Source organism: Klebsiella sp. C283 (assembly GCF_048822555.1).
Lineage (GTDB): Bacteria > Pseudomonadota > Gammaproteobacteria > Enterobacterales > Enterobacteriaceae > Klebsiella > Klebsiella quasipneumoniae.
The window spans coordinates 224098-281022 of record NZ_JBMEZS010000010.1; the positions used below are offsets into that span (position 1 = coordinate 224098).

The 56925-nt window shown below is 56.3% G+C and carries 53 protein-coding genes and 1 tRNA gene (2 of these 54 cut by a window edge); 29 read left to right on the plus strand and 25 right to left on the minus strand.

The features are described 5' to 3' along the window. A protein-coding gene (locus ACOI7Z_RS20500; RefSeq protein ID WP_004215714.1) for a Hachiman antiphage defense system protein HamA crosses the window boundary here: on the minus strand, positions 1 to 810 show its 5' portion. It extends 21 nt beyond the left edge of the window; only the first 810 of its 831 coding nucleotides appear in the window; it begins with the start codon at positions 808 to 810; the stop codon falls past the left edge of the window. Positions 811 to 1119: 309 nt separating this feature from the next. Here ACOI7Z_RS20500 and ACOI7Z_RS20505 point away from each other — a divergent pair, with 309 nt between their 5' ends. Continuing rightward, a complete protein-coding gene (locus ACOI7Z_RS20505; RefSeq protein WP_004215715.1) occupies positions 1120 to 2484 on the plus strand; it encodes a hypothetical protein in 1365 nt (454 codons plus the stop codon). Positions 2485 to 3075: 591 nt separating this feature from the next. Here the strand turns inward: ACOI7Z_RS20505 and ACOI7Z_RS20510 are convergent. Further along, a complete protein-coding gene (locus ACOI7Z_RS20510) occupies positions 3076 to 5841 on the minus strand; it encodes a LuxR C-terminal-related transcriptional regulator (RefSeq protein ID WP_087849234.1) in 2766 nt (921 codons plus the stop codon). A gap of 254 nt (positions 5842 to 6095) precedes the next feature. On the opposite strand from ACOI7Z_RS20510, the gene ACOI7Z_RS20515 reads away from it, so the two are divergent. The 12 genes from ACOI7Z_RS20515 (at position 6096) to ACOI7Z_RS20570 (ending at position 18864) form a co-directional block, all read left to right on the plus strand. Next, complete coding sequence (locus ACOI7Z_RS20515; protein ID WP_002889884.1) at positions 6096 to 7055, plus strand: thiamine pyrophosphate-dependent dehydrogenase E1 component subunit alpha; 960 nt, start codon at positions 6096 to 6098, stop codon at positions 7053 to 7055. Positions 7056 to 7066: 11 nt separating this feature from the next. Next, positions 7067 to 8086, plus strand: coding sequence for an alpha-ketoacid dehydrogenase subunit beta (locus tag ACOI7Z_RS20520; RefSeq protein ID WP_044521157.1), 1020 nt, complete (start codon positions 7067 to 7069; stop codon positions 8084 to 8086). A gap of 3 nt (positions 8087 to 8089) precedes the next feature. Continuing rightward, positions 8090 to 9625 carry a 2-oxo acid dehydrogenase subunit E2 gene (locus tag ACOI7Z_RS20525; protein WP_087849233.1) on the plus strand — a complete coding sequence of 512 codons (1536 nt, stop codon included), beginning with the start codon at positions 8090 to 8092 and terminating at the stop codon, positions 9623 to 9625. Then, on the plus strand, positions 9615 to 11012 hold the full coding sequence (lpdA, locus tag ACOI7Z_RS20530; RefSeq protein WP_087849232.1) for a dihydrolipoyl dehydrogenase: 1398 nt from the start codon (positions 9615 to 9617) through the stop codon (positions 11010 to 11012). Before ACOI7Z_RS20525 ends, lpdA begins: the two co-directional genes overlap by 11 nt. Positions 11013 to 11189: 177 nt before the next feature. Then, positions 11190 to 11441: a zinc ribbon domain-containing protein gene (locus ACOI7Z_RS20535; protein WP_023288528.1), complete on the plus strand. Its 252-nt coding sequence runs from the start codon at positions 11190 to 11192 to the stop codon at positions 11439 to 11441. A gap of 515 nt (positions 11442 to 11956) precedes the next feature. Next, positions 11957 to 12748: a class I fructose-bisphosphate aldolase gene (locus ACOI7Z_RS20540; RefSeq protein WP_002889868.1), complete on the plus strand. Its 792-nt coding sequence runs from the start codon at positions 11957 to 11959 to the stop codon at positions 12746 to 12748. A 14-nt stretch (positions 12749 to 12762) separates the two neighbouring features. Continuing rightward, positions 12763 to 13314, plus strand: coding sequence for a glycerol-3-phosphate responsive antiterminator (locus ACOI7Z_RS20545; protein ID WP_017901014.1), 552 nt, complete (start codon positions 12763 to 12765; stop codon positions 13312 to 13314). 20 nt (positions 13315 to 13334) lie between these two features. Next, positions 13335 to 14873, plus strand: coding sequence for an FGGY-family carbohydrate kinase (locus tag ACOI7Z_RS20550; RefSeq protein ID WP_048296783.1), 1539 nt, complete (start codon positions 13335 to 13337; stop codon positions 14871 to 14873). A gap of 11 nt (positions 14874 to 14884) precedes the next feature. Continuing rightward, complete coding sequence (locus ACOI7Z_RS20555) at positions 14885 to 15646, plus strand: SDR family NAD(P)-dependent oxidoreductase (protein ID WP_004204674.1); 762 nt, start codon at positions 14885 to 14887, stop codon at positions 15644 to 15646. 16 nt (positions 15647 to 15662) lie between these two features. Beyond that, positions 15663 to 16658, plus strand: coding sequence for a 2-hydroxyacid dehydrogenase (locus tag ACOI7Z_RS20560; RefSeq protein ID WP_087849231.1), 996 nt, complete (start codon positions 15663 to 15665; stop codon positions 16656 to 16658). Positions 16659 to 16746: 88 nt separating this feature from the next. Beyond that, positions 16747 to 18009, plus strand: a complete 1263-nt coding sequence (locus ACOI7Z_RS20565) for a PTS galactitol transporter subunit IIC (protein ID WP_023288522.1) — start codon at positions 16747 to 16749, stop codon at positions 18007 to 18009. Between the two features lie 216 nt (positions 18010 to 18225). Further along, entirely contained in the window at positions 18226 to 18864 is a 639-nt protein-coding gene (locus tag ACOI7Z_RS20570) for a glutathione S-transferase family protein (protein WP_087849230.1), read from the plus strand. Positions 18865 to 18904: 40 nt separating this feature from the next. On the opposite strand, the gene ACOI7Z_RS20575 is transcribed toward ACOI7Z_RS20570, so the two are convergent. Together ACOI7Z_RS20575 and ACOI7Z_RS20580 are read right to left on the minus strand one after the other, a co-directional pair. After that, complete coding sequence (locus ACOI7Z_RS20575) at positions 18905 to 19654, minus strand: SAM-dependent methyltransferase (RefSeq protein ID WP_050533125.1); 750 nt, start codon at positions 19652 to 19654, stop codon at positions 18905 to 18907. A gap of 57 nt (positions 19655 to 19711) precedes the next feature. After that, positions 19712 to 19969, minus strand: coding sequence for a YjhX family toxin (locus ACOI7Z_RS20580; protein WP_023288519.1), 258 nt, complete (start codon positions 19967 to 19969; stop codon positions 19712 to 19714). Positions 19970 to 20434: 465 nt separating this feature from the next. Here ACOI7Z_RS20580 and glaH point away from each other — a divergent pair, with 465 nt between their 5' ends. The 6 genes from glaH to csiR all read left to right on the plus strand — a co-directional run bounded on the left by glaH (position 20435) and on the right by csiR (position 27750). Beyond that, positions 20435 to 21412, plus strand: coding sequence for a glutarate dioxygenase GlaH (glaH, locus tag ACOI7Z_RS20585; RefSeq protein ID WP_087849229.1), 978 nt, complete (start codon positions 20435 to 20437; stop codon positions 21410 to 21412). Positions 21413 to 21439: 27 nt separating this feature from the next. Beyond that, positions 21440 to 22708, plus strand: coding sequence for an L-2-hydroxyglutarate oxidase (lhgO, locus tag ACOI7Z_RS20590; protein WP_087849228.1), 1269 nt, complete (start codon positions 21440 to 21442; stop codon positions 22706 to 22708). A 23-nt stretch (positions 22709 to 22731) separates the two neighbouring features. After that, on the plus strand, positions 22732 to 24180 hold the full coding sequence (gene gabD, locus ACOI7Z_RS20595) for an NADP-dependent succinate-semialdehyde dehydrogenase (protein ID WP_023288516.1): 1449 nt from the start codon (positions 22732 to 22734) through the stop codon (positions 24178 to 24180). Positions 24181 to 24192: 12 nt separating this feature from the next. Further along, a complete protein-coding gene (gene gabT / locus ACOI7Z_RS20600; RefSeq protein WP_032453043.1) occupies positions 24193 to 25476 on the plus strand; it encodes a 4-aminobutyrate--2-oxoglutarate transaminase in 1284 nt (427 codons plus the stop codon). A gap of 135 nt (positions 25477 to 25611) precedes the next feature. Further along, positions 25612 to 27012 carry a GABA permease gene (gabP, locus tag ACOI7Z_RS20605; RefSeq protein WP_087849227.1) on the plus strand — a complete coding sequence of 467 codons (1401 nt, stop codon included), beginning with the start codon at positions 25612 to 25614 and terminating at the stop codon, positions 27010 to 27012. Between the two features lie 45 nt (positions 27013 to 27057). Then, on the plus strand, positions 27058 to 27750 hold the full coding sequence (csiR, locus tag ACOI7Z_RS20610; RefSeq protein WP_023288513.1) for a DNA-binding transcriptional regulator CsiR: 693 nt from the start codon (positions 27058 to 27060) through the stop codon (positions 27748 to 27750). 97 nt (positions 27751 to 27847) lie between these two features. Here the strand turns inward: csiR and crl are convergent, their stop codons facing one another. From crl to gpt, 3 genes are all read right to left on the minus strand, one after another. After that, complete coding sequence (gene crl, locus ACOI7Z_RS20615) at positions 27848 to 28246, minus strand: sigma factor-binding protein Crl (protein WP_002889793.1); 399 nt, start codon at positions 28244 to 28246, stop codon at positions 27848 to 27850. A gap of 57 nt (positions 28247 to 28303) precedes the next feature. Continuing rightward, complete coding sequence (gene frsA, locus ACOI7Z_RS20620; protein ID WP_023288512.1) at positions 28304 to 29548, minus strand: esterase FrsA; 1245 nt, start codon at positions 29546 to 29548, stop codon at positions 28304 to 28306. Between the two features lie 105 nt (positions 29549 to 29653). Then, entirely contained in the window at positions 29654 to 30112 is a 459-nt protein-coding gene (gpt, locus tag ACOI7Z_RS20625; RefSeq protein WP_002889733.1) for a xanthine phosphoribosyltransferase, read from the minus strand. A 257-nt stretch (positions 30113 to 30369) separates the two neighbouring features. Here gpt and pepD point away from each other — a divergent pair, with 257 nt between their 5' ends. Beyond that, a complete protein-coding gene (gene pepD, locus ACOI7Z_RS20630; RefSeq protein ID WP_087849226.1) occupies positions 30370 to 31827 on the plus strand; it encodes a cytosol nonspecific dipeptidase in 1458 nt (485 codons plus the stop codon). 45 nt (positions 31828 to 31872) lie between these two features. On the opposite strand, the gene ACOI7Z_RS20635 is transcribed toward pepD, so the two are convergent. After that, the gene (locus ACOI7Z_RS20635) at positions 31873 to 32319 is read right to left on the minus strand and encodes a GNAT family N-acetyltransferase (protein ID WP_048296768.1); all 447 of its coding nucleotides are present in this window, start codon (positions 32317 to 32319) and stop codon (positions 31873 to 31875) included. 2 nt (positions 32320 to 32321) lie between these two features. Further along, complete coding sequence (gene dinB / locus ACOI7Z_RS20640) at positions 32322 to 33377, minus strand: DNA polymerase IV (RefSeq protein ID WP_048296767.1); 1056 nt, start codon at positions 33375 to 33377, stop codon at positions 32322 to 32324. A 159-nt stretch (positions 33378 to 33536) separates the two neighbouring features. On the opposite strand from dinB, the gene ACOI7Z_RS20645 reads away from it, so the two are divergent. Further along, a complete protein-coding gene (locus ACOI7Z_RS20645; RefSeq protein ID WP_087849225.1) occupies positions 33537 to 34397 on the plus strand; it encodes a glycerophosphodiester phosphodiesterase family protein in 861 nt (286 codons plus the stop codon). A 262-nt stretch (positions 34398 to 34659) separates the two neighbouring features. Here ACOI7Z_RS20645 and nqrM read toward each other — a convergent pair whose 3' ends face one another. From nqrM to ACOI7Z_RS20680, 7 genes are read right to left on the minus strand one after another with little or no spacing between them, the layout of a single operon-like run. Next, positions 34660 to 34875, minus strand: a complete 216-nt coding sequence (gene nqrM / locus ACOI7Z_RS20650) for a (Na+)-NQR maturation NqrM (RefSeq protein WP_004204638.1) — start codon at positions 34873 to 34875, stop codon at positions 34660 to 34662. A gap of 2 nt (positions 34876 to 34877) precedes the next feature. Continuing rightward, the gene (nqrF, locus tag ACOI7Z_RS20655; protein WP_004204637.1) at positions 34878 to 36101 is read right to left on the minus strand and encodes an NADH:ubiquinone reductase (Na(+)-transporting) subunit F; all 1224 of its coding nucleotides are present in this window, start codon (positions 36099 to 36101) and stop codon (positions 34878 to 34880) included. A gap of 12 nt (positions 36102 to 36113) precedes the next feature. After that, positions 36114 to 36710 (minus strand): NADH:ubiquinone reductase (Na(+)-transporting) subunit E, encoded by a 597-nt coding sequence (gene nqrE, locus ACOI7Z_RS20660; RefSeq protein ID WP_004177335.1) that lies wholly within the window; start codon positions 36708 to 36710, stop codon positions 36114 to 36116. Positions 36711 to 36716: 6 nt separating this feature from the next. Beyond that, complete coding sequence (locus tag ACOI7Z_RS20665; protein WP_023288507.1) at positions 36717 to 37355, minus strand: NADH:ubiquinone reductase (Na(+)-transporting) subunit D; 639 nt, start codon at positions 37353 to 37355, stop codon at positions 36717 to 36719. Then, positions 37348 to 38142 (minus strand): Na(+)-translocating NADH-quinone reductase subunit C, encoded by a 795-nt coding sequence (locus ACOI7Z_RS20670; RefSeq protein WP_087849224.1) that lies wholly within the window; start codon positions 38140 to 38142, stop codon positions 37348 to 37350. Before ACOI7Z_RS20670 ends, ACOI7Z_RS20665 begins: the two co-directional genes overlap by 8 nt. After that, positions 38135 to 39373, minus strand: a complete 1239-nt coding sequence (locus tag ACOI7Z_RS20675) for an NADH:ubiquinone reductase (Na(+)-transporting) subunit B (protein WP_087849223.1) — start codon at positions 39371 to 39373, stop codon at positions 38135 to 38137. Before ACOI7Z_RS20675 ends, ACOI7Z_RS20670 begins: the two co-directional genes overlap by 8 nt. Before the next feature lie 3 nt (positions 39374 to 39376). After that, complete coding sequence (locus tag ACOI7Z_RS20680; protein ID WP_049013284.1) at positions 39377 to 40720, minus strand: Na(+)-translocating NADH-quinone reductase subunit A; 1344 nt, start codon at positions 40718 to 40720, stop codon at positions 39377 to 39379. A 411-nt stretch (positions 40721 to 41131) separates the two neighbouring features. Between ACOI7Z_RS20680 and dpaA the strand changes: the two genes are divergently transcribed. Continuing rightward, positions 41132 to 41872 (plus strand): peptidoglycan meso-diaminopimelic acid protein amidase, encoded by a 741-nt coding sequence (dpaA, locus tag ACOI7Z_RS20685; RefSeq protein ID WP_023288503.1) that lies wholly within the window; start codon positions 41132 to 41134, stop codon positions 41870 to 41872. On the opposite strand, the gene ACOI7Z_RS20690 is transcribed toward dpaA, so the two are convergent. Together ACOI7Z_RS20690 and lpcA are read right to left on the minus strand one after the other, a co-directional pair. Further along, positions 41843 to 42610 carry a class II glutamine amidotransferase gene (locus ACOI7Z_RS20690; protein WP_065883914.1) on the minus strand — a complete coding sequence of 256 codons (768 nt, stop codon included), beginning with the start codon at positions 42608 to 42610 and terminating at the stop codon, positions 41843 to 41845. The genes dpaA and ACOI7Z_RS20690 overlap by 30 nt on opposite strands. 74 nt (positions 42611 to 42684) lie before the next feature. Then, the gene (gene lpcA, locus ACOI7Z_RS20695) at positions 42685 to 43266 is read right to left on the minus strand and encodes a D-sedoheptulose 7-phosphate isomerase (RefSeq protein WP_004145825.1); all 582 of its coding nucleotides are present in this window, start codon (positions 43264 to 43266) and stop codon (positions 42685 to 42687) included. Positions 43267 to 43505: 239 nt separating this feature from the next. Here lpcA and fadE point away from each other — a divergent pair, with 239 nt between their 5' ends. From fadE to ACOI7Z_RS20710, 3 genes are all read left to right on the plus strand, one after another. Continuing rightward, positions 43506 to 45950 (plus strand): acyl-CoA dehydrogenase FadE, encoded by a 2445-nt coding sequence (gene fadE, locus ACOI7Z_RS20700; protein ID WP_048296759.1) that lies wholly within the window; start codon positions 43506 to 43508, stop codon positions 45948 to 45950. Between the two features lie 178 nt (positions 45951 to 46128). Further along, on the plus strand, positions 46129 to 46899 hold the full coding sequence (locus tag ACOI7Z_RS20705; protein ID WP_087849236.1) for an amidohydrolase: 771 nt from the start codon (positions 46129 to 46131) through the stop codon (positions 46897 to 46899). A 247-nt stretch (positions 46900 to 47146) separates the two neighbouring features. Continuing rightward, positions 47147 to 48247: an AI-2E family transporter gene (locus ACOI7Z_RS20710; protein WP_072420891.1), complete on the plus strand. Its 1101-nt coding sequence runs from the start codon at positions 47147 to 47149 to the stop codon at positions 48245 to 48247. 28 nt (positions 48248 to 48275) lie between these two features. On the opposite strand, the gene eamB is transcribed toward ACOI7Z_RS20710, so the two are convergent. Next, positions 48276 to 48866, minus strand: coding sequence for a cysteine/O-acetylserine transporter (gene eamB / locus ACOI7Z_RS20715; protein WP_087849222.1), 591 nt, complete (start codon positions 48864 to 48866; stop codon positions 48276 to 48278). Between the two features lie 103 nt (positions 48867 to 48969). Here eamB and ACOI7Z_RS20720 point away from each other — a divergent pair, with 103 nt between their 5' ends. Further along, positions 48970 to 49851, plus strand: coding sequence for a LysR family transcriptional regulator (locus ACOI7Z_RS20720; RefSeq protein ID WP_012968890.1), 882 nt, complete (start codon positions 48970 to 48972; stop codon positions 49849 to 49851). Positions 49852 to 49910: 59 nt separating this feature from the next. Here the strand turns inward: ACOI7Z_RS20720 and ACOI7Z_RS20725 are convergent. Together ACOI7Z_RS20725 and dnaQ are read right to left on the minus strand one after the other, a co-directional pair. Further along, positions 49911 to 49987 (minus strand) — tRNA-Asp (locus ACOI7Z_RS20725). 133 nt (positions 49988 to 50120) lie between these two features. After that, positions 50121 to 50852 carry a DNA polymerase III subunit epsilon gene (gene dnaQ / locus ACOI7Z_RS20730; RefSeq protein ID WP_004204621.1) on the minus strand — a complete coding sequence of 244 codons (732 nt, stop codon included), beginning with the start codon at positions 50850 to 50852 and terminating at the stop codon, positions 50121 to 50123. Between the two features lie 64 nt (positions 50853 to 50916). Between dnaQ and rnhA the strand changes: the two genes are divergently transcribed. After that, on the plus strand, positions 50917 to 51384 hold the full coding sequence (gene rnhA / locus ACOI7Z_RS20735) for a ribonuclease HI (protein ID WP_004204620.1): 468 nt from the start codon (positions 50917 to 50919) through the stop codon (positions 51382 to 51384). Here rnhA and ACOI7Z_RS20740 read toward each other — a convergent pair. Next, positions 51381 to 52103, minus strand: coding sequence for a class I SAM-dependent methyltransferase (locus ACOI7Z_RS20740; protein ID WP_004204619.1), 723 nt, complete (start codon positions 52101 to 52103; stop codon positions 51381 to 51383). The genes rnhA and ACOI7Z_RS20740 overlap by 4 nt on opposite strands. Positions 52104 to 52135: 32 nt before the next feature. Here ACOI7Z_RS20740 and gloB point away from each other — a divergent pair, with 32 nt between their 5' ends. Both gloB and mltD read left to right on the plus strand, forming a co-directional pair. Further along, positions 52136 to 52891, plus strand: a complete 756-nt coding sequence (gene gloB, locus ACOI7Z_RS20745; protein ID WP_086076313.1) for a hydroxyacylglutathione hydrolase — start codon at positions 52136 to 52138, stop codon at positions 52889 to 52891. 71 nt (positions 52892 to 52962) lie between these two features. Beyond that, positions 52963 to 54330 (plus strand): murein transglycosylase D, encoded by a 1368-nt coding sequence (mltD, locus tag ACOI7Z_RS20750; protein WP_032453033.1) that lies wholly within the window; start codon positions 52963 to 52965, stop codon positions 54328 to 54330. 59 nt (positions 54331 to 54389) lie between these two features. Here mltD and ACOI7Z_RS20755 read toward each other — a convergent pair whose 3' ends face one another. The 3 genes from ACOI7Z_RS20755 to ACOI7Z_RS20765 form a co-directional block, all read right to left on the minus strand. Continuing rightward, positions 54390 to 55160: a class I SAM-dependent methyltransferase gene (locus tag ACOI7Z_RS20755; RefSeq protein WP_049014291.1), complete on the minus strand. Its 771-nt coding sequence runs from the start codon at positions 55158 to 55160 to the stop codon at positions 54390 to 54392. A gap of 89 nt (positions 55161 to 55249) precedes the next feature. After that, the gene (locus tag ACOI7Z_RS20760) at positions 55250 to 56047 is read right to left on the minus strand and encodes an endonuclease/exonuclease/phosphatase family protein (RefSeq protein ID WP_072096514.1); all 798 of its coding nucleotides are present in this window, start codon (positions 56045 to 56047) and stop codon (positions 55250 to 55252) included. A gap of 102 nt (positions 56048 to 56149) precedes the next feature. After that, positions 56150 to 56925, minus strand: the 3' portion of a protein-coding gene (locus ACOI7Z_RS20765) for an MFS transporter (protein WP_048334092.1). Its footprint extends 415 nt past the window's final position; only the last 776 of its 1191 coding nucleotides appear in the window; its start codon lies off the right edge, out of view — the gene reads right to left on this strand; the stop codon is at positions 56150 to 56152.

Consider the following 56925-nt stretch of genomic DNA (forward strand, 5'->3'; position numbering starts at 1 on the left):
CCAATAGAGAGCGTGAACAAATTTCATAAGCGATTTAGCATGTATCACAACCAACATAAGGTTTTTAATATTTTCATGCGAAGTGCAGTCTGTAGTTTCAGATATGTGAACAGAATCATAAAGACTTGAACAAAAAACAGCCGCCGCCCCTGTCATTCGTACATAAGGGACATCCAACCCTTCTTGAAAGCGTTCTACCCGATCTGCACCTTCTTCATCTTGACGATCAATTAAACGGCGCTTCATCGCATTAAGGGATTCTGAAATTCGATACACATCCTTTATCGAGTCGATAACGGCGTCTTGCAATCTAGGCTTTGCTTTCTTACCACTGAGTTGTGCTTTCGACTCAAAAGAAATCAAGATATCTTTTGTAGATGGCCGTGATGGGCCTATGCCATCAAACTTAAACGCTAAGACATCTGTTCCCTTTGGGGACTCGTTGCGAACCATTTTGTTGTCATATCGGGTACGTGGAACCCAAAAACCAAAATGGCTTTCAAGTAGATCCGCGATAAGGATTTCAGCAAAATCACCGGAGCGCGTTGCTGGGCCAAAATCTTCAGACTCATCAGGAAACACCAAGTCTCTCAAATACTCGGCTCGCGATTTGTTAGTCCCTCTGCGCAGGCGATCAATTTGGCTATCAAGACAGTAATGCTCACGGAAATGTTTGGCCCATGCGGATAGTACAAGCCCTGCTTCAAGATCGATTTCGAGCTCGTATACCTCTATCTCATTGCCGTCAGAAGTGGTTATGCTATGTTCAGCTTTTTTGAGCCAAGCTGAGTACGGTTGTCCAGCAGTCATTGTAACCATTTTTCCTCTTTCTTAAGCACTCCGTGGCTTAACACTTTGAGATGCGACGGCGAAATCGACAGTTTGCGGGCATAGTACTCCCTTTGATTTTACTGCTATGAGCTCCGCAGGGTGAATATATTGACGCCTAAGACGGTAAGCCAGGTTATACGAGAAAACAGGCCCTAAATTGTCCATATAAGATGGCATGGAACTGCCGACTTTGGTAGCCGGTCTTACTCGAATGTGATGATGACATCATTGGCATAGCGGTATATTAGTCAACAGAGAACAGGTGTGTAGCAAAGTAAGGGGAAATCAATGGATATCTTAGCGTTAAAAGAATTACTTCGCCCTGTGGTGGGAAACTTGAAAAATCACTGCACTAACGAAAAAATCCCTGATCTCTGTCGTCACTTGGGTCTACCTGTGCCCAAAGAGGAAGGATCCAAGCGCGAGCGCTTGCATGGAGCCTTTGATTTACTCGATGACGCAGATATGCCGGAGTTTGCAAGAACGCTTTTGGCGCAGAAGGTTTTCAATCCAAGCATACGCAACAATATCCAAGACCTCCTATGGGCGGACGAGCCCATCATCGATATACCCAAGCGTCATCGTCGTGAACTGGCAGAAGCTCTGCAACCATTTGAATTATTTGGCCACTGGGAAAATTTCAAGCGTTTATTAAATGATCTGTTTGTTTTTCCGTTGGATTTAAGTGAAATGTTTTCGATTCATGAGACAGGGATTCTTGGCGAAATTCACCGACATTTTGTACGAAATCCTGAAGACGGTGACGTGGCATGGTTATTTGAAAAACTACAGATAGTCGAACTATCAGCTCCACGTTTCCGTAGGTGGCTCGAAGGTTTAGTCTCTGCGGACGTGCAGATCAGTATCGAAAGGCAGTTAGCAAAGGTTGAGGCCGTTAATAAAGTTTTAAGAACCTGTGGAGCTGAGCTTATCCATAGCTCTGATGCTGAAGGCTATCCGGTTTTTAGCCTGATATCGTTGCGGACATTTCGAGGGCGCCCTAAGAACATTATTTTTGCCTCTCTCACCAAACCCGATATTCGCTTGAGTGACTCTCTTAATAACGAAATTGAAATTCTTTCAAACTCCAATGAGGTTTTGATCTATGATCGTCCATTAAGTTCCGAGGGATTGAGTTGGCGAGAACTGCAGGCATGGTGGGCAGATTTTATTTGTGAAGAGAATAGCGAAGAGGCAAAAATTTCGCTTTATCGACGATTGCAGCAAAGTTTGCCTAATTCGTCTCCGCCCCAGAAAAAGTTTTTCAAGGAATTCTTTCGACAATATAGGTCAGCAATTTATGACTTACCTGCATTGCTACCAGAAGTTTGGCTGCACTGGGATCCCAAAACCGTATCTGAGAGAGGCGCTGGTGCATTACTCAATCATCGGATGGATTTTCTTTTGCTAATGCCTGATGGCGGTAGGGTTGTGATCGAAATCGATGGCATTCAACATTACTCAGATGAAACAGGTAGGGCGAGTAGGAGTAAGTATGCAGATTTGGTTGCAGCTGATCGTAGCTTAAAATTGGCAGGTTATGATATTTATCGTTTTGCAGGTGTCGAACTTCATCACGACGATGCTTCATACAAAATAAAGTGCTTTTTTGATGCTTTATTTAAATATCATGGGATAAAAATAAAATTTTAGCTAAATTTTTTAAAAAAAAGCACTATATAAGCTTAGAGTAATGGTTTGGGTTCGCCTTCAGGGCGGTGGTCACTTTATTTTATTTGACTCGCTACTCACAGTAGTGATACAAATAAATTTTAGCAATGTCCAGTATTTGCATATAGCAGCCATTCAGATTTGAGACCTGTAGCTTAACACTCCCGAATCTTAGTGGTCAGATTTTATTGGCGATGCTCGACTAATCTGCAAACGGTGAAAAGATAAAATGTAAATGGATAGTCAAATCAAATGTAACTACGCATGCATTAGTATTTTCGACTAATTAGATGTAAGATGTTAACGTCTAATGTAGGATGTTCCATTCAGGCCAGAGTGCCAAAAAAAAGCCCGTTCTTACCAGTCGGGCTTCTTTATGTCAGCTTTCATGTAAGTATCCCGCATAATCGTGCCATTCATATTTAGAAATCATCCGGCATAATCAATCTGCCAACGAAGGAGATCGCTATGCATAAAGCCCGTCTATCCGTGGCTCATAGCACCGTAACGTAAGCGGCTATAAGCAATGACGTCTGAATAATATTTTGCGCCCAGGCCGTCCTCTTCAAACCGTTAATCCAGTAATTTCATCTCCAGCGCTCGACTCATCGCTTGAGTGCGGCTATTCACTTTAAGCTTCGCGTAGATGTTTTTGATGTGCCATTTGACCGTCTCGGCAGAAATAGCGAGGGAGCGAGCGATTTCTTTGTTCATCTGACCTTCAGCGATCAGCTGTAATATCTGAAATTCTCGCTCGCTGAGTTCCCCATGAATATCGGGGCTTCCACTATTAAACGGAGTACTGTCTGCAGGCGCGCGCTTGTCTGCCCAGGGACCTTGCACTCCCCCTTCCTCTGTACAAGCCGAAGAGGTTTCATTCATACCGGCAAGCAAAGATTGCGAGGTATCGCCAGCGTCAAGAAAGAGGCCCTTGAGATGCTGTTGTTCAGCCAGCTGCAGCACTGGTTGAAATGTCGTGCGCGCAGCGGCAGTTTTGCCGCTGTTCCACAAGGCTAATGACCAGAGCGTACGCAGACGCGCTGCGGTTAACCTGTCCCCCCGGCTTTCCTGATCGGAGACCATCTCAGCCAGTAAAATGCAGGCTTGCGGCGCCTGGCCTCTGGCGAGAAGAAGCCGGCTGCGGCTAAGGGATGCAGACATAACGATGGCGCGTTGGCAGGGATGTTCGGCATCCATTCTGAAGCTGGCGGCCATTTGTTCAAGCTGCCGTTGCAGTTGCTCTGCGCCGGTGAAATTGCCGCGCTGCAGTCGCACCCTCACCTGCTCGGCTAACATCATGGCCTGGAGCCGTTGCCAGCCGCGAGACACCGCAAGGCGCTGCGCATGCTCCAGCAATCGCTCGGCCTCATAGGGCATATCGCTATCTAAGGCCTGACGCGCGAGATAGGTATAGCAACGACTCAGCGCGTCGGGTGGACTGAACCGGTCGATGAATTCGAGCCGGTCGGCTAACAGATGCTCGGGCGAGTCACCCCTCTGACATTCATATGCTATCTCCGCCAGCAGCGGCGCCAGCGTCGCGCCACTGGTCGACTGGGTGCCGGTATAACATTCAGCCTGGCGCAACGTTTTCTCTGCGTACCACCCGGCTTTTCCCAGATCACCCTGACAAAGATGACACTGGGCAATGATAAAAGCGCGATATACCGAGACAAACAGATTATCTAAAGGACTTTCCGGAGAGGGCATATGCTGTTGAACCTCCAGCGCGTCGTGATAGCGCTGGTTAACAACATGGCAATAGCTGAGAATATTGCATATCAGACCATCAACCCAGGTGTCGCCGCAGGGCACTTCGGCCAGCAATGGCTGAACAATAGCCAGACTCTCCGGGATGTTTTCAGCAAAGGCTTCGCAAATTGCCCGCACAACGCGCAATTTACACCAGGTGCTGCGGGTTAAATCATCACGGTGATGAAGCACCATCTGATCGAGGTTATCAAGCAGCTGCCTCGACTCATCAAAGTGGAAATAATGCGCCAGTGCCCAGGCCAGGTTAATTTGCAGGTCAATGCGCGCAGGATCGGTGCTGGGCGGTAAATGATGCATCCATGAGATCAGGGTATCGATATCCCCTTCTTCCGCCAGTGACTGAGCGCTTGCGCCGTCCTGCCCGGGGCTATGCACCGGCTTGCCTGCGCTGAGCGCATGGCGTACCGCCTCAGACCACAGCTTCTGTTCGACGAACCAATGACTGGCTAATTCATGTAGCTGTTTGCGATTAATAGCGTTGTTCTGCTGCAGCATGGTCCGAAGATTTTCCTGCAACAGAGGATGGTAGCGGAACCAGTAGCCTTGTTCGTCAAGGGCTGACAAAAAAAGGTTGCGTCGCTCAATCCATGCCAGCATCGCTTGACTGTCATCACGTCCAGTCACTGCATTGCATAGTTCGGCATTTAACCGACTGAGGAAGGACGTTTTCACCAGGAAATCAAGCACCTCTTCCGGCAGCGGGTCCAGGACCACCTCTTTAAGATAGCGGGCAATGGACCGTGTTCCTCCATGCATATTGCGCAACAGATGCTCGGGATCATGCTGTAATTCTGCGGACAATGAAGCGATCTTCATCCCTGCGATCCAGCCCTCTGTCGCAGACTGTAGCCGCTGTGCATGGTAGTTGCTGAGGGGTAGCGCAACCGTGCGGCTAAAATAGTGTTTTGTTTCTTCTAGCGTGAATTGCAGGTCTCGATCATAGATCTCCACCAGTTGGTCCTGGGCCTGCAGCTGGCTCAGCGCAAGATTGGGGTGGAAACGGCTGCCAATGATCAGATGCAAGGCGGCAGGCGCATGCTTGAGTAAATACCCCAGCGCTTCATAGACCCCACGATCGTTAATCACGTGGAAGTCGTCGATAATCAGGTATATGTCATGCGGGCAGTAGTGTAGCTGGTTAATGAGCCCGGCCAGCAGCTGCTCGGAGCTGGAGAGCTTTTGTTCTTCCATATCACGCCAGAAATCGGCGTCCCAGTCAGCATAGAGTGGACGCAATGCTTGCAGCAGGTAAGGAATAAACTGCCATACGTCATCATCATCCTCATCGAGGCTCAGCCAGGCGATACGTTCCCCCTGGGCGACCATCTGCTGATGCCATTGCGCCAACAGCGTGGTTTTGCCAAATCCAGCGCCGGCGCAAACGACGCCCAGCCGGCACTGCTGAACGGGATTGAGAAGCTGAAGAAGCCGGGGGCGCTCCAGCAATTGTATCGAGGAGCGAGGCGGGACGAATTTGGTCAGGATTAGCGGCAAGCCTCGCGTCAGCCGCAATGGCCCGGAGACCAGTGATGGTGATTGGCGACTTTCAAAATCCGATGGCTTCATCCGTGGTTATCTACTCGCTTTGTTTTTTTTCAATTGTACGCCAGCCCCCGGGATGACATGGGGCCGCCAAACTTTATAGCTACACAAAATTTAGAAAGTTTGACCTCAAGCATGAAAACCCCCACCTACCCCCCCATGAAGGTGGCTTCGCACTCCCTTTAACCGCTCGTAGATTCATTGCATGGGTGTGGCCAGGGTTATCCGCCCTGTCTGTTGGCCCCGCCTGGGTGACCTTTATTGAGGAGAATTAAATCATGCTCAGCAAACAGGCGTTATTGCAGGCTTACCGCAAGATGCGGGAGATCAGGACCTTTGAAGAGCGGTTGCATCAGGAAAATACCAGCGGTGATATTCCCGGCTTCATTCACCTTTACACCGGTGAGGAGGCCATCGCGGTGGGGGTCTGCGAAAATTTAACGAGCGCAGATTTTATTGGTTCAACACACCGTGGACATGGCCACTGTATTGCTAAAGGGTGCGACATTCACGGCATGATGGCCGAAATATTCGGCAAGGACAGCGGGTTATGTCGCGGTAAGGGTGGGTCGATGCATATTGCCGATCTGTCGAAAGGAATGCTGGGAGCGAACGCTATCGTTGGGGGAGCCCCTCCCCTGGCCATCGGCGCCGCGCTAACGGCAAAGACGCTAAAAACCGGCAACGTCGGTGTCTCTTTTACGGGCGATGGGGGTTCTAATCAGGGCCTGGTCTTTGAAGCCATCAATATGGCCGTCGTGCTCCAGCTTCCGGCCGTCTTTATTTTCGAAAACAACGGTTACGGCGAAGGGACCGGTCATGACTACGCCGTGGGTGGGCGTGATATCGCCCGACGCGCCGCTGGCTTCGGCCTGCCGGCAGTGACCGTTGATGGCACCGATTTCTTTGCCGTTTATGAGGCCACTTCAGAGGCGGTCAAACGTGCGCGAGAAGGCGGTGGCCCAAGCGTCATTGAGGCCAAAGCCTTCCGCTGGCACGGTCATTTTGAGGGGGATCCCGCGCTATACCGCGCGGAAGGTGAAGTGCAACGCCTGCGTGAACAACATGATCCGCTGAAGATTTTCACCGCTAAGGTCAAACAGCATATCACCCAGGAAGAACTGGCGGCGATTGACGAGGAAGTAGAAGCCCTTGTCAACGATGCGGTATTGAAGGCCCGCGCCGCTGCCTATCCGGCTCCGGAAGACCTGCTGACAGACGTTTATGTCTCATACTGAGGGTGATAACTATGGCGATTAAAACCTATCGTGAAGCGGTCAAGGAAGCCCTGGCTCAGGAAATGGAACGCGATGAACGCGTGGTGCTCATCGGTGAAGATTTGCGTGGCGGTCATGGCGGAAATGCGCCCGAAGAGGCGAAGATAGAAGCTTTTGGCGGTGTGCTCGGCGTCACTAAAGGGCTGTGGACGCAGTTCGGCTCCGATCGGGTGATCGACACGCCCATTACCGAGTCGGCCATCATCGGTATGGCGGCGGGCGCCGCAGCGACGGGTCTGCGGCCGGTCGCGGAATTGATGTTCATGGATTTTTTTGGCGTGAGTCACGATGCGCTGTACAACCAGGCGGCTAAGTTCCGCTACATGTTTGGTGGCAAAGCCAGAGCCCCGCTGGTGATGCGAGGGATGATCGGCGCGGGGTTTTCCGCCGCGGCCCAGCATTCACAGTCACCCTATAATATCTTTGCCACCACGCCAGGGCTGAAGGTGGTGGTGCCCTCGACGCCTTATGACGTCAAAGGTCTGTTAATCCAGTCAATTCGCGACGACGACCCGGTGGTTTTCTGCGAGCATAAAATGCTGTACGACCTCAAGGGCGAGGTACCGGACGAGAGCTATACCATCCCGCTAGGTGTAGCCAACTATACCCGCGAAGGAGAAGACGTCACCATCATTGCGTTGTCGGCAATGGTGCATAAAGCCAATCAGGTGGCGGACAAACTGGCCAGAGAAGGGATCTCGGTCGAGGTGGTCGACCCGCGGACCATTTCGCCGCTGGATGAGGAAGGGATTCTGGAATCGGTGGCGTCCACGGGGCGGGTAGTGATTGTCGACGAATCCGCGGCACGCTTCGGTTTTGCGCATGATGTCGCGGCGCTGATCGCGTCCCAGGCATTCCATTTCCTCAAAGCGCCCGTTCTGCTGGTGACGCCGCCACACACGCCGGTCCCGTTCTCCCCTGCTCTCGAAAAACTCTGGATCCCTGGCGTAGAACGTATCGAAGCCGCCGTCCGTCAAGTGCTGGAGGATTAACCTATGAGCGAAATCAAGACGCTTGAAATGCCAAAGTGGGGGCTTTCCATGGAGGAAGGCTTGCTCGCTCGGTGGGCAATCCAGGAGGGTGACAGCTTCACCCCAGGGCAGGAAATCTGTGAGATTGAAACCAGTAAAATCGTCAATGTGCTGGAGGCCCCCTTTGCCGGTACGTTACGTCGGATACTCGCCCGAGAGGGTGAGACGCTTCAGGTAGGCGCCGTGCTGGCCCTGGCGGCTGACGCTTCGGTCAGCGATGCTGACCTGGACGAATTCGCTGCCACTCTGGCTACGGTGAAACCCGCAGCCCCTGGCACGGAGTCTGCCGCGCCGGACGTAGCGGCACAGGCAGGCGCTAAGCCACCTTCCGTTGTTTCGCCGCCATCCAACAGCCCCGAGCCCCCCGTTGGGCAGACCGACATCCCCGTCAGTCTGCAAGGCGTGACCGATGTAACTCAGGTTAATGCCACGCCCCATGCGTTACGACTCTCTGCCCGCTGGGGTGTCGACCTGAAAAAAGTCCGCGGCAGCGGGCGCGGGGATCGTATCTCTGTTTCTGATCTGGAAAGCGCGATCCTTGCCGCCGGCGGTCGCCTGGCCTCTCCGACGCCCCCCGTTCGTCGCAGCAAAGCGCCCCGCTCGCATGCCGATGACAGCCAGGTATCGGCCACCCCGCTGGCGCGCCGTCTGGCCGGCAAACTGGGTATCAACTTGCATGACTGCCGAAGCAGCGGTTCACGCGGCCGGGTGAGTCGCGATGATGTGCTGGCCGCGGCGTTGTTACTCGACGAGCACCCGCAGACCAGCCCGGTACAGGAGAGTACCCCGGTACCCTATGAAAGCATCCCCATGTCCGGTATGCGGCGGGCTATCGCCTCTCGCCTGCAAACGTCCAAGCAACAGTCTCCCCATTTCCGTTTGAACGTCGATCTCGATCTGGAACGACTGTTAGCGTTACGTCAGGACATTAACCGCGAAGTACCCGGCGTCAAGATTTCGGTTAATGACCTGTTGGTGAAGGCCTGCGCCCTGGCTTTGGTGGCCGTGCCTGACGTCAACATCCAGTTTGATGAAGCGACACAAAGTATCCGCCGCTTTGCGGATGCCGACATTTCGGTGGCCGTTGCGCTGCCTGCCGGGCTAATTACCCCTATTGTTCGCTCGGCGAACCGGAAATCGATTAGCGACATATCGAACGAAATTCACTCGCTGGTGACCAGGGCCAAAGCGGGCACGCTGAAGCCGGAAGAGTTCCAGGGCGGGACCTTTAGCGTGTCAAATCTGGGAATGCTCGGCGTCCGGCAGTTTGACGCCATCATCAATCCACCGCAAAGCGCAATCCTCGCCATTGGCGCCGGCGAGCTCCGGGCGGTAGTACGCGACGGGCAAATCGTCGCGCGCCAGCAAATGACGGTATCGCTATCCTGCGATCACCGGGTTATCGATGGCGCGGCAGGTGCGGCTTTTCTCCGGGAACTCAGGCGACTGACGGAAACCCCAACCTTGATGTTTATCCAGGAGACGAGCTATGCACGATAAATACGATGTGCTGATCATCGGCGGTGGTCCTGGGGGATATGTGGCCGCCATCCGTGCCGGTCAGCTAGGGCTTCGTACCGCATTAGTGGAAAAACAGCATCTGGGCGGCATCTGCCTGAACTGGGGATGCATTCCAACCAAGGCGCTGCTGCATGGCGCTGAGGTTGCGCACACTATCACCCATGCCAGTCAGCTGGGCATCAGCGTGGGCGAGGTGAACGTCGATCTGCAAAAACTGGTGCAGTTTAGCCGTAACGTATCGCAACAGCTCACCGGCGGGGTGGCGTACCTGTTGAAGAAAAATGGCGTGCAGGTCATTGATGGCACCGCGCGGTTGCGCGGCAAGGGACAAATAACGGTCGAGGATGCCCGAGGAGAGATGCGCGATTACCGGGCCGATCACGTGATCCTGGCCACGGGCGCCCGACCACGCGCATTACCAGGCATCGCGCCAGATGGCGAATATATCTGGACCTATTTCGAGGCGCTGCGGCCTAAGCTATTGCCCAGGTCGCTATTAATCATCGGTTCAGGGGCGATTGGCGTCGAGTTCGCCAGCCTTTATAACGATCTGGGCTGTAAAGTGACGCTGGTCGAGCTGGCGTCGCAGATTTTGCCAGTGGAAGATGCCGAGGTGTCTGCAACAGTGCGTAAGTCATTCGAAAAACGCGGTATTCAGGTCCATACCCAGACCCTGGTGACGCAAGTACAGCTCACCGATACCAGGGTGCGCTGCACACTGAAAAACACCGGCGGCGAATATTCCCAGGATGTCGAACGTGTGCTGCTGGCGGTCGGCGTACAGCCGAATATTGAAGATCTGGGGCTGGAAACGCTGGGCGTTGAGTTAGACCGCGGTTTTATCAAGACGGACGCGGCTTGTCGCACTAACGTATTCGGGCTGTATGCCATCGGCGATGTAGCCGGCCCGCCGTGTCTGGCGCACAAGGCCAGCCACGAAGGCGTGATCTGCGTTGAGACACTGGCCGGTGTCGAAGGCGCCCATCCGCTTGATCGCGACTATGTGCCCGGTTGCACTTATGCCCGGCCTCAGGTTGCCAGTCTGGGCCTGACGGAATCGACGGCTCTGGCCAGGGGACGGCCCGTCAGGATCGGTAAGTTCTCTTATCAGAGCAATGGTAAGGCGCTGGCCAGCGGCGAGACAGAGGGTTTTGTGAAGACGATTTTCGATGCTGAAACCGGCGAGTTGCTGGGCGCGCATATGGTTGGCGCACAGGTCACGGAACTGATCCAGGGGTTTGGCATCGCCCGTCACCTGGAGGCCACAGATGAAAGTCTCCTGTCGATGATCTTCGCGCATCCAACACTTTCCGAAGCGATGCATGAATCCATCCTCGCGGCCTGCGATCAACCATTGCATCAATAAGAAATAAGGGAGGCGATAGCTGCGCGATACGGAGTACGTTGCCCGTTATCCCTCCCGCACGCCCCGGCAGAAGCTCCACCAGAACGGTTACGGCAGGATCTATTGATCTGAAACGCTAAACGCCAGGCGTAAATTCTGTATGTTTAGTAGACAACTCAACGACAGGAGGAGCGCTCTATGACACAGCACGAACGGTTTTGCCAGGCCTGCGGAATGCCGATGTCCGCACCCGATGCGCAAGGGGCCAGCGATAAATATTGCGCGTATTGCAGCGACAGCGACGGTAATCTGAAATCCTGGGAAGAGGCCGTATCCGGTCTGGCGGCTTTTCTCGACTCCTGGCAAAAGGTGGGCGTAGCGGAATCACGGAAACGGGCAAAACGTTACCTGACGGCGATGCCTGCCTGGGCGCACAAAGCGGACGAGTAATTTGCCCTGGCGGCGGGAAAAAATCATTCCGGGGGACAGACCGCCATGCCGACAACGATGCTATAACGTTTTTGTACGCCATCCGGACGGGAATAAATGCGCGTTTGTGGATGACGACCTGCAGGCAGGAGCATGCATGGATGGGTTCTTCATGCGATGAAATAAACGCCTGGCGTTCTCCCCCTTGTCAGGATGCGTTATTGCCTGGTTTTTTAAGGGTTCGGTTTCTGTATTTAACCCGGCACTTTTCACAGAATACAACATATTGATGTGATGAATCTCTCATTTCAACGACACCAACTGGACAGTAAGTTATCGCGTGTGTTAGTTATTTAATCACGCAAGAGAACAGATTTAATTTAAACAAAAGTTAAACCTTTCTCACTTTGCTAAAAAATTGCATTGATAATGCTTTGGATTCCCGAACCATTATCAAAAGGGTATGTGAACAGAAAGCCCTCAGAGACGCGAGTCTCTGAGGGCTTTTTTTTGTTTTTTATCTCAGGAGTAAATAAATGTCTAAAGAACGTCGTCTCTCAAGAATATTCGCAAAAGATGGTAAATCCGTGACCTTAGCGCTGGATGGCTACTATTTTTCCACGAAAACAAATGGTATTGATAATACGATAAATCAGCTCCCTGCTCTGGTGGAACACGGCCTGGATTGCGCGCTCGTCACGTACGGCATGTTGAAGAATTATCGTGAAGCGCTGAACAGCGTTCCCGTTGTGTTACGCGTCGACAGCACGGTCAGTATCTTTGACAATACCGTTCCCGATACTACCCCCGTTTTTTCCGTCGAAGATGCGCTTAAAGTCGCTGCCGAGGGAGTGGTCTGCATGACCTTCCCCGGCGCCTTCAATGAAGAAAAAACCCACATTATGGCGATGCAACTCGCGCAGGCAGCGGATCGCTGGAACGTACCGCTGATTGTCGAATCGCTCCCGTATGGTTATCCCGTCACCAGCGATGACTCTAACAATCCGGCCATCATCGCTGCATCGGCCCGCGCAGCGGTGGAGCTGGGCGCGGACGTCATCAAAACGCGTTTTACCGGTTCACCAGAGGACCGACTGATCGTTGAAGCTGCTGGCGTGCCGGTGCTTGCCTTAGGGGGGCCAAAAACCGGCATCGATGGTTACTTCAAATTTGTTCAGCACTGTATGCAGATGGGTGCGAAAGGCGTGGCTGTGGGACGAAACATTACCCAGGATCCGCAGCCGGCGAAAGTGGTAGCAGGTCTGAATGCCATCATCCATGAAAACGCAACAGCGGAAGATGCATACAGCCTCTACATGGCTAAATAACATCGGAAATTAATATGATTTTAAATAACACCATCATCCCTTCCATCAGGAAGTATAAATACTTTGAGAAAGCATTATCCTGCCAGTCAGAATATGTGCTGCTATCCGAAGCGAATATCGGCAATCTGCAGTCGCTGATTGGCAAATGCCATCAAAGCGGTAAGAAGGTCCTCGTTCACCTTGAATTACTGGGTGGTTTCAAACCGGATCAGGCGGGGATCAATCTACTGAAAAATTATTACAAGGTTGATGGTGTTATTTCTTCCAATCTCTCCGCGCTACGCTACGCCAAAAAAGAGGGATTGCTGACCGTATATCGGGTTTTACTTATCGATTCGCGATCGCTTGATCAGTCGCTCGATATTGTTAAACACAGTCCACCGGACGCAATTGAAATCTTACCTGCTGAATATGCCTGCCAGTGTCTGGAGTTGATTAGCCGAAATTTGAAAGGCTTTGATGTGGTATTCATCGCCGGAGGCTTTGTTAAGCGCAAATACCTTGTAGATAAAATATTCCATGCCGGATTTAAAGGGATAACCACCAGCGAGCCCGGCTTATGGTAACCAATAAGGAGTCCACGCGAATGAAAGATGAATACGTCATGGGCATCGACAATGGTGGAACCGTCACCAAGGCAGCCATCTATGACCGTAAAGGACAGGTGCTCGCGATCGCCTCAAAATCCACGCAGATGCTGACACCCCGGGAATTCCACACAGAGCGCAGTATCGATGAGCTGTGGGCCGCGAATGTCGAAGTGATTAAAAAAGCGATTGAGCAATCAGGTATTGATGCCAGCCAGATAAAAGGAGTGGCCGTCACCGGTCATGGTAACGGTCTGTATCTGGTTGACGAAGAAGGTCATCCGGTGCGTAACGGCATTATATCCACCGACAGCCGGGCAAAAGAGTACGTTGAGAGATGGCAACGCTCGCCAGAATTCCTTACCGACATTTTGCCAAAAACAATGCAGTCCATCTGGGCCGGACAACCTGTCGCCTTGTTGGCATGGCTGAAGGACTTCGAGCCCGAGACGCTGCAAAAAGCGCGTTATATTTTTATGGTCAAGGACCTGATCCGTTTTTACCTGACCGGAGAGGCTTTTCTTGAGCTGACCGATATCTCAGGCACCAACCTGATCAACGTACGTGACTGCAAGTATGACGATGAACTGCTGGCATGGTGGGGACTTGATGAACTGCGGGATAAATTGCCCCCCATCAAACGCTCAACGGAATGCTGCGGAAAAATCACTGACGATGTCGCCCGTCTGACCGGTTTATGCGCAGGTACGCCGGTTTCTGGCGGGGTGTTTGATATCTCGGCCTCTTCCATTGCCTCGGGGATCAACAGTCTCGATAAGATGGCGATCGTCACCGGCACCTGGAGCATAAACGAATACGTTACCGACCACCCGGTTATTGATAAAGATCTGTTTATGACCTCCATTTATCCCATTGAGGGTAAATGGCTCATCACCGAGGCCAGCCCCACCTCCGCGAGCAACCTGGAGTGGTTTATTAACAACTTTATGGAGAGCGATCGGAAAACCTCCGCCGAGCAAGGATCGTCGGTCTATGACCTGTGCAATAAGCTGGTTTCGTCAACGACGCCGGATGAAAGCCACCTGCTGTTCTTTCCGTTCGTGTTTGGCTCTAACACCATTCCCGACGCCTCGGCCGGCTTTATCGGTGTAAACAGCTTTCATAAAAAAGCCCATTTTCTGCGGGCGATTTATGAGGGCGTGGCCTTTAGCCATCTCTACCACACCGAGCGCTTGCGCAATATTAACCCGAAGTTAAGCCGCACAATTCGTATTGCCGGCGGTGTCACGAACTCCCCGGTCTGGCTACAGATATTCGCCGATATCTTCCAGGCCACGCTGGAAATCGTTGACGTCAAAGAGCACGGGACCCTGGGTACCGCGATGACCGCAGCCGTCATGGTGGGCTGGTTTGCAGAGGTATTTGCTGCCTCAAACGAAATGGTCCATGTCTCACGCACCGTCTCCCCTAATCCGGAAAATCACCGGGTCTACCAGACCAAATACCAGCTTTATAAAAACCTGTTATCAGAAATGCAGTCGCCGTGGAAAAGCTGCAGCAACTACATCGCGCACTAAGTGAGGAAAAAATGGATCTGAATTTAACGAATCGTACGGCCATCGTGACAGGCGGCGCAACCGGCCTGGGGAAAGAGTTTGTTCTTTCTCTCGCCAAAGAAGGCGTCAATATCTGCTTTACCTATATGCGGGAAGAAGAGCATCCCGAACGGCTGATCGAAACGGTGAAGGCCAGCGCGAACGTAGAGATCATCGCGGTTAAAACCGATCTCTCTGACGAACAGAGCCGGGAAAATCTGTTTGCCACCTGTATCGACAGACTGGGCAAAGCCGACATTCTGGTGAATAACGCCGGGATCTGGCTGAGCGGCTACGTCACCGAGATCAGCCCACAGGACTGGGATCTGGTGATGAATGTCAATCTGAAAGCCATCTTCCATCTCAGCCAGCTGTTTGTAAATCACTGCCTGCAGCATGACCAGATGGGCAGCATTCTGAATATTACCTCGCAGGCCGCGTTCCACGGCTCCACGACGGGACATGCGCACTACGCGGCAAGTAAGGCCGGTCTGGTCGCCTTTGCTATTTCTCTGGCGCGGGAAGTCGCCAAACAAAAAATCAATGTGAACAATATCGCCGTCGGGATCATGGATACTGCGATGATCCGTAAGAACATTGAGCAAAACCCTGACTATTACGTCAGTCGTATTCCGGTGGGCCGCGTGGCTCAGCCTCAGGAAATTGCCGACATCGGTGTCTTCATGGTTTCTCCTAAGACCAGCTATATGACGGGAGCAACTCTGGACGTTACCGGCGGTATGTTGATGCGTTAATCGAGGGAGAATCATTATGAAATGTCTGGCAATTGCCGATCTGTTTATCAATGCAGCAATGATGGAATCAGGACTGAAAGCGCTCAGGGATAACGGGATTGAAGTCGAAGTACGCGAGTGGTCACATGACTCCATTGAGAAACTTCAGGAAGATAATCTGCGGGTTGAACAGGAAGGCGCGGAAGCCGTGGCCTTACCGGAAGATCTGCTTCAGGGAGCGGGTGATATTGACATCCTGATCACTCAGTTTGCCCCCGTCAATACTGCGGTGTTCGATAAAATACCCACGCTGAAATATGTAGGCGTACTCCGCGGTGGCGTGGAAAACGTGAATCTTGAGGTGGCGAACGCCCGGGGCGTTGAGGTGATGAACACCCCGGGGCGTAACGCTCGCAGCGTCGCTGAATTCACGGTCGGCATGATCCTGGCGGAAATGCGCAATATCGCCCGGTCACACGATGCCCTGCGTGACAAATACTGGCGTAAAGACAGCCCGAACCATCAGGCGATCCCGGAGCTTGGCGGAAAAGTCGTGGGGCTGGTTGGCCTCGGCCATATTGCCCAACTGGTCGCGGGATTTCTCAGCGGCTTTGGCACGGAGATTATCTTTTACGATAAGTACGTTGCAGGCCATGAACGTTATGAGAAAGTCGATTCACTGGACGAACTGGTACAACGCGCCGACGTTATCTCGTTACATGCTCGCCTGACGCCGGAAACCGAAAATCTGATTAACGCACACCATTTCGCGCTGATGAAGCGCAGTGCCATCATTGTTAACACGGCACGCTCCGGGTTAATCAATGAAAAAGAGATGATTGATGCGCTCAGATCCGGGCAAATTATGGGCGCCGCGCTTGATACCTTTGATGACGAACCGCTTCCTGACGACAGTGCATTCTATACACTGAATAACGTGACCATTACGCCGCATATTGCCGGGAGTACCATTGACGCATTCAGTAATTCGCCCAAACGCTTCGCTGAGATCCTTTTAAAGAAACTCAGTTAAATACTAAAAGAACCATTAAAGGTATTAACAGGGCCCAATGGGCACGGGTTAACTCGTGCCCAATTCGCCCGCCTTTTAAGGAATCATTATGGATATTATCAACAGCATTATTAGTCTGGGGGCATCAGTAATGATGCCAGTAATATTCTTTATTATCGCGCTTTGCTTTGGCGTTAAAATCGGTACGGCATTTAAAGCAGGGATGCTGGTCGGCATTGGTTTTGAAGGGGTGGGGCTGGTGATTGGCCTGCTGCTGACAAACCTGGGCCCGGCATCGCAGGCGATGGTTGAGCGTATCGGCCTGCAGTTAACGGTCGTTGATACCGGTTGGCCTACCGCATCGACTATTGGCTGGGGTTCGCCGCTGATGCTGCCCGTCGTGGTGGGCTTTATCGTCATCAACCTGGCCATGCTTCTGTTGAAATTAACCAAAACGGTGAATATCGATATTTTTAACTACTGGATTTTCCTGATCATGGGGTCTGTGGTCTATGCCGGAACGGGAAATTACTGGCTTTCTGTCGGTATTACTTTCGCTATTTTTGTGTTAACGCTATTGGCCGCAGATTTAACGGCGCCGTATTTACAAAAAAACTATAATCTTAAAGGGATATCATTCCCACATCTTACCTGTATAGCTTACGTGCCGTTTGGCATTGCCTGTAATTACATCATTGATAAGATCCCGCTCATCAATAAAATCAATTTCGATCCGGAAAGTATTAATAAAAAATTCGGCGTTTTTGGCGAGCCTCTTACCCTGGGGTTTGTGCTGGGACTGCTGTTGGCCTTCCTGGCTGGATATGACATTTCCGCTGCCGTTTCACTGGCCATTAAGGTTTCAGCCGCCATGCTGCTGCTGCCGAAAATGATTGAAATTCTGGTGCAGGGATTGTTGATTGTCCGTGATGCCGCTGAAGCAAAACTGAAGGCTAAATTTCCGGGGCGCGATTTTTACATCGGGATGGATACGGCGTTATTGATCGGTGAACCTTCGGTACTGGCGACCGGTCTGCTGTTAATCCCTATGGCTGTGGTGCTGTCTATCATTCTGCCCGGCAACCGCGTACTGCCCTTTGTCGATCTGGCTTCGTTAATGTTCCTGCTGGCAATGGTCACGCCGTTCTGTAAACGAAATATGTTCCGCATGTTCATAACCGGAACCCTGATCGTGACCTGCATCCTGTATGTCGGGACGGACATTTCGCAAGAATATACTCAGGCGGCGGTGAACTCACATATTCCGGTACCGGAAGGGATGGCCGAGATCACCAATATCGTCGGCGGCGCCACGACGCCTGTCGGCTGGCTGGCCGTCAAATTTGGCGAGTTTTTTAGCGCCACACCTTAGTACAAGACCACTTAAGTAAACAGAGGGCAAACTGTTGCCCTCAGTTCTTCCACTCATTCTGTGCGCTGAATAGCTGGCTCAGCGACGCTCCTGGTTTGAACATCTGACCAGCGCATCCGCCCCCTGCGCGGCGAGGTGGCTCATTTCTTTTGTGACCCCTCCCGTTTTCAACCCTACCTGCTATGCTCCTTCTTTCCCTGTTCACAGGAGATCCCGATGCTGACTATCTGGGGCCGAAAAACTTCCTCTAACGTGCAGGCGCTGATGTGGTGTGTTGGCGAGCTTGGGCTGGACTATCTCCGCTTCGACGTGGGCCATCGCTATGGCGGTACCGACAGCGAGGCGTTTTATCAGCTCAATCCCAATCGTACGGTGCCAGTGCTGCAGGATGGCGATAATCCGCCGCTGTGGGAAACCGGCGCGATCCTTCGCTATTTAGCCAGCCGCTACGCCGACGACGCTTTCTGGCCGGGCGACCTGCTGGCTCGTACTGAGGTTGATCGCTGGGCCGAGTGGTCAAAGCAGAATATTGCCCTCGGCTTTACGGCGCCGGTGTTCTGGCGCGCGGTGCGCACGCCCGCCGCCGTGCGGGATCCGCAGGCCATCGCCGCGGCGGTGACGGCCCTGGAGCAAAAGCTGGCGATTGCCGAGGCACGTCTCGCCGGCAGTCGCTATCTGGCGGGCGATACGCTCACCCTGGCCGACATCCAGTTTGGTCATGTGCTGTACCGCTACTTTGCAATCGATATCCCCCGTCGTCCCCTCCCCCATCTTGCGGCCTATTATGCACGGCTAACCGCACGGCCCGCCTTTCGCCAACACGTCATGGTCAGCTACGACGAGCTGAAGGTCTGAAGATGGTCGGTAGCGCCTCCCGACGCTACCGACACGCTGGTTAACGCGCCATCAGGACAAACACGCCCCAGCCGAGATATTCCCGGGTCCAGGTGACATGGTGCAGCGGCGCGGTGGTCAACTGCTGGCGAACCTCCGGCGCGAAGTCATCGTGCGGATTGGCCTCCAGCCAGCGGCGCATCGTCAGCCATTTCGCCGCTTCATAACGATCCCAGCCCTCCTGGTCCGCCAGCACCATCTCCACTACGTCATAGCCCAGTTCGCCGAAGTGGGCGACCAGCGCCGGCAGCGTCAGGAAGTCGTCGGGAGAGTGCGCGCCGCAGGCAACCGCCTCTTCCGCCGTGGCGGGGCGTTTGCGCCACCATGGCTCGCCGATCAGCAGCATACCGCCTGGGTTAAGGCTCTGCTTCAGCAGCGCAATCGTGCCTGCCACGCCGCCGCCGATCCACGTTGCCCCCACGCAGGCGGCAATATCGCACGGCTGACTAGCGACATACCCGCTGGCATCCTGGTGCACAAAGGTCACCCGGTCGCTCACCCCGAGCGCCTCTGCCCGGGCGGCCGCCTGCTGGCTGAACAGCAGGCTCATGTCCACCCCGGTGCCGACGATCTGATGATCGCGCGCCCAGCTACAGAGCATCTCTCCGGAGCCGCTGCCGAGGTCAAGAATGGAGGCGCCCGGCGCCATTCGCAGCGCCCGCCCCAGCGTGGCGTACTTTTCCGGGGTAAAAGGGTTATGAATACGGTGTTCGCTTTCACTGATAGTAAAAATGCGAGGGATATCGATCATGGTTTTTTCTCCTTGAGAGCCATACGCCCGGGCAGCGACCCTGCCCGGGTCGCTGTATCAGCGGTTGTCCGCCTGCGCGCGAACGTTGGTCAAACCGGTGGTGTTGATCCGGTACGGCTGGCCATTCACCGACTTAATCAGCTTTTTGGTTTTGAGCTTTTTGAAGACCGCGAGGGTGCAGTCGCTCAGCAACAGCCCTTCCCGGGTGTAGCATTCGACGGCGGTAATGCGGCCGGAGATATCGCGGACGTGCGCAATACGGCCACCTTTGGCGAGTACGTGTAAGGTCCGTTGTTCCTGACGGGATAAATTCATACTGAAACCTGTTCATTATCATGTGCGAAAACATGCCTACACCCGCAGGTGTGTGCGTAAGGTTTAAGCGCAGCGATAATCAGTCCGGCCTGGGCAGGTCGGGAAGCTGATTATCTGATAATGACATTCTCCAGCATCGAAGCCTCGGTGAGCATTGAAAGGTATTTACCAGCTGAATGTTAACACCTTCATCTGGTAAGGGTATTGCACAGATTAAAAACTGTGATCGGCGTTATGATTTACCCTCAGCCTTTCGGCATTTTGCCTTTTCCGCCACCCGCTTTGTTCCTCAACGTTAACCACCGCCTTATCTCTCTCGCATTGTTAAATAATTGTTGTCAGATCACAAAATAGAAACAAAAAGGCCATTCCGTACGCATTTTATAAAAATGTAGATATTTTTAATTTATGGCTACGAAATGAACATCACCCTGACCTTCCATTCCATTGCGAGGAACGATCCTGATGAACGCCCTGACCGCAGTAAAACCGACATCCGCGCCGTTAGCTCAACAATTCCCTGGCTTTACCGTCGCTCCTTCCGCCCAGTCGCCGCGCCTGCTGGAGCTCACCTTTTCCGCCGACACCACCGCCCAGTTTCTGCAGCAGGTCGCGCAGTGGCCGGTGCAGGCGCTGGAGTACAAATCTTTCTTACGCTTCCAGGTGGGCAAGATCCTCGACGATCTGTGCGGCAACCAGCTGCAGCCGCTGCTGATCAAAACGCTGCTCGACCGCGCGGAAGGCGCGCTGCTGATCAACGGCGAAGGGATCGATAACGTCAGCCAGGCCGAGGAGATGGTCAAGCTGGCCACCGCCGTGGCGCACCTGATTGGCCGTTCCAATTTCGACGCCATGAGCGGCCAGTATTACGCCCGTTTCGTGGTGAAAAACGTCGATAACTCCGACAGCTATCTGCGCCAGCCGCACCGGGTGATGGAGCTGCACAACGACGGCACCTACGTCGAAGAGCAAACCGACTATGTGCTGATGATGAAGATCGACGAGCAGAACATGCAGGGCGGCAATTCCCTGCTGCTGCATCTCGACGACTGGGAGCACCTCGACGAATTCTTCCGCGACCCGCTCGCCCGCCGCCCGATGCGCTGGGCCGCACCGCCGAGCAAAAACGTCAGCAAAGATGTCTTCCACCCGGTATTCGACGTCGACCAGTTAGGTCGCCCGGTGATGCGCTATATCGACCAGTTCGTCCAGCCGAAAGATTTCGAAGAAGGCACCTGGCTGAGCCGCCTCTCCGACGCGCTGGAGACCAGCAAAAACATTCTTTCTGTACCGGTTCCGGTAGGCAAATTTCTGTTGATAAACAACCTGTTCTGGCTGCATGGCCGCGACCGCTTTACGCCGCACCCGGACCTGCGCCGCGAGCTGATGCGCCAGCGCGGCTACTTTGCGTATTCCACGAATCATTACCAGACTCATCAATAAGGGTTTTCAGGCGAAGGAATTGAGCGGATGTATGATTTCGTGATTATCGGCGGCGGCATCATCGGCATGTCGACCGCCATGCAGTTAATTGAGATTTACCCGGATGCCCGCATTGCGCTGCTGGAAAAAGAGGCCGGCCCGGCCTGCCATCAGACCGGCCATAACAGCGGCGTGATCCACGCCGGGGTGTACTACACGCCCGGCAGCCTCAAGGCGCAGTTTTGCCTCGCCGGCAACCGCGCCACCAAAGCCTTTTGCGAGCAGAACGGCATCCGCTACGACGTCTGCGGCAAGATGCTGGTCGCCACCTCGCCGCTGGAGATGGAGCGGATGCGCGCCCTGTGGGATCGCACCGCCGCCAACGGCCTGCAGCGGGAATGGCTGAGCGCCGGGGAGCTGCGCGAGCGCGAACCGAACATCAGCGGACTCGGCGGGATCTTCGTCCCTTCCAGCGGCATCGTCAGCTACCGCGACGTGGCGGCGGCGATGGCGAAGAACTTCGAATCGAAAGGCGGCGCCATCGTCTACAACGCCGAAGTCAGCGCCCTGAAAGAACACGCCAGCGGCGTGGTCGTCCACACCCGCCAGGGCGGCGAGTATGAGGCCTCGACGCTGATTACCTGTTCCGGGCTGATGGCCGATCGACTGGTGAAAATGCTCGGCGTCGATCCCGGGTTTATCATCTGCCCGTTCCGCGGGGAGTATTTCCAGCTCGCTGCGCAGCACAATCAGATCGTCAACCATCTGATCTATCCGATCCCCGATCCGGCGATGCCGTTCCTCGGCGTCCACCTGACCCGCATGATCGACGGCAGCGTCACCGTCGGCCCCAACGCCGTGCTGGCCCTGAAGCGCGAAGGCTATCGCAAGCGCGATATTTCGCTGGCCGATACCCTGGAGATCCTCACCTCGCCCGGCATTCGCCGGGTACTGCAAAACAACCTGTGCTCCGGGCTGGGCGAAATGAAAAATTCGCTGTGCCGAAGCGGCTATCTGCGGCTGGTGCAGAAATACTGCCCGAGCCTGACATTGCGCGATTTGCGCCCGTGGCCGGCCGGCGTGCGGGCGCAGGCGGTGTCGCCGCAGGGCAAACTGATCGACGATTTTCTCTTCGTCACCACCGCGCGTTCCATTCACACCTGTAACGCGCCGTCACCCGCGGCGACGTCGGCTATCCCGATCGGCGCGCATATCGTCAGCAAGGTGCAGACCCTGCTGGCCAGCCAGAGCAATCCCGGACGCACGCTGCGTGCGGCACGTAGCGTGGAGACACTACACGCCGCTTTTACCCGTTAACCCCCTGAAGACAGGAAGCGATTATGCAACTCAACGATATGACTCTGTTTCGCCAGCAGGCGCTGATTGATGGTCAGTGGCGCGATGCGCCCAACGGCGACGTGATTGCGGTGACCAACCCCGCCAACGGCGAGCAGCTCGGCAGCGTGCCGAAAATGGGCGCTGACGAAACCCGACAAGCGATCGAAGCCGCTAACCGCGCCCTTCCCGCCTGGCGCGCCCTCACCGCCAAAGAGCGGGCGAATATTCTGCGTCGCTGGTTCGATCTCATGCTGGAGAACCAGGACGATCTCGCCCGTCTGATGACCCTCGAACAGGGGAAACCGCTGGCGGAAGCCAAAGGCGAAATCAGCTACGCCGCCTCCTTTATTGAATGGTTCGCCGAAGAAGGTAAACGCATTTACGGCGACACCATTCCGGGCCACCAGGCCGACAAGCGCCTGCTGGTGATTAAGCAGCCCATCGGCGTCACCGCCGCCATCACCCCGTGGAACTTCCCGGCGGCGATGATCACCCGCAAAGCGGGCCCGGCGCTGGCCGCGGGCTGCACCATGGTCCTGAAACCGGCCAGCCAGACGCCGTTTTCCGCGCTGGCGCTGGCCGAACTGGCGAATCGCGCCGGGATCCCCGCTGGGGTGTTCAACGTCGTCACCGGCTCAGCCGGCGCGGTCGGCGGCGAACTGACCAGCAACCCGCTGGTACGCAAGCTCTCCTTTACCGGCTCGACCGAGATTGGCCGCCAGCTGATGGAGCAGTGCGCGAAAGATATCAAAAAAGTCTCCCTGGAGCTGGGCGGCAACGCGCCGTTTATCGTCTTCGACGATGCCGATCTCGATAAAGCCGTCGAGGGGGCGCTGGCGTCGAAGTTCCGCAACGCCGGGCAAACCTGCGTCTGCGCCAACCGCCTGTACGTCCAGGACGGGGTGTATGACCGTTTCGCCGAGAAGCTGCAGCAGGCGGTGGAAAAACTACGCATCGGCGACGGCCTGCAGGAGGGCGTCACGACCGGCCCGCTGATCGACGAGAAAGCCGTCGCCAAAGTTGAAGAACACATTGCCGACGCCATCGCCAAAGGCGCAAAGGTGGTCACCGGCGGCAAACCGCACGCCCTGGGCGGCAACTTCTTCCAGCCCACCATCCTGGTCAACGTGCCTGACAGCGCCAAAGTGGCGAAAGAGGAGACCTTCGGCCCGCTGGCCCCGCTGTTCCGCTTTAAAGATGAAGCCGACGTCATTGCCCAGGCCAACGATACCGAGTTCGGTCTCGCCGCCTATTTCTACGCCCGCGATCTGAGCCGTGTGTTCCGCGTCGGCGAAGCGCTGGAGTACGGCATCATCGGCATCAATACCGGAATTATCTCCACCGAAGTCGCCCCGTTCGGCGGCGTTAAGGCCTCCGGCCTCGGCCGCGAAGGGTCGAAGTACGGCATCGAAGACTACTTAGAAATCAAATACATGTGTATTGGCCTTTAACAGGAGTGACGGATGAACAGCAATAAAGCAATGATGGCGCGTCGCAACGACGCGGTCCCGCGCGGCGTCGGCCAGATCCATCCTGTCTTCGCCGAGCGCGCGGAGAACTGCCGGGTGTGGGACGTCGAAGGGCGGGAATATCTCGATTTTGCCGGCGGTATCGCGGTGCTCAATACCGGCCACCTGCATCCGCAGATTGTCGCCGCCGTGGAGGACCAGCTGAAAAAGCTGTCCCATACCTGCTTCCAGGTGCTCGCCTACGAGCCCTACCTGGCGCTGTGCGAAAAGATGAACCAGAAGGTGCCTGGTGATTTCGCCAAGAAAACCCTGCTGGTGACCACCGGGTCGGAAGCGGTGGAGAACGCAGTGAAGATCGCCCGCGCGGCAACCGGGCGCAGCGGCGCGATCGCCTTCACCGGCGCCTATCACGGCCGCACCCACTACACCCTGTCGCTGACCGGTAAAGTGAATCCATACTCCGCCGGTATGGGCTTAATGCCGGGTCACGTCTATCGCGCCCTCTATCCGTGCGCGCTGCACGGCGTCAGCGATGACGAGGCGATCGCCAGCATCCATCGCATCTTCAAAAACGATGCCGCGCCGGAAGATATCGCCGCCATCATTATCGAGCCGGTGCAGGGTGAAGGCGGATTCTATGCCGCCTCCCCGGCCTTTATGCAGCGCCTGCGCGCCCTGTGCGACGAGCACGGCATTATGCTCATCGCCGATGAAGTACAGAGCGGCGCGGGCCGCACCGGTACCCTGTTCGCCATGGAGCAGATGGGCGTCGCGGCGGATATCACCACCTTCGCCAAATCTATCGCCGGCGGTTTCCCGCTGGCGGGCGTCACCGGCCGCGCGGAGGTGATGGACGCCATCGCCCCGGGCGGACTGGGCGGCACCTACGCCGGCAACCCCATCGCCTGCGCCGCCGCCCTGGCGGTATTGCAGATTTTCGAGCAGGAGAATCTGCTGGAAAAAGCCAACCAGCTCGGCGATACCCTGCGCCAGGGCCTGCTGGCGATCGCTGAAGATCATCCGGAGATCGGCGACGTGCGCGGTCTGGGAGCGATGATCGCCATTGAGCTGTTTGAAGAGGGCGACCACAGCAGGCCGAACGCCAGGCTGACGGCGGATATTGTCGCCCGGGCGCGCGACAAAGGTCTGATCCTGCTCTCCTGCGGACCGTACTACAACGTGCTGCGCATCCTGGTGCCGCTGACCATCGAAGAGGCGCAGATCGAGCAGGGGCTGAAGATCATCGCCGACTGCTTTACCGAGGCGAAACAGGCATAGCACACCAGACATGCGGACACGAAGTACGTTAGTAAGGGAATAAAGACGAGACCTGCAAAACAACAATAATACGCGTGCCCCGGCGCGGGAATGTCGGGGCGCTCTCCCAGGTGACACACTTCGAGAGGGTAAATGATGGGGCAACTGTCGCAATCACAGGATTTAGGGGCGGGGCTGAAGTCGCGCCACGTCACGATGTTATCTATCGCCGGGGTGATCGGCGCGAGTTTATTTGTCGGATCCAGCGTCGCCATTGCCGAGGCGGGCCCGGCGGTGCTGCTGGCCTATCTGTTTGCCGGGCTACTGGTGGTGATGATTATGCGTATGCTGGCCGAAATGGCGGTCGCCACGCCGGATACCGGCTCCTTTTCCACCTACGCCGATAAAGCCATCGGCCGCTGGGCGGGGTATACCATCGGCTGGCTGTACTGGTGGTTTTGGGTATTGGTTATTCCGCTGGAAGCCAATATCGCGGCGATTATTTTGCATTCATGGGTGCCGGGCGTCCCGGTGTGGTTGTTCTCTCTGGTCATCACCCTCGCCCTCACCGGCAGTAACCTGCTGAGCGTCAAAAACTACGGCGAATTCGAGTTCTGGCTGGCGCTGTGCAAAGTGGTCGCTATTCTGGCGTTTATCATACTGGGCGCGGTCGCCATTACCGGCTTTTATTCGTATGCCGAAGTGAGCGGCATTTCGCGTCTGTGGGATCACGGCGGCTTTATGCCCAACGGCTTCGGCGCGGTGCTGAGCGCGATGCTGATCACCATGTTCTCGTTTATGGGCGCGGAGATTGTCACTATTGCCGCCGCCGAATCGGATACCCCGGATAAACATATCGTGCGCGCCACCAACTCGGTGATCTGGCGTATCTCTATTTTTTATCTGTGCTCGATCTTTATCGTCGTCGCCCTCATCCCATGGAATATGCCGGGGCTGAAGAGCATTGGCTCCTACCGCTCGGTGCTCGAGCTGCTGCATATTCCCTATGCCAAGCTGATTATGGACGGCGTGATCCTCCTGTCGGTCACCAGCTGTCTGAACTCGGCGCTGTATACCGCCTCGCGGATGCTCTACTCCCTGAGCCGCCGCGGCGATGCGCCGGCCTTCATGGGGCGGACCAACCGCAGCAAAACGCCGTACGTGGCGGTGCTCCTCTCCACCGGCGCGGCGTTCCTCACCGTGGTGGTGAACTACTACGCGCCTGCCAAGGTGTTTAAATTCCTCATCGACAGCTCCGGCGCCATCGCCCTGCTGGTCTATCTGGTGATCGCCGTTTCGCAACTGCGGATGCGTAAAATCCTTCAGGCGCAAGGCGGGGAGATCCGTCTCAGAATGTGGCTCTATCCGTACCTGACCTGGCTGGTGATCGCCTTTATCACCTTCGTGCTGGTGGTGATGCTGTTCCGTCCGGCGCAGCAGCTGGAGGTGATCTCTACCGGCCTGTTAGCATTGGGAATTATTTGTACGGTACCGATTATGTCGCGCTGGAAAAAGCTGGTATTGTGGCAAAAACTGCCGCTGCAAAATACGCGTTAACCCTGTTCCCGGCCCCCGCCGGGAAGAGTATTCAGGAGTAAGATCATGACCGCCATTTCCCAGGCGACGGCCATTGACGGGTACCGTTGGTTAAAAAACGACATCATCCGCGGGGTCTACCAACCCGATGAGAAGCTACGGATGAGCCTGTTGACCTCGCGCTATGCCCTGGGGGTCGGTCCGCTGCGCGAGGCGCTTTCGCAGCTGGTGGCCGAGCGGCTGGTGACGGTGGTCAATCAGAAAGGCTATCGGGTGGCGCCCATGTCGGAACAGGAGCTTCTCGATATCTTCGACGCGCGCGCCAACATGGAAGCCATGCTGGTGCGCCTCGCCATCGAGCGCGGCGGCGATGAGTGGGAGGCGGAGCTGCTGGCCCGCGCCCATCTGCTCAACAAGCTGGAGTCGTGCGAGGCAAGTGAGCGCTTACTCGATGAGTGGGACCAGCGCCACCAGGCGTTTCACACCGCCATCGTCGCCGGCTGCGGTTCGCAGTATCTGCTGCAAATGCGCGAGCGGCTCTTCGATCTGGCAGCCCGCTACCGTTTTATCTGGCTGCGCACCACCGTCCTGTCGGTAGAGATGCTGGAAGATAAGCATGTCCAGCATCAGACCCTGGTGGACGCTATTCTGGCGCGCGACGCCGAGCAGGCCAGCGCGCTGATGCGCGAGCACTTACTGACGCCGATCCCGATTATTCAGCAGGCGATGGCCGGCAAGCTGCAGCCGCAGGCAGTGTGAGTCAGGTGGCGGGGTGGAGAGTGCGGGTGGGGCGGCAAAGCCTTCGTCACGCTCCTCCACGCCGCACGGGCGTGGAGAAATCGTATCTGTAGATCAATCAGGCGCGCAGGCGAACCGGCTCGCTGAAATCGTCGGCCGGTTCCAGCTTCAGATTAAAGGTGGTCAGCAGCGCTGCGGCGCGCTCGTGAAACTCGCGCAGCGTTTTTTCCAGTCTGTCGCTCACTTCCGGGTCGTCAATGTCGACCGCCTGCCATGACCCTTCTTTATTGAACAGGCCAAACTGGTAGCTATAGGTGAAACGTGACTCTTGTGCTTCCATTTCCATCCACCAGCCCCAGAATTCACGCTTCTCCGGTGCGGGCTTAACGTTGACGCAAACTGCCAGGCAATCGAAAAAGAAACGGTTGTCATGGCACTGCTCTTCGCGAATGTAAGGCCCTAGCGCCGTGAATTTCTTGATCAACTTACTTTTCAGGTGTCCACTCGGTAACGTCATTGCGATCTCCTTTAGTGATGCAACTGTTTTACCAAACCAATAGAATTTAGCAATAAATTAACCAAATCTATGGTTGATCCAGCGGGCGATCTGTCGCAATGCGTGATCAAAATTGCGATACACCGGGTTAAACGGGATCTCCAGCAGTTTGCCATCGGCAGATGACGAGGTGATTAACCGCGACTCCTCTTCGGGGCTGAACGGATCGTCCTTCCAGAAGCCGGAGAGCATCGGCGTCGGGCAACGGCGTCCCAGCAGTCCCTGGGTTTTTAACGAGTAGCGGTTGAGCTCCACGCGCAGCGCTTCATCGGACGCGTCATGCATGCCCAGCCGCGAGGCCAGCACGTCGAGGTACATCTCCGGCACGCGCCCCTGATGCAGAGGATCCACCAGCAGACCGTGGACCACCGGCCCCAGACAGGCTACGGCCTTCAGCCGCTGCGGTTCCAGGTAACCGAGACGCACCGCAATATTGGCGCCAAAACGGAAGCCGAAGGCGGCGACCCGGGTATGGTCGATCCATGGCACATTTTCCAGATGGCGCAGCGCGTGCTGATGCAGCAGGCTGGTGTCCTGATTCAGCGTCCATTTTGACGAGAAGCCGATGGAGGGCATATCAATGGTCAGCATGGCAATGCCGAGCGGTGAGAAGTAGTTCTCATACAGGTTGTAATAATCCGTCTGCAGCGAGTCCAGCCCCCCGCACATCAGCACCGTCGGAAACGGCCCCTCGCCTTTCGGCATATGCAAAAAGCCGGTTATCGGCGAACCGCCAGGGATGGTGAACTCCAGCTCGCGCAGGGCGCCAGGCAGCCGCTGGGCGGCCTCTTCATACGCCCGGTTGGCTAGAGCCTGCGCCTGTTCCGCCAGCTCATCGCCTTTAATATGCGGATAAGCGGCAATGCTGTACAGGTTCGAAGCATGCAGCCAGTGGCGGCCGCTCAGCAAAGGATCGGCTTCCTGCCCGGCCTTTTGCTGCCACTGCATCGCCTCTTTCGCCCACTCAAAGATCCAGTTGCCGCCGCGATAGCCGATGACGGTATCGAACAGCTCGGGATCCGTTCGTTCGGCCTCGCTCATCACAATGCGCGCTTGCACATCAAGGATCTCCTGCGGGGTTACGCCGCGCCAGATCCACATTAAGCGATTGATCAGACGGTACCAGTGTTCGACGTGATTGCCGCTCAGCGCTGACTGCATCGCCTGGGGTTTTCCGGCAGAAAACCGGCGCACCAGCGTAGAGGTTTCGGGATGTTTGAAGCGAGGTTTAAACAGCGTTTCGCTGAGGTTAGCCTGTGACATGTGCAGTCTCCGTCGTAGTGCCACTCCGGATATTGTAACCTGCTATAGGATAAAAAAAACCACGCCCGGCAAGCCGGGCGTGGTAAATAGCACTGTCCTGAAGAATTAACGACCTGCGATAGGCGGTACAAACACCACGCCCATATCCCACGGCTGTTCAATCCAGGTATCCTGCGGAATATCAACCACGTAATCATCGACCAGCGGACGGCCTGCCGGTTTGGCGAAAATGGTGACGAAGTGCGCTTTGGGATACATTTCGCGGATCGCCACGGCGGTCCCGCCGGTATCCACCAGATCGTCGATAACGATAAAGCCTTCGCCATCGCCTTCCGCACGTTTCAGCACTTTCAGCTCGCGCTGGTTATCATGGTCGTAGCTGGAGATGCATACGGTATCAACATGACGAATGCCCAGTTCACGCGCCAGTAAGGCCCCCGGTACCAGTCCACCGCGGCTAACGGCAATAATGCCTTTCCATTGCTCAACCGGCAGCAGACGGCTGGCCAGTTTGCGGGCGTGAATCTGCAACATGTCCCAGGTGACGACGTATTTTTCGCTCATGTGAAGTGTCCCAGCCTGTGTAATACGGCTTAAATAATGTTCGAGGGGGAAAATGGTTGCGCGAGATTATAGAGATCTGACGCACTAAAAACCAGTGTTAAGCGGTTTGCGCAACGCTTTTTGCGTTGTTTACACTACCTGCGGCGGTGGAAAGTGGTATTCTCACCCCCATCGCGCAAGCCCGGGCTTGTTGTGTATTTTAACGCTAACCCTCGTCCTGCAACCGCTGTATGCAGGAGTCTGTAAGGAGACTTACCGTGTCTGAACTGTCTCAACTATCCCCGCAGCCGCTTTGGGATATTTTCGCCAAGATTTGCTCCATCCCGCACCCGTCCTATCACGAAGAACAGCTCGCCGAGCACATTATGGGTTGGGCAAAAGAAAAAGGCTTACACGCGGAACGCGACCAGGTTGGCAACATTCTGATTCGTAAAGGCGCGACTGCCGGTATGGAAAACCGTAAGCCGGTAGCGCTGCAGGCGCACCTCGATATGGTGCCGCAGAAAAATAACGACACCGTCCACGACTTCGCCAAAGATCCGATCCAGCCGTACATTGACGGCAAATGGGTGAAAGCGCGCGGCACCACGCTGGGCGCGGACAACGGTATCGGGATGGCGTCCGCACTGGCGGTACTGGCCGACGACAGCGTCGCTCACGGCCCGCTGGAAGTGCTGCTGACCATGACCGAAGAAGCCGGTATGGACGGCGCCTTCGGTCTGCAGGCCAACTGGCTGCAAGCCGATATCCTGATCAACACCGACTCCGAAGAAGAAGGCGAAATCTATATGGGTTGCGCCGGCGGGATCGATTTCACCTCTAACCTGGCGCTGACCCGCGAAGCGATTCCGGCCGGTTTCCAGAGCTTTAAAGTGACCTTAAAAGGGCTGAAGGGCGGCCACTCCGGCGGTGACATCCATCTCGGCCTGGGTAACGCCAACAAGCTGCTGTCGCGCTTCCTTGCCGGTCATGCCGATGAGCTGGATCTGCGTCTGGTCGATTTCAACGGCGGTACGTTGCGCAACGCCATCCCGCGCGAAGCATACGCTACTGTCGCCGTCGCCGCGGATAAAGCCGATGCGCTGAAAGCGCTGGTGAATACTTACCAGGCGCTGCTGCAAAACGAGCTGGCGGCCAAAGAGAAGAACCTGGTGGTGCTCCTGGAAGCGGTAGAGAACGACAAAGCGGCGCTGACTCAGGCCTCCCGCGACGGTTTCATCCGCCTGCTGAACGCCACGCCGAACGGGGTTATCCGCAACTCTGACGTGGCGAAAGGCGTAGTAGAAACCTCGCTGAACGTCGGCGTCGTCACCATGACCGATGACAATGTGCAGATCCACTGCCTGATCCGCTCGCTGATCGACAGCGGCAAAGACTATGTGGTCAGCATGCTGGAATCTCTGGGTAAACTGGCGGGGGCGAAAACCGAAGCCAAAGGCGCTTACCCTGGCTGGCAGCCGGACGCCAACTCGCCGGTGATGCACCTGGTGCGCGAGACTTACCAGCGTCTGTTCAACAAGACGCCGAACATCCAGATCATCCACGCCGGTCTGGAATGCGGCCTGTTCAAGAAACCGTATCCGGAAATGGACATGGTCTCCATCGGACCAACCATTACCGGTCCGCACTCCCCGGATGAGCAGGTCCATATCGAGAGCGTCGGCCAGTACTGGACGCTGCTGACCGAGCTGCTGAAAGCCATTCCGGCTAAATAAGCACCACCACCGGCGGCAGCCCGCCGCCGGTTTCTCCCCCTCACCTTAGCGTCCCGCGCTTTCCATCCGGTAGTTAATAAACCACTCCCCGCGCGCCGCCACCCGCTGCTCAGCCACCACCTTAAAGCCATGGGCCGTAAAACAGGGTCTCGCGGTAATGCTGGCGTCCACCGTCAGGATTTGCGCAGGATACTGAGCGCAGAGCGCCTCGATAAGCGCGCCGCCGATACCCTGCCGGCCGTGATCCGGCGAGACAAAGAGCAAATCGATATGCGTCCCGATGGCGGTGATAAAGCCAACCGGTTGATTCTCTATCTCCGCCACCAGCCCGTTTGCATCAGCCAGCTTTTGCCGCCAGCGCGTCTCATCCACCTGCGCCCAGGCCGCAATCTGCGCCGGAGTATAGTCCCGGCAGGCCGTTTCCCGCACCGCGCGCAGGAATATCCGACAGAGCAGTGGTAAATCGTTGTCGCGGTAAGGACGTATGTGCATGGTTAAATCCCTAATAAAAGCTGCCTTTCCAGCTGCGGATCGAGCAGCGTCACGTGGAGCCCAACCAGGCGCACGCCACGTCCGCCGCGGCGCTCATCCCAGGCCTTGTGCGCGGTGGCAATCAGATCCGCTTTGTTCAGCTGCGGCCAGACGTGCTCCTGGGTGGTCAGCTGGAAGTCATTGAATTTCAGTTTAATACCCTGACGGGCGATCAGCAGGTCCGGTTTGACCTTCGCCAGCCGGCGCTCCAGTTCGGGATAGAGATTTTCGATAATCGCTTCGCACTCTGACCATTCATGGATATCTTCCGCTAATGTCCGCTCTACCCCCACTGACTTGCGCTGCCGGTCGTTATGGATTTCCCGCTCATCAATCCCGTGGCTGCGCTCCCACAAAATACGGCCGAATTTACCGAAGCGCTTAAGCAGCATGGCCAGATCGCTGTTCTGTACATCGCCACAGGTACGCAGGCCCATATTTTCCAGCTTCGCCGCCGATACCTTCCCGACGCCGGGTATTTTCGCCAGCGGCAGCGCCCGTACAAACTCAGCCACCTGATGGGGAGCAATAACGAACTGGCCGTTGGGTTTATTCATGTCGGAGGCGATTTTGGCAAGAAACTTTACCGGCGCTACCCCCGCCGAGGCGGTGAGGCGCAGCTCCCGTTCGATGGTTTCGCGGATCTCCTGGGCGATCAGGGTGGCCGACCCGTGACAATGCACGCTGTCGCTGACATCAAGATAGGCTTCATCCAGCGACAGCGGCTCAATGCGCGAGGTATAGCGGGAGAAAATTTCGCGGATATGGTTCGAGGCTTCTTTGTAGGCATCAAAGCGGCCGGGAAGCAGCGTGAGATGCGGGCACAGCTTGAGCGCCGTCGCCGTCGGCATGGCGCTACGCACGCCAAACTTACGCGCAGGATAGTTCGCGGTACTAATCACGCCACGCTGTACCCGACTGCCGCCTATCGCGAGAGGTATATCGCGCAACGCCGGGTTGTCGCGCATCTCCACCGCCGCAAAGAAACAGTCCATATCGACATGGATAATTTTACGCATCGTCAGACTCAACACTGTATACCCATACAGCATAGCAAAACTCGCTGCGAATTTTATGCTTTTTTTATTTCATCGCCCGGAAAAGCGGTTAAAACATAAAACTGCAATAAATTATGTTTATTTTCATAAAGTTAACCGATAAATCTGGAAGATATAATCATGAAGAAAATACTTACCGCACTTTGCCTGCTGGCCTCCGCCGGCGCCTGGGCCGCCCCGCAGCTGATTGCCCATCGCGGCGGCACCGGCGATGCGCCAGAGAATACCCTGCCGGCCATTAAGCTGGCGCTGGAGAATAACGCCGAGGCCATCTGGGTCACGGTACAGTTAAGCCACGACGGCGTGCCGGTGCTCTACCGGTCAAGCGATCTTTCCGCATTGACCAATAGCGAGGGCAACGTTTCCAGTTTGACCGCCGCCGAGCTGGCGAAAGTCGATGCCGGCTGGAAATGGGGTGATGACAGCCACCCCTGGCGCGGCAGGCAGGCCACCATTCCCACGCTGCAAGCCGTTTTGCAGCAATGGCCGCACACGTTCTTCTACATCGACATTAAATCTCCGGATGCCGACCCGACCGTGATGGGCGAGCGCCTGCTTGCGGTGTTAAAAGCTACGCACAGCCTCGATCGCGTGCGGGTCTATTCCACCGAAGACCGCTATATCGCCGCGCTGCCGCCGGCTATTCCCCGCTTCGTCACCCGCAGCGAAACCCGCACCAGACTTGCCAGTATTTCGCTCAGCCATCAGTGCCTGCCTGCCAGCCAGCGCGAAGGCGAGCAGTGGTATGGGCTGGAGCTGAAGCGCAAGGTAGAGGTGGTGGAGAAATTCACCCTTGGGGAAGGGGTCTCCCCGGCGACGCTCACCTGGGATAAAGAGGCGATGGATTGCTTCCGCTCGCAGGGTAAAGCGCACATTATCTTCTTCGGCATCAACAGTGCGGAAGATTACCGCACGGCGAAAGAGCTGGGCGCTGACGGCGTGATGGTCGATTCCCCGGCGCAGGCGAAAAGCTGGCAGTAAGCGAGTCAATGGCTAAAAAAGGCCGCGAAAGCGGCCTCACGTTGCTGGCATGTTGTTGCCGGGTGGCGGCTACGCCTTACCCGGCCTACCCTTCCAGGACTGGCTGGTAACTCACCGCCGGGCCTGGGGCAGTTGAAACTGCCGGTGCTGGCCGGAGCCCGGGGGCGGCGGCGACTGGCCGCCCCCTGTGCGCTCCCTGCGCCATGAGTGGCATCACGCAAAAGAAATATCGGGAGCGCAATCTGCCCGGAAACCTCACAGATTACAAAATGCGCCGCTGCTGGCGCTGCGCCTCGCGGGCGAGACGTTTCTTACGCGCGTCGCAAGGCTCAGGACAGTCGCAGACTTTCTCCAGTCCCAGCGAGGAGATCCCGCCGCAGCTGCCCTGAATGCTCTTGCGCTTCACCAGGTAGCCCAGCGACATCCCGAGGATCACCAGCGCAAAAATCACAAAGGTTGCGACAAACACCGTCAGCATCGTCAGCCTCCAAAGTCGTCGAGCAGAATATTCTCGTCCTCGACGCCCAGATCCTTCAGCATCTTAATCACCGCGGCATTCATTACCGGCGGCCCGCACATGTAGAACTCGCAGTCTTCCGGCGCCGGATGATCGCGCAGATAGTTCTCGTACAGAACGTTATGGATAAAGCCGGTATGCCCCGTCCAGTTATCTTCCGGCAGCGGATCGGAGAGCGCAACGTGGAAGGTAAAGTTCGGGTTATCCCGCGCCAGCTGTTCAAACTCATCATCGTAGAACATCTCGCGCAGCGAGCGCGCTCCGTACCAGAAGCTGATTTTGCGTGTGCTGTGCAGGCGCTTGAGCTGGTCGAAAATATGCGAACGCATCGGCGCCATCCCGGCGCCGCCGCCGATAAACACCATCTCCGCGTCGGTCTCTTTGGCAAAGAACTCGCCGAACGGCCCCGAAATCGTCACCTTATCGCCCGGCTTCAGCGACCAGATATAGGACGACATGATCCCCGGCGGGGCATCCGGCACCTTCGGCGGCGGCGTCGCAATGCGCACGTTGAGCATAATGATGCCCTTCTCTTCCGGATAGTTAGCCATCGAGTAGGCGCGCAGGGTCGGCTCTTTCACCTCAGAGACGTAGCGGAACAGGTTGAACTTGTCCCAGTCCGAGCGGTATTCATCCGGGACATCGAAGTCAGCATAGGCCACTTTATGCGGTGGGCATTCGATCTGAATATAGCCCCCGGCGCGGAACGGCACCACCTCCCCCTCGGGGATCCGCAGCTTGAGCTCTTTAATGAAAGTGGCTTTGTTATCATTGGAGATAACTTCGCATTCCCATTTTTTGACGCCGAAGATTTCTTCCGGTAGCTCAATCTTCATGTTTTGCTTCACCGCGACCTGGCAGGCCAGACGGCAGCCGGCTTTGGCTTCGCGTTTGGTAATATGCGAAAGCTCGGTCGGCAGGATATCGCCGCCACCCTCTTTGATAGTCACCCGACACTGGCCGCAGGAGCCGCCGCCGCCGCAGGCGGAGGAGACAAAAATCCCGTTGCTGGACAGCGTGTTCAGCAGCTTATCCCCCGCCGGGGTACGGATCTGCTTATCCGCTTCGTTATTGATCTCAATAACCACGTCGCCCGCGTTCACCAGCTTTGAGCGCGCTGCCAGGATAAGCCCCGACAGCACCAGCACAATCAGCGTGAACATCACGACGCCAAGAATAATTTCCATACTTATTCGCCCTTATAGCTGCACGCCGGAGAAGGACATAAAGCCCAGCGCCATCAACCCGGTAGTGATAAAGGTGATCCCTAACCCGCGCAAACCGGCAGGCACGTTGGCGTACTTCATCTTTTCGCGGATCCCCGCCATCGCCACGATCGCCAGCATCCAGCCGATGCCGGAGCCGAAGCCGTAAACGATGGATTCCGGGAAGTTGTAATCACGCTGCACCATGAACGACACACCGCCGAAAATCGCGCAGTTAACCGCAATCAGCGGCAGGAAGATCCCCAGCGCGTTGTATAGCGCCGGGAAGTACTTATCGAGGATCATCTCGAGGATCTGCACCAGCGCGGCGATCACCCCGATAAAGGTGATGAAGTTCAGGAAGCTGAGGTCTACCCCCTCCACCAGCGCGCCGTCGCGCAGCACCAGGTTATACACCAGGTTGTTGATCGGTACGGCAAGACCCAGCACCACCGTCACCGCAACGCCGAGGCCGAAGGCGGTGGAGACCTTTTTCGACACCGCGAGGAAGGTACACATCCCGAGGAAAAAGGCCAGCGCCATGTTCTCAACAAACACCGCGCGGACAAACAGGCTAATGTAATGAGCCATCATCGATTACTCCTTTTCCTGCTGTTCAGGCTTCCAGCTACGCAGGGCCCAAATCAGTAAACCGATAATGAAGAACGCGCTCGGCGCCAGCAGGAACAGGCCGTTCGGCTGATACCAGCCGCCGTTCTGCACCGTCTCCAGCACCGTGATACCGAACAGCTTGCCGCTGCCGATAAGCTCGCGCAGGAAGCCGACGATAATCAGGATCGCGCCGTAGCCGAGACCGTTGCCGATACCGTCCATAAAGCTGGCCAGCGGCGGCGACTTCATGGCGTAAGCTTCGGCGCGGCCCATCACGATGCAGTTGGTGATGATAAGCCCGACGAATACCGACAGCTGCTTGGAAGTCTCATAGGCGAAAGCCCGCAGTAGCTGATCCACCACGATAACCAGCGAGGCGATGATCGCCATCTGCACGATGATGCGCACGCTGTTGGGAATGTGGTGGCGGATCATCGAGATAAACATGCTGGAGAACGCCGTCACCAGGGTCACCGCAATGGTCATCACGAAGGCGGTTTCCAGCTTAGTGGTGACCGCCAACGCGGAGCAGACGCCCAGCACCTGCAGGGCGATGGGGTTATTGGCGATGAGCGGCCCCACCAGCACGCGCTTCACCTCTTTCATCTCGCTCTGTTCAGCCATTGTTCAGCCCTCCTTCACGCACCTTTTTCAGGAACGGACCAAAGCCCAGTTCACCCATCCAGAAATCAAAGCTGTGCTGTACGCCATTTGACGTCAGCGTGGCGCCCGATAAGCCATCAACCGCATGCAGGTCACCAGCGCGCGCGCCGCCTTTGACCACTCTCAGCGCCGGCATGCCGTTGTCATCCAGCACCTGCTTGCCGACAAACTGCTGGCGCCAGTTCGGGTTCTCCACTTCGCCGCCCAGCCCCGGGGTCTCCCCCTGGTCATAGTAGGTAATGCCTTTCACCGTGCGGCCATCGACGTCCAGCGCCACGAAGGCGTACATCATCGACCACAGGCCATTGCCATAAATGGGCAACACCACCTGCTCAATCTTCTTCTGCGCGTCGCGCACCAGGTAGATTTCCGCCAGATTGCTGCGGCGTTTAATCCCCGCCGGATCCTGGCTGGCATCCAGCGCCATACTCTGCTGCGGATCCTTCAGCGCCTGGGCCTGATTGAATTTTGCCGGGTCTTTCTCCAGCAGCTCGCCGGTCGCCAGATTCACCAGTCGCGGCGAAATGCGCGCCGCGAAGGTGTCGGCGACCGCATCAGCATCCATGCCGGGCTGCATCAGGCCGGACACCGCCAGGATATTACGCTGCTTATCCAACGCCCGCTGCGCCTGCTGGCGGGATTTCAGCCCCACGGCCGAGCCCGCTACCACGATGGAGCAGACCAGACAAAGCACCAGCACCACCAGCAGCGTTTTGCCGATGCTATCGTTACTTTTCTTCTCAGCCACGCGACTTCCTCCGCTTAATATTGGCCTGCACCACCAGGTAATCGAACAGCGGTGCGAAGAGGTTGGCGAAGAGGATCGCCAGCATCATCCCTTCCGGATAAGCCGGGTTCACCACGCGGATCAGCACGCACATCACGCCGATCAGCACGCCGTAACTCCATTTCCCTTTATCGGTAAACGAGGCGGATACCGGGTCCGTCGCCATAAACATCATGCCGAAGGCGAAGCCGCCGAGTACCAGATGCCAGTACCATGGCATAGCGAACATCGGGTTGGTGTCGGAGCCGATAACGTTAAACAGGGTAGCGGTGGCGACCATACCGATCATCACCCCGGCGACGATGCGCCAGGACGCGACGCGGCCAAAGAGGATGATCGCGCCGCCGATCAGGATCATTAGCGTGGAGACTTCGCCAATCGAGCCCGGAATATTGCCGAGGAAGGCGTCCATCCAGCTCACCGGGATGCCGGTAGCGACGTTAACCAGCGCTTCACCGCCGCCGCTGGCCCACTGGGAGAGCGGCGTAGCGCCGGAAAAACCGTCCGCCGCCGTCCACACCAGGTCGCCGGAGATTTGCGCCGGATAGGCGAAGAACAGAAACGCGCGCCCCGCCAGCGCCGGGTTGAGGAAGTTGCGCCCGGTACCGCCGAAAATCTCTTTAGCGATCACCACCCCGAAGGAGATCCCCAGCGCCGCCTGCCACAGCGGCAGCGTGGGCGGGACGATCAGCGCGAACAGAATCGAGGTGACAAAGAAGCCTTCGTTGATTTCATGCTTGCGCACGATAGCGAACAGCACTTCCCAGAAGCCGCCGACGATAAAGACGGTGATATAGATCGGCAGGAAGAAGACCGCCCCCAGAGTCATCATGCTCAGCCAGCCGGCGTCGGAGCTGAAGCTCACCCCTAACCACTGGGCGACGCTATAGTGCCAGTTGTTGGCGATCGCCTGCTGCAGTTGTTCGGCGCCGTAAAGCTTATGCAGCGCCGGTATGGTCTGCAGCCCGACGTTATACATCCCCCAGAACATCGCCGGAAAGACGGCAAACCACACGAGGATCATCAACCGCTTGAGGTCGATGGCGTCGCGCACATGCGCCGCGCCGCGGGTGACCTGGCCTGGGGTGTAGAAGATGGTCGCCGCCGCTTCATACAGCGGATAATATTTTTCCAGCTTGCCGCCGTGCGTGAAATGCGGCTCAATTTTTTCAATCAGATGCTTTAAGCCCATCTCTTATCCTTCCTGCTCAATCCGGGTTAATACGCTGCGCAGCGCAGGGCCATATTCATACTTACCGGGGCAGACGTAGGTGCACAGCGCCAGATCTTCTTCATCCAGCTCCAGACAGCCCAGCGCCTGAGCGCTGTCGGTATCCCCGGCCAGCAGATCGCGCAGCAGTACGGTCGGCAGGATATCCAGCGGCATCACCCGCTCGTAGTTGCCGATCGGCACCATCGCCCGCTCGCCGCCGTGGGTATCGGTAGAGAAATGAAAGCGCTTGCGCCTGAAGAAATGGCCCAGCGTGGTGCGGGTAATCGAGAACTTCTCTTTGCCCGGCATCACCCAGCCGAAGAGCTCTTTTTCCCGTCCTTCTTTAACCACGCTCACCTGCAGATGGAAGCGCCCGAGGAAGGCGTGAGGGCCATGGGCGCGGGTGCCGCTGAGCACCGAGCCGGAAATGACCCGGTTTTCCCCCTCCTGCAACTCGCCTGCAAGCAGATCGTCCAGGCTGGCGCCCAGCGTCGTCTTGACCAGTCGCGGCGATATCACCTGCGGGCCGCCGAGCGCGATCACCCGTTCGCAGTAGAGCTCCCCGTCGAGGAAAAGCTTACCAATGGCGATCGCGTCCTGATAATTGAGGTGCCAGACCTGCTTATTCAGGCTCACCGGCTCGAGGAAATGAATATGCGTTCCCGGCAGCCCCGCCGGGTGCGGCCCGCTAAACTGGTTAAAACTGACCTGGCCGACAGGATGACCGCCGAGCTTGCCGCCGCTGGGCTGGCAGACGTGGACTTTCCCGTCGGTCAGACGCGTAAGCACGGTAAGGCCAGCGTCGAAAGCGGCCCGTTCGGCCAGAATAATCGGCTGCGGCTCCGCCGCCAGCGGATTGGTATCCATGGCGTTGACAAAGATGGCGGCCGGCACGCTGCCCGGGAGCGGCGTTTTACTGAATGGCCGTGTGCGCAGCGCGGTCCACTGGCCCGACGCCAGCAGCTGCTGCTGCACGGTGTCGCGCGGCAGTTCAGCCAGCGCGTCCGCGGCGTAACGCGTAAACGCCACCGCGTCATTGCCCTCGATATCAATCACCACCGACTGCAACACGCGCCGTTCACCGCGGTGGATCGCGCTGACGACCCCGCTCGCCGGGGCGGTAAAGCAGACGCCGGGATTCTTTTTATCTTCGAACAGGATCTGACCTTTTTTGACCCGATCGCCTTCTTTGACCGCCATGGCGGGACGCATGCCGACGTACTCTTCGCCGAGTAGCGCGACGCGCTTCACCGCTGGCGCGGGAGAAATCTGCTGTAATGGCATGCCAGCTATGGGCAAATCCAGCCCTTTTGTGATTTTAATCATATCGTTAGCAGGTATCCGTAACCTCAACCCCGACGCAGGCCGGGGCCAGCTTATTGACAGAATGGCAGAGAAGAAAGGGCGAAACGGCGCCAGATGCGCTCAGGACGGAAGAGAAGCATCCTTTCTTACTCTGGTGATGAACCGGCGCAAGTGTAACATTTCGTGAGCGTCGGCTGTAGCGCGAGAGGCAATAAGTGCTTCTAAAATGCGAGCTATTGCGCAAAGTTCTCACTGTGTTTTCGTCGCTGGCAGGGTATAAAGTGAGGCGGAATTGTAAACGCCGCCACGTCGCCCTTGCGAAAAAATGCCGTGATGCTAATGTGAGCGCTCTAAATCCAGAAAACTCTGATTTCGGGTCTCTCTTGCCGTCCTGGCAATGTGGCTATTTTGTTTTATCAAGGAACAAGCAGTATGCGCAAAATCGCATTATTTATTGCGATGCTTCTGCTGCCGTGCATGTCATTTGCCGGGCTGCTCAGCAGCAACAGCCCGACGACGCCGGTTAGCAAAGAATATAAGCAGCAATTAATGGGTTCACCGGTTTACATTGAGATCTTTAAAGAAGAGCGCATGCTCGACCTTTACGTCAAAATGGGTGAGACCTACCAGCTCCTCGACAGCTATCGGATCTGCAACTACTCCGGTGGCCTGGGCCCGAAACAGCGCCAGGGCGATTTCAAGAGCCCGGAAGGGTTCTATAACGTCACCCGCAGCCAGCTCAAACCCGACAGCCGCTTCTATAAAGCGATCAATATCGGCTTCCCGAACGCCTACGATCGCGCCCATGGTTATGAAGGGAAATACCTGATGATCCACGGCGACTGCGTCTCTGTCGGCTGCTACGCTATGACCGACAGCGGGATCGATGAGATCTTCCAGTTCGTGACCGGCGCCTTAGTCTTCGGTCAGCCAAGCGTGCAGGTGAGTATCTATCCGTTCCGCATGACCAACGCCAATATGGAACGCCACAAATACTCCTACTATGCGGATTTCTGGAAACAGCTGAAGCCTGGCTATGATTATTTCCAGCAAACCCACAAACCGCCGGTCGTATCAGTGACCGACGGCCGCTATGTGGTGAGCAAGCCGCTCAGCCACGAGGTTGTCCAGCCGCAGCTGGCCTCAAACTATACGCTCCCCGAGACAAAATAACGCCCACTCGCCTGGCATGATCTTATGCCAGGTCTCATTGGCCGTCAGCGGCTGCGTGGCGATAACCGTGACCACATCGTTGGGTGTGGTCTCGCGTTGAAAGTCGATCTCCACATCCTGGTCCAGCAGTTTTGCCACGCCGAACGGCGCCCGCCGGGTGATCCAGTGCAGGTTGGTCGAGCAGAACGCCATCACATAGCGTCCGTCCGACAGCAGCATGTTGAACACCCCTTTCTCACGCAGTTCCCCCGCCAGGGCGGCGATATACTTAAATACTCCCAGCATATTGCCCGGCGTACGCGGGTAGCGCTCGGTTAAGCGGTGCAGCAGCCAGCAGAAGGCCTTTTCACTGTCGGTTTCACCGACCGGGTGGAAATTGCCGGTTTTCAGCGACTTATAGCCTTTGAGCTGCCCGTTGTGCGCGTAGGTCCAGTTACGCCCCCACAGTTCGCGGGTGAACGGATGCGTATTCTCCAGGGCCACCATCCCGCGATTGGCCTGGCGGATATGCGCGACGACGGAACAGGACTTAATGGGGTAATCCTGGACCAGTTTCGCGATCGGCGACTGAAAGCTCGGCTGCGGATCTTTGAATGTGCGACAGCCTTTGCCTTCATAGAAGGTGATGCCCCAGCCGTCTTTATGCGGCCCCGTCCCGCCTCCTCGCTGTACCAGCCCGGTAAAGCTAAAACAGATATCTGTTGGCACATTGGCGCTCATCCCGAGCAGTTCGCACATAGATCACCTCACCATCACAAATCACGACGGCGCCGAAGCGAGGCCGCCGTCAACAGTACACACTCACCTGCCTGTTAGCCTTTCGCCATCTCTTTTTCGATCAGCATAATCAGGATATGGATCACTTTGATGTGGATCTCCTGAATGCGGTCGGCGTAGCCAAAGTGCGGCACGCGAATTTCCACATCGGCGCTACCGGCCATTTTACCGCCGTCCTTACCGGTCAGGGTGATCACTTTCATCCCCTGCGCCCGCGCGGCCTCAATGGCCTTGATTACGTTGCCGGAGTTGCCGGAGGTGGAGATGCCGAGCAGCACATCGCCCGCGCGGCCGACGGATTCAACGTAGCGGGAGAAGACATACTCATAGCCAAAATCATTGCTCACGCAGGAGAGATGGCTGACGTCGGAGATCGCAATGGCCGGATATCCCGGGCGGTTTTCGCGATAACGTCCGGTCAGTTCTTCCGCAAAATGCATCGCATCGCAATGGGAACCGCCGTTGCCGCAGGACAGCACTTTACCACCCGCCTTAAAGCTATCCGCCAGCAGGACAGCGGCACGCTGGATAGCATGGATATTGGCTTCGTCCTGCAGAAAGTTAGCCAGCGTTTCCGCGGCTTCGTTCAGTTCGTTACGAATAAGATCCTGGTACATGAGGATAATCCTTCAGTATGAGTGGAATAACCCTGGCAGTGTACCGGATAGCCGCCGAAGCGAGAAGCAGCAGGCTGCGTTATCCCCCGCCCTTTTGATTTTATGTGCCGCTTTTGCATACAACAATGTGAGCAAGGTTGTAATTATTTTGTAAACACATTGCTAAATAAAAAGGCATGCACTACAACCAATACATCACAAGTGGTCAGACCTCCTACAAGCACAGGGAGCATTTCTCTATGATGATTTTGAGTATTGTTGCAACCGTTGTTTTACTCGGTGCGCTCTTCTATCACCGGGTCAGCCTGCTGCTCAGCAGCGTGATCTTGCTCGCCTGGACCGCAGCGCTCGGCGCGGCCGGTCTGTGGAATATCTGGCTGCTGCTGCCGCTGGCGATCATTCTGTTGCCGTTTAACTTTGCGCCTATGCGTAAATCCATGATTTCCGCACCGGCGTTTCGCGCCTTCCGCAAAGTCATGCCGCCGATGTCGCGTACCGAAAAGGAAGCCATCGACGCCGGGACCACCTGGTGGGAGGGGGATCTGTTTCGCGGTAATCCTGACTGGCATAAGCTGCATAACTATCCGCAGCCGCGTCTGACCGCCGAAGAGCAAGCCTTCCTCGACGGCCCGGTGGAAGAAGCCTGCCGGATGGCTAACGACTTCGCCATCACCCACGAAATGGCCGATCTGCCGCCGGAGCTGTGGGCGTATCTGAAAGAACACCGCTTCTTCGCGATGATCATCAAGAAAGAGTATGGCGGGCTTGAATTCTCCGCTTATGCCCAGTCGCGGGTGCTGCAGAAGCTCTCTGGCGTCTCCGGCATTCTGGCGATCACCGTCGGCGTCCCGAACTCACTGGGCCCGGGCGAGCTGCTGCAGCATTACGGTACTGAAGAGCAGAAAAACCATTACCTGCCGCGTCTGGCGCGCGGGCTGGAGATCCCCTGCTTCGCACTCACCAGCCCGGAAGCGGGCTCCGACGCCGGCGCCATCCCGGATACCGGCGTGGTCTGCATGGGCGACTGGCAGGGCCAGCAGGTGCTGGGTATGCGCCTGACATGGAACAAACGCTACATTACGCTGGCGCCTATCGCCACCGTGCTGGGACTGGCCTTTAAACTTTCTGACCCGGATCGTCTGCTGGGCGGGGAAGAAGAGCTGGGCATCACCTGCGCGCTGATCCCGACCTCCACCCCGGGCGTGGAAATTGGCCGTCGCCACTTCCCGCTTAACGTCCCGTTCCAGAACGGCCCAACCCGCGGCAAAGATATCTTCGTGCCGATCGATTACATCATCGGTGGGCCGGGGATGGCCGGTCAGGGCTGGCGCATGCTGGTTGAATGTCTGTCGGTGGGCCGCGGTATTACGCTGCCGTCCAACTCCACCGGCGGCCTGAAATCGGTGGCTATGGCGACCGGGGCTTACGCCCATATTCGCCGCCAGTTCAAAATCTCGATCGGTAAAATGGAAGGCATTGAAGAGGCGCTGGCGCGCATTGCCGGTAATGCTTATGTGATGGATGCTGCGGCCTCGCTGATTACCTACGGCATTATGCTCGGCGAGAAACCGGCGGTGCTCTCCGCGATCGTGAAATATCACTGCACCCACCGCGGCCAGCGCGCCATTATCGACGCAATGGATATTACCGGCGGGAAAGGCATTATGCTGGGCGAAGGCAACTTCCTCGCCCGGGCATATCAGGGCGCGCCTATCGCCATCACCGTGGAAGGTGCGAATATTCTGACCCGTAGCATGATGATCTTCGGTCAGGGTGCGATTCGCTGCCATCCGTACGTGCTGGAGGAGATGGCTGCCGCACAGAACAACGACCTGAACGCCTATGACAAGCTGCTGTTCAAACATATCGGCCATGTCGGCAGTAACAAAGTACGGAGTTTCTGGTTGGGCCTGACCGGCGGACGCACCAGCAGCGCGCCGACCCGCGACGTCACCCGCCGCTACTATCAGCAAATGAACCGTCTGAGCGCTAACCTGGCGCTGCTGTCAGACGTCTCGATGGCGGTGCTGGGGGGCAGTCTCAAGCGTCGCGAACGTATCTCCGCGCGTCTGGGGGATGTGTTAAGCCAGCTGTACCTGGCCTCGGCGGTGCTGAAACGCTATGACGATGAAGGACGCAATGAAGCCGATCTGCCGCTGGTTCACTGGGGGGTGCAGGATGCGCTGCATCAGGCCGAGCAGGCCATCGACGATCTGCTGAAAAACTTCCCCAATCGTCTGGTGGCTGGCGCAATGCGCCTGGTCATCTTCCCGACCGGTCGTCATCACCATGCGCCGTCGGATAAGCTGGACCATAAAGTCGCTAAAATTCTGCAGGTGCCCAGCGCCACCCGCTCCCGCATCGGTCGCGGTCAGTACCTGACGCCGAGCGAGCATAACCCGGTCGGCCTGCTGGAAGAGGCGCTGCTGGAAGTGATGGCGGCCGATCCTATCCACCAGCGTATCTGCAAAGAGTTGGGTAAAAATCTGCCGTTCACCCGTCTCGACGAGCTGGCCGCCCATGCCCTGGCGAAAGGCTTAATCAGTCAGGATGAAGCCGCCATTTTGACCCGAGCAGAGCACAGTCGCTTGCGCAGCATTAACGTTGACGACTTTGCGCCAGAGGAGCTGGCAACCCAGCCGGTAAAGCTGCCGGAAAAAGTTCGCAACGTTGAAGCCGCATAATAAAACAACAACCACATCACACGCCGGGCGGGGAATTTTCCCCGCCTTTTTTTCGTCTCTCCTTCCCCCGCCGTTCCTGTTAGTAGCATTTTTTTAACAAAATATTCCGCGGACCGCCGCGAGGCTGATAAGGTGTTACAGTTAACCTAACCCCCTCATGAGAATGGAGTTGACCATTGTGCCTGGCCTGAAAATTACGCTGTTGCAACAACCGCTGGTCTGGATGGACGGCCCTGCTAACCTGCGCCATTTTGATCGCCAACTGGAAGGGATTGTCGGGCGCGATATCATTGTTTTACCTGAGATGTTTACCACCGGCTTTGCGATGGAAGCGGCAAAACAGTCTTTACCCGAGGCCGAGGTGGTAGCGTGGATGCATGCCCGGGCGGCGCAAACCCAGGCGCTGATCGCCGGCAGCGCGGCGCTGCTAACTGAGCGCGGGGCCGTTAACCGCTTCCTGCTGGTCGAACCTGACGGCACGGTCCATCATTATGATAAACGTCACCTGTTTCGTATGGCGGATGAACACCATCACTATGAGGCCGGAGACAAGCGCGTGGTCTTTGAATGGCGCGGATGGCGGATCCTGCCGCTGGTCTGTTATGACCTGCGCTTTCCGGTATGGTCGCGTAACCTTAACGACTATGATTTGGCGCTGTATGTGGCGAACTGGCCTGCGCCGCGCTCGCTGCACTGGCAGTCGCTGCTGGTCGCCCGCGCGATTGAGAACCAGGCCTACGTCGCCGGCTGTAACCGGGTCGGCACCGACGGCAACGGTCATCATTACCGCGGTGATAGCCGGATTATCAGTCCCCAGGGGGAGATTGTCGCCACCGCCGATCCGCATCAGGCCACTCGTCTTGACGCCGAACTGTCGCTGAGCGCCCTCCAGGAATATCGTGAAAAATTCCCCGCCTGGCGCGATGCCGATCCTTTTACTCTGGATTAATCCCCCTCCGCTTTCTTCCCGCTTCTGCGGGAAAAGAAAGCGGAATTTCCTCTTGCCGCACCCAGCAGAATATTTACAAGGCGCCCTTCATTTCTGTTCTACACTCATTAACAGGCCCACAACCAAACGGGCGGAGATCATTTTCAATTCACTTCTGCGTTGTAAACGCATGACTTTTCTGTTGCCAGCTTGTTTTGTTGAACCCGGCTGAGCGTTGGCGTATGCATATTTTATGAGCGTAATGGAAATGGATAATAATAATCTTCAGTTAATAGAAAAACGGCTGGTCACCCGCTTTCTCGATATGTTTATTCGGTTCAGTCTTATTCTGGCGCTGGCCTCATTCTGTTTTACCGTCTTTTCTCCCTTCGTCAATATGATGCTCTGGGCGTTGATTCTGGCCGTGGCGCTCTATCCTTTACATCAATATTTTGCCGGGCTTTTCGCCGGTAAACAGGGGCTGGCGTCGGTGGTGCTGGTGCTGTTAGGTATTTTACTGATTATTATCCCCACGGTGCTGATGATCACCTCGCTGGCGGAAAGCGCCAGCGCGATGATCGACCGGATGGGCAGCCAGAGCTTTACCATTCCCCCACCCTCTTCGCGAATTGCCTCTTTACCGATCGTTGGCGAACGGCTTAGCGCTCTGTGGATGCGGGCGTCCGTGGATCTGCCAGGATTGCTCAGCAATTACCGTTCGCAAATTGGCGATATTGCCAAACAGTTGCTCAGCATATTAGCCAGCATGGGCGGCGGGCTGATTGGCTTTATTATTTCGTTTATCGTCTCGGGTATTATGATGGCCTGGGGCGCGGCGGGCGCCATCAGCGCGCAGCGTATTGCCATCCGTATTACCGATGAGAATAAAGGCGTGACCCTCACCCGCCTGTGCACCAGCACCATCCGCGCGGTCGCCCAGGGCGTCATCGGGGTGGCACTGATCCAGGCGCTGCTGGTCGGGGTGATCATGCTGATGGCCAGCATCCCCGCCGTCGGGATCTTCTTTATACTTGCCCTGATCCTCGGCATTGCACAGGTGCCGGTGATCCTGGTGACGGCCCCGGCCATCGCGCTGATGTGGAGTCTCGGCACCCACAGTACCGGAATGGATATCTTCTATACTGTCCTGCTGATCGTCGCCGGTATGGCCGATAACGTCCTCAAACCACTGCTGCTGGGGCGCGGAGTCGATGCGCCAATGCCGGTGGTGCTGCTGGGCGCCCTTGGCGGAATGGCCTCTAACGGCATTCTCGGTATGTTCCTCGGCGCCACCCTGCTGGCCATCGGTTACCGGATCTTCATGACATGGGTAAATGAAGGGCAACCCGCCCTGCCGCAGGATAAATAACCGCAGGGGAGCGTTACGCTCCCTTAATTCATTCCATAAACATTCCTACCGCGCACCAGACCAACAGCAGCGCCAGCAGCAGATTTAACCCTCTTCCATGGCGTTCGAACACCGGCTGAAACAGCTGACCGGCCAGCGCCCAGCAAAGATTGCCGGCAACGCCTATTACTGATAGCAACAGGCTTATCATCACCAGCCAGAATGGCTCGCGAGTCACCGGCAGAACAAAGGTCGACAGGGCCGTGATGCCGTACAGGATAATTTTTACATTCACAAACTGCAGCCCCAGGCTGGCCCAGAAGCTGACAGGCCGCTCCTCCTGCCCACCGCTGGCCGGGTCGCTGCGGGCAATATGCCAGGCCAGCCACAGGATATACCCCGCGCCGACCCAGCGTAGCAGGGAGGTTATCCCCTCATCCAGGGTAACGAGAGTGAACGTCAGCCCGGCACAAATCAGCATGATGATCACAAACCCCAGGCTCATGCCGGCCAGAACCCGCATGCTCCGTCGAAAGCCGTGCGCGGTGACGCTGCTCAGCGCCAGAATATTATTCGGCCCGGGCGTCAGAGCGGTGATCAGGGTGTAAGTTAAAAAGGCGCTAATCAGGGTAGGTGTCACGTGTTTTCTCCTCTTGACTGGCAGACAGTACCCGAAGCTGATAATTTAAAAAAATGAATGTTTTTTCATTCTGAATTCGAGAATGTCGATATAAAGAGGAAGTATGGATCTGCGACGCTTTATCACCTTCAAAACGGTTGTCGAAGAAGGATCCTTTCTGCGCGCCTCGCAGAAACTGTGCTGCACCCAGTCCACCGTAACCTTTCATATCCAGCAGCTTGAGCAGGAGCTTGCCATCCCGCTGTTTGAGAAAATTGGCCGACGAATGTGTCTCACCGCCGCGGGTAAAAATGTCCTGCCGCACGTCTACGATCTGACCAAAGTGATGGCGTCGATTCGCCAGGCGGCGCGCCAGGACGATGAACCCGGCGGCGAACTTCGCGTCGCCACTGGTGAAACCCTGCTGGCGTACAAAATGCCGCCGGTGCTGCAGCGTTTTAAGCAACGCGCCCCGAAGGTCCGCCTGTCACTGCAGTCGCTCAATTGCTACAGCATCCGTGATGCGCTGCTCGCTGACGAAGTCGACCTGGGGGTGTTTTACCGGGTTGGCAACGATGATGCGCTCACCATGATGGAACTTGGCCCGCAGCCGCTGGCGCTGGTCGCGTCAGTCGATCAGGCGCCGGTCGACTTCCTGCGCCCGCGGCAGCATATCCCATTGAGCTTTATCATCAACGAACCCCAGTGCGTGTTCCGGCAGATTTTTGAAAGTACCCTGCGCCAGCGCGGCATTACCATGGAGAACACCATCGAACTGTGGAGTATTGAAAGCATCAAGCAGTGCGTGGCGGGCAATCTGGGGGTGAGTTTTCTGCCGCGCTTTGCGGTAGAGGAGGAACTCAAACGCGGGACGCTGGTCGAGCTGCCGTTCAGCGAGACGCCGCTGACGATCCATGCGCTCTGCGCCCATCACGCCGGGAAAGCAATCAGTCCGGCGATGCGGGTATTCATGCAGTGTATGCAGGAGGAACAAGAGGCGCGCTGAAATTCGGCGACGAAAACGACGAAAGCCTGAATCATTGCTGATTCAGGCTTTCTGAAAAGTGGCGGAACGGACGGGACTCGAACCCGCGACCCCCTGCGTGACAGGCAGGTATTCTAACCGACTGAACTACCGCTCCGCGTTGTTGTTCCGTTGGGAACGAGGCGAATATTACGGATTCCCCTCTACCCCGTCAATGCTTTTTCTACCGTTTTGAATCGTTTGCTGCAAAAATCGCCCAACCGCCTACTTTTAATCCATTTTAGTGGTTATCAGGCACGCCACAGGCAGCTTCCGCCTTTCTTTTGCACCAGATCGAGGCGGGATTCATGGTTCACCAGTTCTTCATCAGAGGCATAAACCACCCGTAACTGGCTGGCGGCGCGGACGACGCGCTGAATGCCCATCTCTCCCGCCTGCTGCTGGCTTTCGCCTTCCATAGAGAACGCCATCGACGTCTGGCCGCCGGTCATCATCAAATAGACATCGGCAAGGATCTGGGCATCGAGCAGTGCCCCGTGCAGCGTACGCTTGCTGTTGTCTATTTCGTAGCGCGAACATAGCGCATCCAGACTGTTGCGCTTGCCGGGAAACATTTTCCGCGCCAGCGCCAGACTGTCGGTGATTTTACAGAAGGTCTCGGTTTTCCCGATCCCGCGGTTCAGCTTACCGAACTCATAATCCATAAAACCGATATCGAACGAGGCGTTATGGATCACCAGCTCCGCGCCGCGGATGTAATCCATAAATTCATCGGCCACGTCGGCAAAGGTGGGTTTATCCAGCAGGAATTCGTCGGCGATCCCGTGCACGCCGAACGCCTCCGGATCCACCAGCCGATCGGGCTTGAGATAGACGTGGAAATTGTTACCGGTCAGGCGACGGTTAATCACCTCCACGGCGCCGATCTCAATGATCTTATGTCCTTCGTAGTGCGCCCCGATCTGGTTCATACCGGTGGTTTCGGTATCGAGAACAATCTGGCGCGTAATTGCAGTGCTCATCGCGGTCATTTATGTCAGACTTATCGTTTACAAATCGATTTCAATTACAGGAAGTCTACCAGAGATGCTCAAACAGGTAGAAATTTTCACCGACGGCTCTTGCCTGGGAAATCCAGGACCCGGCGGTTACGGCGCCATTATGCGCTACCGCCAGCACGAAAAAACCTTTAGCGCCGGCTACCGTCTGACCACCAATAACCGCATGGAACTGATGGCGGCGATCGTCGCCCTCGAAGCGTTAAAAGAGCATTGCGAGGTGGTGCTCAGCACCGACAGCCAGTATGTCCGCCAGGGGATCACCCAGTGGATCCACAACTGGAAAAAGCGCGGCTGGAAAACAGCAGAGAAAAAACCGGTAAAGAATGTCGACCTCTGGCAGAGGCTGGACGCCGCGCTTGGCCAGCATAAGATCAAATGGGAGTGGGTGAAGGGCCACGCCGGCCATCCAGAAAACGAACGCTGCGACGAGCTGGCCCGCGCAGCGGCCTCCCATCCCACTCAGGACGACATCGGCTACCAGCCGGAGAGCTAATTCTGCCCCTTGCGCCACTGCCGGGTGGCGCCGACTGCCGGCCGCAGCTGGGTTTTCGCTTTCCCTGACTTCATCGGATTAAGGGTGAGCGGAATAGTCCGTTTGCGGGCGACAATTAATTGCAAACAGCCCAGCGCTGGCAGATGGGTGCTCAGCAGTTTGCCGCCATGCCGCGACCAGGGTAAAACCTGATAACGCCCATAATGCAGCACTTCAAAGTTGAGCAGCGACAGCCAGTCCAGCTGGCGCATCAACGTAAACATACGGCTGTTGTACGGCGTGCCTTTGCGCAGCACCGGCACCAGTTTACGCAATCCCATCAGGCTCACCGGATTAAACCCGGTCAGGATCATCCAGCCATCATCGATCAGGACGCGATCGGCCTCCCGCAGCAGGCGATGCGGATCGCTACACCACGGCAGGGTATGCGCCAGCAGGCAGGCGTCGACGGACTTTTCGGCAAAGGGTAAATGCAGCGGGTCGGCCCGGACCTGCATTGGGTTTCCCGCCAGCGAGACATTCACCTGGTGCGAGATGGCGCAAGCTTCGGTATTGATTTCCGCGCTCAGATTGCCAATCTTAAGCAGATGAAAGCCATATAATTTAGCCAGCCACGGCTTCATCTGCTGCTCCAGCGTTTCGCGATAGTATTCGCCCCACGGCATACTGGACCAATGCTCAGGCGCTGTCACTGTATGAGGTATCCTTGCCGGCTTCATTGCCACCTTCCGCTACGCTTTAGAGGTAATTTATGAATCTTATCAGTATTCCCGCGTTTCAGGACAACTACATCTGGGTTCTCACTGAGAATCACGGCCGCTGCATCATCGTTGACCCGGGCGAGGCCGCGCCGGTTCTGGCGGCAATCGAGGAAAACCAGTGGCAGCCCGAGGCCATTTTACTGACCCATCACCATCAGGATCACGTCGGCGGCGTAAAACAATTACGTGAAAAATTCCCCTCTCTGGTGGTTTACGGGCCGGCAGAAACCCAGGATAAGGGGGTTACTCAGGTAGTAGACGATGGCGATCGGCTGTCAATTCTCGGGGTCGATTTTTCCATTTTCTCCACGCCAGGTCACACATTAGGACATATCTGTTACTACAGCGAACCTTATCTGTTTTGCGGCGACACGATGTTCTCCGGCGGCTGCGGAAGGCTGTTCGAAGGCACTGCAGAGCAGATGTATCAATCATTTATGAAGATTAACGCCCTTCCTGAAGAAACCCTTATATGTTGCGCACATGAATATACGTTAGCGAATATGAAGTTTGCGTTGAGTATCCTGCCTGATGATAGGGACATAAACGATTACTATCATAAAGTTAATGAGTTACGTGCAAAAAAACAAAAGACACTACCCGTAATTCTGAAAAACGAGCGGCGTATAAATTTATTTTTACGGGTAAATGATATTGATTTAATTGACAAAATTAACAAAGAAACAAAATTGCAACACTCTGTGGCGCGATTTGCGTGGTTAAGGTCAAAGAAAGACGAATTCTGATATTTAATTCTTGTCATCGGCTAACTTCGCCGTTATCCTTGGTCGTCTTTTAAGCAACTATTGACACACACATGAAGGCACGAGCGATATTATTCGCCTCTGTCCTGCTGGTGGGGTGCCAGGCGTCTAAGCACGATGGCACCGTCGAACAGCGAGCACAGAGCCTTTCTGCGGCTGGTCAAGGGGAAGCAGGCAAGTTCACAAGTCAAGCGCGCTGGTTAGATGATGGAACCTTCTACGCGCAAGACCAGGATCTGTGGACTTCCATAGGCGACGAGCTAAAGATGGGAATACCGGATAACCCCCGGATTCGCGAGCAAAAACAGAAGTACTTAAGAAATAAGAGCTATCTCCACGATGTAACTTTACGGGCAGAGCCGTATATGTACTGGATAGCCGGGCAGGTTAAGAAACGTAACATGCCAATGGAACTGGTATTACTACCCATAGTGGAGAGCGCTTTTGACCCACACGCGACGTCTGGCGCCAATGCCGCAGGCATCTGGCAGATCATTCCGAGCACAGGGCGCAATTATGGTTTAAAACAGACCCGCAGTTACGATGCGCGTCGTGACGTTGTCGCATCGACTACCGCGGCGCTGGACATGATGCAACGTCTGAACAAAATGTTCGACGGCGACTGGTTGTTAACGGTTGCGGCATATAACAGCGGCGAAGGTCGGGTCATGAAGGCAGTGAAAGCGAACCGTTCGCGTGGCAAACCCACCGATTTCTGGTCGCTATCTCTGCCGCATGAAACGAAAGTCTACGTACCGAAAATGCTGGCATTGAGCGACATCCTCAAAAACAGCAAACGTTACGGCGTGAAGTTGCCTACGGCTGATGAAAGCCGTGCGCTGGCGCGCGTTCGCCTCGACAGTCCGGTTGATATTTCTCAGCTCGCGGATATGGCCGGTATGCCGGTCAGCAAGCTGAAGACCTTCAACGCCGGCGTAAAGGGGTCAACGCTGGGCGCTAGCGGGCCAAAGTACGTCATGGTGCCGCAGAAACACGCAGCCCAGCTGCGTGAATCGCTGGCCTCTGGCGACATTGCCGCCGTACAGCCGACGCAGCTCGCGGATAATACGCCGCTGACCAGCCGAAGCTATAAGGTGCGTTCCGGCGATACCATTTCCGGGATTGCTTCCCGTCTCGGCGTCACGACCCGCGATCTGCAGCAGTGGAATAACCTGCGCGGCTCTGGATTGAAGGTTGGACAGAACCTGGTTATCGGCGCCGGCAGCAGCGCGCAGCGTCTGGCGAATAACAGCGATAGCATCACCTATCGCGTTCGCAAAGGTGATTCGCTGTCGAGCATCGCCAAACGTCATGGCGTTAATATTCGCGACGTCATGCGCTGGAACAGCGATACCGACAATCTGCGGCCTGGCGATCAGCTAACGCTGTTTGTGAAAAACAGCGATCGACCAGAGTCCTGATACGTCAGGGTTCGATAAAAAGGCACCGACTTCCCCCGGTGCCTTTTTTGTTGTCCGTATTAAACCGCTTTATGCGCTTCAAACATGATGGTATCGCTGGTAAAGGAACCATCCTGCTGTAACTCAAAGTAGGCTTTCACCTCCGCCGAGGCGCTCTGCTGGTATAAACGAATCGCCTCCACCAGCGGCTCAGGGGTACGCATCCGCGCCACCCACGAACTGAACTCCAGCGGCAGGCGATCGGTCAACAGCTGATTAATCACCAGCCCCGCCTCCGTCGCCAGCGCCAGCCACTCGCCGCTGGAATAATTACGCACGTGCGAGGTATCGCGCAGAGCTTCCACCGTCTGCAGCCAGACATCTCGCACCACATGGCCCGGCGACATCACGTCCATCACGATCATCACCCCACCCGGCTTGAGGACTCGTTTCACCTCGCGCAGCGCCTGGCCAACGTCATGCCAGTGATGAGCAGAATAGCGGCTGATAACGATATCAAAGCTGGCATCAGCGAACGGCAGCGTTTCGGCATACCCCTGCTGGGTCACTATATTGCTAAAACCTTTCTCCTTTGCCGCGGCGGCAACGACCTCCAGCATCTGGCTCGATAAATCATAGGCGGTCACCTCGGCAACCTGTCCCGCCGCGGTAAAGCTGGCGTGCCCTGCCCCGCAGCCCATATCCAGCACTTTCGCCTGAGGAAAATCAGCCAGTCGTTCCGCCAGCCGCTGCAGATCGCGACCAGAGGCGTGCACGGCGCTGGTCAGATAGGCGCTGGCCTGGGAGCCGAACTGCTTTTCGACGTTGTCATGGTGAGAGCGTGTTGTCATGTTGTCTTGTCCTTACGGTTTTTTGAGTAATAAAAGGCAGCACCATGCATGCGCAGGCCTGCCCCATGGCAGGCCTGACCAACCTTAAATTAATCAGGCTTGCCGGGACTGAATTCGACTAGTAGCGGGTTGTGGTCGGAGGCGCGGGTTACCAGCACGGAAGCATCGTGCACGCTTAACCCACGGTAGAACACAAAATCGAGCGGGCGACCAAACGCGCGGCGGCGCTGATCGTCCGGGAAACGAACTTCACGCAGCGACATCTCGCGTGCAAAGCGGTACAGGGCGTTCATCCGCGGGCGGCTCCAGGCATTGAAGTCGCCAGCCATGATCACCGGCCCGCTGTGATGGGCGATCTGATCGCCAATCGGCAGCAGCTGTTTGCTGTAGACGTCGACGCCAAGGCTGAAGTTAACGGCATGGATATTGACCACCATTAACAGCCGCGCATCGGGCAGCGGATAAACAGTCACTAATGCTGATTTAGGCAGACGCAAAATAGGTTCACGTTCGCGCAATGGGCAGCAATAGATAGGATGGGCGGAAGCCAGCGTCATCACGCCGGAAGGATGCTGCGGCAGCACCAGCGCAGGCACCTGATCGGCGGCCAGATAGTTGGTGGTCGCGAACCTGACCAGCTCCGGCGTCGTCTGCGCCTCCTGCAACAGGACTAAGTGCGCGTCTTTGCCAAAATTCTTAAGGACCGACTGCCACTCTGCGCGCTGCTGTTTGAAGATATTCCACACCAGCACGCGGATTTTCTCATCGCTGCTTAACGGCGTGCCGGCGGGATAAACCGGACTCACGCCCGCAAACGCCCCCGGAGGCAATATTCTCTCCGCAGGTTGTCCGGCGACATAGCGCATGGCGTAGGTGTTCTTTCGCAATTTGGGCATTAATCCTCGATAACAGAAACCAGCCCGACGACGACTGGTTATTCTGTTATAGGGATTTTCCCATACACTTTCAATGCAAATTGCGAGAAACCCTTAGCCTTCGGGAGAAAGCGCTGCCGAACGGCGTGGCAATTTATCTAAACGTCCGCTCAGGACCACCAACAGCAAAGCGACCAGCACAATCACCGCGCCAATCCACGGCGTCTGCGCCAGACCGTACCGCTCGACCGTCTGTCCACCGACGATCGACCCCAGCGCGATGCCGACGTTGAAGGCGGCAATATTCAGGCCGGATGCGATGTCGACAGCCCCGGGGGTGTACTGCTCTGCTTTTTGCACCACGTACACCTGCAGGCCCGGCACGTTGCCGAAGGCGAAAACGCCCATCACCAGCACCGTTGCCAGCGCGGCATAGTGAATGCTGGCGGTCAGCTGGAACACCAGCAGCAGCACAACCAGCGCGGCGAAGATAAACTTCAGCGCGGAGACGGCGCCATGCCTATCGGCCAGTTTGCCGCCCCATACGTTGCCAATAGCCACCGAAACGCCATAGCCCAGCAGGATCCAGCTCACGGCTGACGGGCTGAAGCCGGCCAGCTCCTGCATCATCGGCGCAAGGAAGGTAAAGGCGGTAAACACGCCGCCATAGCCCAGCGCGGTAATGGCATAGATCATCAGCAGGCGCGGATGGGTTAAGACTTTCAGCTGATCGCGCAGGCTGGCGCTGGCGCGGCCCGGGATATTATTCGGCACCAGAATCAGACTGCTGATAAGCGCAATCACCCCCAGAATCGATACCGCGAGGAAGGTTTCCCGCCAGCCAAAATGCTGACCGATGAAAGTCCCGAATGGCACCCCGGTCACCAGCG

Coding starts and splice junctions, on each gene's coding strand:
- rnhA (WP_004204620.1), top strand. CDS start 50,917: ATGCTCAAACAGGTAGAAATTTTCACCGACGGCTCTTGCCTGGGAAAT.
- glaH (WP_087849229.1), top strand. CDS start 20,435: ATGAACGCCCTGACCGCAGTAAAACCGACATCCGCGCCGTTAGCTCAA.
- ACOI7Z_RS20720 (WP_012968890.1), top strand. CDS start 48,970: ATGGATCTGCGACGCTTTATCACCTTCAAAACGGTTGTCGAAGAAGGA.
- ACOI7Z_RS20635 (WP_048296768.1), bottom strand. CDS start 32,319: ATGCACATACGTCCTTACCGCGACAACGATTTACCACTGCTCTGTCGG.
- ACOI7Z_RS20525 (WP_087849233.1), top strand. CDS start 8,090: ATGAGCGAAATCAAGACGCTTGAAATGCCAAAGTGGGGGCTTTCCATG.
- fadE (WP_048296759.1), top strand. CDS start 43,506: ATGATGATTTTGAGTATTGTTGCAACCGTTGTTTTACTCGGTGCGCTC.
- ACOI7Z_RS20520 (WP_044521157.1), top strand. CDS start 7,067: ATGGCGATTAAAACCTATCGTGAAGCGGTCAAGGAAGCCCTGGCTCAG.
- ACOI7Z_RS20535 (WP_023288528.1), top strand. CDS start 11,190: ATGACACAGCACGAACGGTTTTGCCAGGCCTGCGGAATGCCGATGTCC.
- lpdA (WP_087849232.1), top strand. CDS start 9,615: ATGCACGATAAATACGATGTGCTGATCATCGGCGGTGGTCCTGGGGGA.
- dnaQ (WP_004204621.1), bottom strand. CDS start 50,852: ATGAGCACTGCAATTACGCGCCAGATTGTTCTCGATACCGAAACCACC.
- dinB (WP_048296767.1), bottom strand. CDS start 33,377: ATGCGTAAAATTATCCATGTCGATATGGACTGTTTCTTTGCGGCGGTG.
- lpcA (WP_004145825.1), bottom strand. CDS start 43,266: ATGTACCAGGATCTTATTCGTAACGAACTGAACGAAGCCGCGGAAACG.
- mltD (WP_032453033.1), top strand. CDS start 52,963: ATGAAGGCACGAGCGATATTATTCGCCTCTGTCCTGCTGGTGGGGTGC.
- ACOI7Z_RS20740 (WP_004204619.1), bottom strand. CDS start 52,103: ATGAAGCCGGCAAGGATACCTCATACAGTGACAGCGCCTGAGCATTGG.
- ACOI7Z_RS20675 (WP_087849223.1), bottom strand. CDS start 39,373: ATGGGCTTAAAGCATCTGATTGAAAAAATTGAGCCGCATTTCACGCAC.
- ACOI7Z_RS20710 (WP_072420891.1), top strand. CDS start 47,147: ATGGATAATAATAATCTTCAGTTAATAGAAAAACGGCTGGTCACCCGC.
- gabT (WP_032453043.1), top strand. CDS start 24,193: ATGAACAGCAATAAAGCAATGATGGCGCGTCGCAACGACGCGGTCCCG.
- frsA (WP_023288512.1), bottom strand. CDS start 29,548: ATGTCACAGGCTAACCTCAGCGAAACGCTGTTTAAACCTCGCTTCAAA.
- ACOI7Z_RS20565 (WP_023288522.1), top strand. CDS start 16,747: ATGGATATTATCAACAGCATTATTAGTCTGGGGGCATCAGTAATGATG.
- gpt (WP_002889733.1), bottom strand. CDS start 30,112: ATGAGCGAAAAATACGTCGTCACCTGGGACATGTTGCAGATTCACGCC.
- ACOI7Z_RS20515 (WP_002889884.1), top strand. CDS start 6,096: ATGCTCAGCAAACAGGCGTTATTGCAGGCTTACCGCAAGATGCGGGAG.
- ACOI7Z_RS20540 (WP_002889868.1), top strand. CDS start 11,957: ATGTCTAAAGAACGTCGTCTCTCAAGAATATTCGCAAAAGATGGTAAA.
- ACOI7Z_RS20550 (WP_048296783.1), top strand. CDS start 13,335: ATGAAAGATGAATACGTCATGGGCATCGACAATGGTGGAACCGTCACC.
- ACOI7Z_RS20505 (WP_004215715.1), top strand. CDS start 1,120: ATGGATATCTTAGCGTTAAAAGAATTACTTCGCCCTGTGGTGGGAAAC.
- ACOI7Z_RS20580 (WP_023288519.1), bottom strand. CDS start 19,969: ATGAATTTATCCCGTCAGGAACAACGGACCTTACACGTACTCGCCAAA.
- lhgO (WP_087849228.1), top strand. CDS start 21,440: ATGTATGATTTCGTGATTATCGGCGGCGGCATCATCGGCATGTCGACC.
- nqrE (WP_004177335.1), bottom strand. CDS start 36,710: ATGGCTCATTACATTAGCCTGTTTGTCCGCGCGGTGTTTGTTGAGAAC.
- nqrF (WP_004204637.1), bottom strand. CDS start 36,101: ATGGAAATTATTCTTGGCGTCGTGATGTTCACGCTGATTGTGCTGGTG.
- csiR (WP_023288513.1), top strand. CDS start 27,058: ATGACCGCCATTTCCCAGGCGACGGCCATTGACGGGTACCGTTGGTTA.
- ACOI7Z_RS20665 (WP_023288507.1), bottom strand. CDS start 37,355: ATGGCTGAACAGAGCGAGATGAAAGAGGTGAAGCGCGTGCTGGTGGGG.
- ACOI7Z_RS20690 (WP_065883914.1), bottom strand. CDS start 42,610: ATGTGCGAACTGCTCGGGATGAGCGCCAATGTGCCAACAGATATCTGT.
- ACOI7Z_RS20680 (WP_049013284.1), bottom strand. CDS start 40,720: ATGATTAAAATCACAAAAGGGCTGGATTTGCCCATAGCTGGCATGCCA.
- gloB (WP_086076313.1), top strand. CDS start 52,136: ATGAATCTTATCAGTATTCCCGCGTTTCAGGACAACTACATCTGGGTT.
- ACOI7Z_RS20560 (WP_087849231.1), top strand. CDS start 15,663: ATGAAATGTCTGGCAATTGCCGATCTGTTTATCAATGCAGCAATGATG.
- gabD (WP_023288516.1), top strand. CDS start 22,732: ATGCAACTCAACGATATGACTCTGTTTCGCCAGCAGGCGCTGATTGAT.
- nqrM (WP_004204638.1), bottom strand. CDS start 34,875: ATGCTGACGGTGTTTGTCGCAACCTTTGTGATTTTTGCGCTGGTGATC.
- crl (WP_002889793.1), bottom strand. CDS start 28,246: ATGACGTTACCGAGTGGACACCTGAAAAGTAAGTTGATCAAGAAATTC.
- ACOI7Z_RS20510 (WP_087849234.1), bottom strand. CDS start 5,841: ATGAAGCCATCGGATTTTGAAAGTCGCCAATCACCATCACTGGTCTCC.
- ACOI7Z_RS20555 (WP_004204674.1), top strand. CDS start 14,885: ATGGATCTGAATTTAACGAATCGTACGGCCATCGTGACAGGCGGCGCA.
- ACOI7Z_RS20755 (WP_049014291.1), bottom strand. CDS start 55,160: ATGACAACACGCTCTCACCATGACAACGTCGAAAAGCAGTTCGGCTCC.
- gabP (WP_087849227.1), top strand. CDS start 25,612: ATGGGGCAACTGTCGCAATCACAGGATTTAGGGGCGGGGCTGAAGTCG.
- dpaA (WP_023288503.1), top strand. CDS start 41,132: ATGCGCAAAATCGCATTATTTATTGCGATGCTTCTGCTGCCGTGCATG.
- ACOI7Z_RS20575 (WP_050533125.1), bottom strand. CDS start 19,654: ATGATCGATATCCCTCGCATTTTTACTATCAGTGAAAGCGAACACCGT.
- ACOI7Z_RS20545 (WP_017901014.1), top strand. CDS start 12,763: ATGATTTTAAATAACACCATCATCCCTTCCATCAGGAAGTATAAATAC.
- ACOI7Z_RS20570 (WP_087849230.1), top strand. CDS start 18,226: ATGCTGACTATCTGGGGCCGAAAAACTTCCTCTAACGTGCAGGCGCTG.
- ACOI7Z_RS20645 (WP_087849225.1), top strand. CDS start 33,537: ATGAAGAAAATACTTACCGCACTTTGCCTGCTGGCCTCCGCCGGCGCC.